At 66.7% G+C, this 56,978-nt stretch carries 57 protein-coding genes and 1 rRNA gene (1 of these 58 running past the window's edge); 15 read left to right on the plus strand and 43 right to left on the minus strand.

Translation table 11 applies throughout. The annotated features are described in order from the left end of the window. The 7 genes from VEC57_19400 to VEC57_19430 all read right to left on the minus strand — a co-directional run. Positions 1–938 (minus strand): 16S ribosomal RNA (locus VEC57_19400); the annotation flags it as partial. Between the two features lie 190 nt (positions 939–1,128). Beyond that, positions 1,129–2,340, minus strand: a complete 1,212-nt coding sequence (gene tyrS, locus VEC57_19405; protein HYC01308.1) for a tyrosine--tRNA ligase — start codon at positions 2,338–2,340, stop codon at positions 1,129–1,131. Further along, positions 2,337–2,963 (minus strand): 5-formyltetrahydrofolate cyclo-ligase, encoded by a 627-nt coding sequence (locus tag VEC57_19410; GenBank protein ID HYC01309.1) that lies wholly within the window; start codon positions 2,961–2,963, stop codon positions 2,337–2,339. Before VEC57_19410 ends, tyrS begins: the two co-directional genes overlap by 4 nt. Positions 2,964–2,988: 25 nt before the next feature. Then, positions 2,989–3,273, minus strand: a complete 285-nt coding sequence (locus VEC57_19415) for a cell division protein ZapA (protein HYC01310.1) — start codon at positions 3,271–3,273, stop codon at positions 2,989–2,991. Next, positions 3,270–3,539, minus strand: coding sequence for a hypothetical protein (locus VEC57_19420; protein HYC01311.1), 270 nt, complete (start codon positions 3,537–3,539; stop codon positions 3,270–3,272). The genes VEC57_19415 and VEC57_19420 overlap by 4 nt, the downstream gene beginning before the upstream one ends. Positions 3,540–3,655: 116 nt before the next feature. Further along, positions 3,656–7,237 (minus strand): chromosome segregation protein SMC, encoded by a 3,582-nt coding sequence (smc, locus tag VEC57_19425; protein ID HYC01312.1) that lies wholly within the window; start codon positions 7,235–7,237, stop codon positions 3,656–3,658. 154 nt (positions 7,238–7,391) lie between these two features. Further along, complete coding sequence (locus VEC57_19430) at positions 7,392–8,015, minus strand: HNH endonuclease (protein ID HYC01313.1); 624 nt, start codon at positions 8,013–8,015, stop codon at positions 7,392–7,394. A 216-nt stretch (positions 8,016–8,231) separates the two neighbouring features. Here VEC57_19430 and VEC57_19435 point away from each other — a divergent pair, with 216 nt between their 5' ends. The 3 genes from VEC57_19435 to VEC57_19445 are packed head-to-tail and all read left to right on the plus strand — an operon-like array spanning position 8,232 to position 13,356. Next, a complete protein-coding gene (locus tag VEC57_19435) occupies positions 8,232–9,734 on the plus strand; it encodes an Rne/Rng family ribonuclease (protein HYC01314.1) in 1,503 nt (500 codons plus the stop codon). A gap of 8 nt (positions 9,735–9,742) precedes the next feature. After that, on the plus strand, positions 9,743–10,573 hold the full coding sequence (locus tag VEC57_19440) for a hypothetical protein (protein HYC01315.1): 831 nt from the start codon (positions 9,743–9,745) through the stop codon (positions 10,571–10,573). After that, positions 10,570–13,356 carry a 6-pyruvoyl-tetrahydropterin synthase-related protein gene (locus tag VEC57_19445; GenBank protein ID HYC01316.1) on the plus strand — a complete coding sequence of 929 codons (2,787 nt, stop codon included), beginning with the start codon at positions 10,570–10,572 and terminating at the stop codon, positions 13,354–13,356. The genes VEC57_19440 and VEC57_19445 overlap by 4 nt, the downstream gene beginning before the upstream one ends. Here the strand turns inward: VEC57_19445 and VEC57_19450 are convergent. Next, positions 13,330–14,598, minus strand: a complete 1,269-nt coding sequence (locus VEC57_19450; GenBank protein ID HYC01317.1) for a hypothetical protein — start codon at positions 14,596–14,598, stop codon at positions 13,330–13,332. The two genes, VEC57_19445 and VEC57_19450, sit on opposite strands and share 27 nt — an antisense overlap. A gap of 77 nt (positions 14,599–14,675) precedes the next feature. Between VEC57_19450 and VEC57_19455 the strand changes: the two genes are divergently transcribed. Both VEC57_19455 and VEC57_19460 read left to right on the plus strand, forming a co-directional pair. Beyond that, positions 14,676–15,662 carry a glycosyltransferase family 2 protein gene (locus tag VEC57_19455; GenBank protein ID HYC01318.1) on the plus strand — a complete coding sequence of 329 codons (987 nt, stop codon included), beginning with the start codon at positions 14,676–14,678 and terminating at the stop codon, positions 15,660–15,662. Continuing rightward, complete coding sequence (locus VEC57_19460; GenBank protein HYC01319.1) at positions 15,659–16,303, plus strand: hypothetical protein; 645 nt, start codon at positions 15,659–15,661, stop codon at positions 16,301–16,303. The genes VEC57_19455 and VEC57_19460 overlap by 4 nt, the downstream gene beginning before the upstream one ends. Here the strand turns inward: VEC57_19460 and VEC57_19465 are convergent, their stop codons facing one another. Next, positions 16,304–17,128 (minus strand): SDR family oxidoreductase, encoded by an 825-nt coding sequence (locus VEC57_19465; protein ID HYC01320.1) that lies wholly within the window; start codon positions 17,126–17,128, stop codon positions 16,304–16,306. 144 nt (positions 17,129–17,272) lie between these two features. On the opposite strand from VEC57_19465, the gene VEC57_19470 reads away from it, so the two are divergent. Continuing rightward, positions 17,273–18,064, plus strand: coding sequence for an alpha/beta fold hydrolase (locus tag VEC57_19470; protein HYC01321.1), 792 nt, complete (start codon positions 17,273–17,275; stop codon positions 18,062–18,064). A 12-nt stretch (positions 18,065–18,076) separates the two neighbouring features. Here the strand turns inward: VEC57_19470 and VEC57_19475 are convergent, their stop codons facing one another. From VEC57_19475 to VEC57_19500, 6 genes are read right to left on the minus strand one after another with little or no spacing between them, the layout of a single operon-like run. Further along, complete coding sequence (locus VEC57_19475) at positions 18,077–20,629, minus strand: c-type cytochrome (protein ID HYC01322.1); 2,553 nt, start codon at positions 20,627–20,629, stop codon at positions 18,077–18,079. Between the two features lie 48 nt (positions 20,630–20,677). Next, entirely contained in the window at positions 20,678–20,836 is a 159-nt protein-coding gene (locus tag VEC57_19480; protein ID HYC01323.1) for a hypothetical protein, read from the minus strand. A gap of 6 nt (positions 20,837–20,842) precedes the next feature. Continuing rightward, positions 20,843–21,676 carry a hypothetical protein gene (locus VEC57_19485; GenBank protein HYC01324.1) on the minus strand — a complete coding sequence of 278 codons (834 nt, stop codon included), beginning with the start codon at positions 21,674–21,676 and terminating at the stop codon, positions 20,843–20,845. A gap of 7 nt (positions 21,677–21,683) precedes the next feature. Next, positions 21,684–22,454, minus strand: a complete 771-nt coding sequence (locus VEC57_19490; GenBank protein ID HYC01325.1) for a cytochrome b N-terminal domain-containing protein — start codon at positions 22,452–22,454, stop codon at positions 21,684–21,686. A 31-nt stretch (positions 22,455–22,485) separates the two neighbouring features. After that, positions 22,486–23,085 carry a Rieske 2Fe-2S domain-containing protein gene (locus VEC57_19495; protein HYC01326.1) on the minus strand — a complete coding sequence of 200 codons (600 nt, stop codon included), beginning with the start codon at positions 23,083–23,085 and terminating at the stop codon, positions 22,486–22,488. A gap of 34 nt (positions 23,086–23,119) precedes the next feature. After that, a complete protein-coding gene (locus tag VEC57_19500; GenBank protein ID HYC01327.1) occupies positions 23,120–23,569 on the minus strand; it encodes a hypothetical protein in 450 nt (149 codons plus the stop codon). A 135-nt stretch (positions 23,570–23,704) separates the two neighbouring features. On the opposite strand from VEC57_19500, the gene VEC57_19505 reads away from it, so the two are divergent. From VEC57_19505 to purN, 4 genes are all read left to right on the plus strand, one after another. After that, on the plus strand, positions 23,705–24,415 hold the full coding sequence (locus VEC57_19505; protein HYC01328.1) for a phosphoribosyltransferase family protein: 711 nt from the start codon (positions 23,705–23,707) through the stop codon (positions 24,413–24,415). Continuing rightward, the gene (locus VEC57_19510; protein HYC01329.1) at positions 24,412–24,951 is read left to right on the plus strand and encodes a class I SAM-dependent methyltransferase; all 540 of its coding nucleotides are present in this window, start codon (positions 24,412–24,414) and stop codon (positions 24,949–24,951) included. Before VEC57_19505 ends, VEC57_19510 begins: the two co-directional genes overlap by 4 nt. A gap of 68 nt (positions 24,952–25,019) precedes the next feature. Then, positions 25,020–26,066, plus strand: coding sequence for a phosphoribosylformylglycinamidine cyclo-ligase (gene purM / locus VEC57_19515; protein ID HYC01330.1), 1,047 nt, complete (start codon positions 25,020–25,022; stop codon positions 26,064–26,066). Further along, positions 26,059–26,757, plus strand: a complete 699-nt coding sequence (purN, locus tag VEC57_19520; protein ID HYC01331.1) for a phosphoribosylglycinamide formyltransferase — start codon at positions 26,059–26,061, stop codon at positions 26,755–26,757. Before purM ends, purN begins: the two co-directional genes overlap by 8 nt. Here purN and VEC57_19525 read toward each other — a convergent pair. Next, the gene (locus VEC57_19525) at positions 26,739–27,422 is read right to left on the minus strand and encodes a TIGR04283 family arsenosugar biosynthesis glycosyltransferase (GenBank protein ID HYC01332.1); all 684 of its coding nucleotides are present in this window, start codon (positions 27,420–27,422) and stop codon (positions 26,739–26,741) included. The two genes, purN and VEC57_19525, sit on opposite strands and share 19 nt — an antisense overlap. A 56-nt stretch (positions 27,423–27,478) precedes the next feature. Between VEC57_19525 and VEC57_19530 the strand changes: the two genes are divergently transcribed. After that, a complete protein-coding gene (locus tag VEC57_19530; GenBank protein ID HYC01333.1) occupies positions 27,479–28,024 on the plus strand; it encodes an ACT domain-containing protein in 546 nt (181 codons plus the stop codon). On the opposite strand, the gene VEC57_19535 is transcribed toward VEC57_19530, so the two are convergent. Beyond that, complete coding sequence (locus VEC57_19535) at positions 28,021–28,890, minus strand: formyltetrahydrofolate deformylase (GenBank protein ID HYC01334.1); 870 nt, start codon at positions 28,888–28,890, stop codon at positions 28,021–28,023. The two genes, VEC57_19530 and VEC57_19535, sit on opposite strands and share 4 nt — an antisense overlap. Positions 28,891–29,056: 166 nt before the next feature. Beyond that, complete coding sequence (locus VEC57_19540; protein HYC01335.1) at positions 29,057–29,428, minus strand: hypothetical protein; 372 nt, start codon at positions 29,426–29,428, stop codon at positions 29,057–29,059. A gap of 345 nt (positions 29,429–29,773) precedes the next feature. Here VEC57_19540 and VEC57_19545 point away from each other — a divergent pair, with 345 nt between their 5' ends. Both VEC57_19545 and mazG read left to right on the plus strand, forming a co-directional pair. Continuing rightward, positions 29,774–30,490, plus strand: a complete 717-nt coding sequence (locus VEC57_19545; GenBank protein HYC01336.1) for a tetratricopeptide repeat protein — start codon at positions 29,774–29,776, stop codon at positions 30,488–30,490. Continuing rightward, complete coding sequence (gene mazG, locus VEC57_19550) at positions 30,487–31,275, plus strand: nucleoside triphosphate pyrophosphohydrolase (protein HYC01337.1); 789 nt, start codon at positions 30,487–30,489, stop codon at positions 31,273–31,275. The genes VEC57_19545 and mazG overlap by 4 nt, the downstream gene beginning before the upstream one ends. 82 nt (positions 31,276–31,357) lie before the next feature. On the opposite strand, the gene murJ is transcribed toward mazG, so the two are convergent. Further along, positions 31,358–33,028 carry a murein biosynthesis integral membrane protein MurJ gene (gene murJ / locus VEC57_19555; GenBank protein ID HYC01338.1) on the minus strand — a complete coding sequence of 557 codons (1,671 nt, stop codon included), beginning with the start codon at positions 33,026–33,028 and terminating at the stop codon, positions 31,358–31,360. 27 nt (positions 33,029–33,055) lie between these two features. Between murJ and rpsT the strand changes: the two genes are divergently transcribed. After that, entirely contained in the window at positions 33,056–33,322 is a 267-nt protein-coding gene (gene rpsT, locus VEC57_19560; GenBank protein HYC01339.1) for a 30S ribosomal protein S20, read from the plus strand. A gap of 14 nt (positions 33,323–33,336) precedes the next feature. Here rpsT and lptE read toward each other — a convergent pair whose 3' ends face one another. The 13 genes from lptE to lpxD all read right to left on the minus strand — a co-directional run bounded on the left by lptE (position 33,337) and on the right by lpxD (position 44,183). Then, on the minus strand, positions 33,337–33,918 hold the full coding sequence (gene lptE / locus VEC57_19565; GenBank protein ID HYC01340.1) for an LPS assembly lipoprotein LptE: 582 nt from the start codon (positions 33,916–33,918) through the stop codon (positions 33,337–33,339). After that, on the minus strand, positions 33,915–36,380 hold the full coding sequence (gene leuS / locus VEC57_19570; protein HYC01341.1) for a leucine--tRNA ligase: 2,466 nt from the start codon (positions 36,378–36,380) through the stop codon (positions 33,915–33,917). The genes lptE and leuS overlap by 4 nt, the downstream gene beginning before the upstream one ends. 3 nt (positions 36,381–36,383) lie before the next feature. Then, on the minus strand, positions 36,384–36,818 hold the full coding sequence (nusB, locus tag VEC57_19575; GenBank protein HYC01342.1) for a transcription antitermination factor NusB: 435 nt from the start codon (positions 36,816–36,818) through the stop codon (positions 36,384–36,386). After that, entirely contained in the window at positions 36,815–37,291 is a 477-nt protein-coding gene (gene ribH, locus VEC57_19580; protein ID HYC01343.1) for a 6,7-dimethyl-8-ribityllumazine synthase, read from the minus strand. The genes nusB and ribH overlap by 4 nt, the downstream gene beginning before the upstream one ends. Then, positions 37,288–38,538: a GTP cyclohydrolase II gene (ribA, locus tag VEC57_19585; GenBank protein ID HYC01344.1), complete on the minus strand. Its 1,251-nt coding sequence runs from the start codon at positions 38,536–38,538 to the stop codon at positions 37,288–37,290. Before ribA ends, ribH begins: the two co-directional genes overlap by 4 nt. Continuing rightward, a complete protein-coding gene (gene ribD, locus VEC57_19590; protein ID HYC01345.1) occupies positions 38,535–39,638 on the minus strand; it encodes a bifunctional diaminohydroxyphosphoribosylaminopyrimidine deaminase/5-amino-6-(5-phosphoribosylamino)uracil reductase RibD in 1,104 nt (367 codons plus the stop codon). The genes ribA and ribD overlap by 4 nt, the downstream gene beginning before the upstream one ends. Further along, positions 39,635–40,117, minus strand: coding sequence for a transcriptional regulator NrdR (nrdR, locus tag VEC57_19595; GenBank protein HYC01346.1), 483 nt, complete (start codon positions 40,115–40,117; stop codon positions 39,635–39,637). The genes ribD and nrdR overlap by 4 nt, the downstream gene beginning before the upstream one ends. Positions 40,118–40,204: 87 nt before the next feature. Further along, positions 40,205–41,461, minus strand: a complete 1,257-nt coding sequence (gene glyA / locus VEC57_19600; protein ID HYC01347.1) for a serine hydroxymethyltransferase — start codon at positions 41,459–41,461, stop codon at positions 40,205–40,207. Beyond that, positions 41,458–41,937 (minus strand): ribose 5-phosphate isomerase B, encoded by a 480-nt coding sequence (rpiB, locus tag VEC57_19605; protein ID HYC01348.1) that lies wholly within the window; start codon positions 41,935–41,937, stop codon positions 41,458–41,460. The genes glyA and rpiB overlap by 4 nt, the downstream gene beginning before the upstream one ends. A 33-nt stretch (positions 41,938–41,970) precedes the next feature. Beyond that, positions 41,971–42,201: an acyl carrier protein gene (gene acpP / locus VEC57_19610; GenBank protein HYC01349.1), complete on the minus strand. Its 231-nt coding sequence runs from the start codon at positions 42,199–42,201 to the stop codon at positions 41,971–41,973. A gap of 160 nt (positions 42,202–42,361) precedes the next feature. Continuing rightward, positions 42,362–42,544, minus strand: a complete 183-nt coding sequence (gene rpmF, locus VEC57_19615; GenBank protein HYC01350.1) for a 50S ribosomal protein L32 — start codon at positions 42,542–42,544, stop codon at positions 42,362–42,364. Positions 42,545–42,593: 49 nt separating this feature from the next. Beyond that, a complete protein-coding gene (locus VEC57_19620; protein HYC01351.1) occupies positions 42,594–43,070 on the minus strand; it encodes a DUF177 domain-containing protein in 477 nt (158 codons plus the stop codon). Positions 43,071–43,136: 66 nt separating this feature from the next. Beyond that, positions 43,137–44,183, minus strand: coding sequence for a UDP-3-O-(3-hydroxymyristoyl)glucosamine N-acyltransferase (gene lpxD, locus VEC57_19625; GenBank protein ID HYC01352.1), 1,047 nt, complete (start codon positions 44,181–44,183; stop codon positions 43,137–43,139). Positions 44,184–44,261: 78 nt separating this feature from the next. Between lpxD and hisG the strand changes: the two genes are divergently transcribed. Then, a complete protein-coding gene (hisG, locus tag VEC57_19630; GenBank protein ID HYC01353.1) occupies positions 44,262–45,134 on the plus strand; it encodes an ATP phosphoribosyltransferase in 873 nt (290 codons plus the stop codon). A 12-nt stretch (positions 45,135–45,146) separates the two neighbouring features. Here hisG and VEC57_19635 read toward each other — a convergent pair whose 3' ends face one another. The 11 genes from VEC57_19635 to VEC57_19685 form a co-directional block, all read right to left on the minus strand. Next, positions 45,147–46,460, minus strand: a complete 1,314-nt coding sequence (locus VEC57_19635) for a hypothetical protein (protein ID HYC01354.1) — start codon at positions 46,458–46,460, stop codon at positions 45,147–45,149. A 62-nt stretch (positions 46,461–46,522) separates the two neighbouring features. Continuing rightward, positions 46,523–47,002 carry a 4Fe-4S binding protein gene (locus tag VEC57_19640; GenBank protein ID HYC01355.1) on the minus strand — a complete coding sequence of 160 codons (480 nt, stop codon included), beginning with the start codon at positions 47,000–47,002 and terminating at the stop codon, positions 46,523–46,525. A 17-nt stretch (positions 47,003–47,019) separates the two neighbouring features. Further along, a complete protein-coding gene (locus VEC57_19645; GenBank protein HYC01356.1) occupies positions 47,020–47,235 on the minus strand; it encodes a hypothetical protein in 216 nt (71 codons plus the stop codon). Positions 47,236–47,391: 156 nt separating this feature from the next. After that, on the minus strand, positions 47,392–48,363 hold the full coding sequence (locus tag VEC57_19650; protein ID HYC01357.1) for an NAD-dependent epimerase/dehydratase family protein: 972 nt from the start codon (positions 48,361–48,363) through the stop codon (positions 47,392–47,394). After that, entirely contained in the window at positions 48,360–49,241 is an 882-nt protein-coding gene (locus VEC57_19655) for a glycosyltransferase family 2 protein (protein HYC01358.1), read from the minus strand. The genes VEC57_19650 and VEC57_19655 overlap by 4 nt, the downstream gene beginning before the upstream one ends. Positions 49,242–49,263: 22 nt before the next feature. Next, positions 49,264–50,337 (minus strand): glycosyltransferase family 2 protein, encoded by a 1,074-nt coding sequence (locus VEC57_19660; protein ID HYC01359.1) that lies wholly within the window; start codon positions 50,335–50,337, stop codon positions 49,264–49,266. After that, entirely contained in the window at positions 50,334–51,467 is a 1,134-nt protein-coding gene (locus VEC57_19665) for a glycosyltransferase (GenBank protein ID HYC01360.1), read from the minus strand. The genes VEC57_19660 and VEC57_19665 overlap by 4 nt, the downstream gene beginning before the upstream one ends. 10 nt (positions 51,468–51,477) lie before the next feature. After that, positions 51,478–52,779 (minus strand): nucleotide sugar dehydrogenase, encoded by a 1,302-nt coding sequence (locus tag VEC57_19670; GenBank protein ID HYC01361.1) that lies wholly within the window; start codon positions 52,777–52,779, stop codon positions 51,478–51,480. A gap of 3 nt (positions 52,780–52,782) precedes the next feature. Further along, the gene (locus VEC57_19675) at positions 52,783–54,417 is read right to left on the minus strand and encodes a glycosyltransferase family 39 protein (GenBank protein HYC01362.1); all 1,635 of its coding nucleotides are present in this window, start codon (positions 54,415–54,417) and stop codon (positions 52,783–52,785) included. 2 nt (positions 54,418–54,419) lie between these two features. Further along, positions 54,420–56,396 carry a sulfatase gene (locus tag VEC57_19680; protein ID HYC01363.1) on the minus strand — a complete coding sequence of 659 codons (1,977 nt, stop codon included), beginning with the start codon at positions 56,394–56,396 and terminating at the stop codon, positions 54,420–54,422. A gap of 27 nt (positions 56,397–56,423) precedes the next feature. Continuing rightward, positions 56,424–56,978, minus strand: the 3' portion of a protein-coding gene (locus VEC57_19685; GenBank protein HYC01364.1) for a glycosyltransferase family 2 protein. The gene runs 417 nt beyond the window's last position; only the last 555 of its 972 coding nucleotides appear in the window; the start codon falls outside the window, past its right edge; it ends in the stop codon at positions 56,424–56,426.

Genomic DNA, 56,978 nt, shown 5'->3' on the forward strand with positions numbered 1-56,978 from the left:
ATTCCTTTGAGTTTTAGCCTTGCGGCCGTATTCCCCAGGCGGAGTACTTATCGCGTTTGCTTCGCTACTAATAGGACCCGTAGGCCCCACCAACAGCTAGTACTCATCGTTTACAGCGTGGACTACCAGGGTATCTAATCCTGTTTGATCCCCACGCTTTCGCTCCTCAGTGTCAGTATTAATCCAGGGTGTCGCCTTCGCCACTGATGTTCCTTCCGATATCTACGCATTTCACCGCTACACCGGGAATTCCACTTTCCTCTCCCATACTCTAGTTGGCCAGTTTCCAGCGCACTTCCGGGGGTGAGCCCCGGGCTTTCACACCAGACTTAACCAACCGCCTACACGCGCTTTACGCCCAGTAATTCCGAACAACGCTTGCACCCTCCGTATTACCGCGGCTGCTGGCACGGAGTTAGCCGGTGCTTTCTTGCAGGGTACCGTCAGGGCCACGGGGTATTATCCCGTGACTTGTTCTTCCCCTGCGACAGGGCTTTACGACCCGAAGGCCTTCATCACCCACGCGGCGTCGCTGCGTCAGGCTTTCGCCCATTGCGCAATATTCCCCACTGCTGCCTCCCGTAGGAGTCTGGGCCGTGTCTCAGTCCCAGTGTGGCTGGCCATCCTCTCAGACCAGCTAGTCATCACAGCCTTGGTGAGCCGTTACCTCACCAACTAGCTAATGACCCGCAGGCTCATCCTATAGCGATAGCTTACAAGTAGAGGCCATCTTTGGCCGCGTTCTCCGAGGAGATCGTGGTCTTATCCGGTATTAGCTAGGGTTTCCCCTAGTTGTTCCAGACTAAAGGGCAGATTACCTACGTGTTACTCACCCGTGCGCCGCTTTACTCGTTCCCGAAGGAACTTTCTCGCTCGACTTGCATGTGTTAGGCACGCCGCCAGCGTTCGTTCTGAGCCAGGATCAAACTCTCCAGTTTGAGCAGATGGTACCCGAAGGCACCACCTACACCTTGAAGAAAAGACGAGGATCCTTCTCGTAGGCTGTACGGCTCGTCACGGCCGAAGCCGTTTCGAGTCCGTCGCTATTCAGTTTTCAAAGACCAGATGCCTTGCGGCGAGACGCTGGTGTATAGGGAGGCCGGATTTCGGAGTCAAGTTTCGCCGACATCATTTCCCGTCTTTTTTCGGGGAGAACGAAATCCGCGCGATCCTGCGCTTTCCCACCTCGACGACAACCGCCCCTTGCGCCGGAATCTCCGACTCGGGATCGGTGACGCGCTGGCCGTCCAATCGAACGGCGCCCTGCTGCACCAACCTCCGGGCCTCACCGCGCGATGCGGCCAGCCCGGACTCCTGAAGCAGGCGACATATCCAGACGCTCGCTCCAGGGTCTTCCCAAGTAATCCCTGGGATGTCCGTTGGCAACTCGGAACGTTGAAATCTTCGCTCGAAAGCGGCCCGCGCCGCCCCGCCTGCATGCGTCCCATGGAAACGTGCGACCATTTCCTCCGCCAAACGCTTCTTGGCCTCCATAGGGTGCACGTCGCCAGCGGCCACCTGCCGGAGGTAGTCTGCCGGTGCATCGCTCAACAACTCGTAGAAACGCATCATCAACGGATCGCTGATCGACATGATGGCGCCAAACATCTGATCGGGCGTATCGGTGACGCCGATGGCATTGCCGAGGCTCTTGCTCATTTTGTTCTGCCCGTCGAGGCCCTCGAGCAGCGGCATCGTCAGCACCACCTGCGGCGGCTGCCCATCGCTCCGCTGCAGATCACGCCCCACGAGCAGGTTGAACTTCTGATCGGTTCCACCGAGCTCCACATCCGCCTTGAGCACCACGGAGTCGTAGCCCTGGATCATCGGGTAGAGCAGCTCGTGGATCCCGATCGGGCGGTGCTCGGCATAGCGCTTCGAGAAGTCGTCGCGCTCGAGCATACGCGCAACCGTGTGCTGCGCGGCCAACCTCAAAAGCCCGTCGGCGCCGAGGGAGTCCATCCATTCGCTGTTGCGGCGCATCTCCACGCGCTCGAGGTCGAGGATCTTCCCGGCCTGCTCCCGGTACGTCCGTGCGTTTGCCTCGATGGCGTCTCGCGACAGGACCGGCCGGGTCTCGGAACGGCCGGTCGGGTCTCCGATGCGAGCCGTGAAGTCGCCGATGAGAAATACGACCTGATGTCCGAGCTGCTGGAACTGTCGCAGCTTCTGGAGGAGCACCGTGTGCCCCAGATGCAGGTCCGCCGAGGTCGGGTCGAATCCTGCCTTGATGCGGAGAGGCCGGCCGAGCGCCAGCTTCTCCCTCAGTGCTTGCTCCTCGATGATTTCGACCGCTCCGCGACGGATCACCGCGAGTTGCTGCTCGATGTCCTGCCTCATCTCTCAACCGCTCTCCTTGCAGCGGAACCAGGGCTGCCGTCGCAGCGGTGGATGCCGTCATCCGTCACCAGCGCGTCGACCGGAAGGTCATGGACGGCGGCCGGTACCCCCGGCACGATCTGCTCGAGGAACGCGACGCCGATCGCAACCAGACCGGCGGGCCGCCGCGCCAGAATACGATCGTAGAAGCCGGAGCCGCGTCCGAGGCGGTTGCCGCGCAGATCGAATGCCCTGCCCGGCACAACCAGCACGCCCTGCCCCGGCGGAAGCTCACCGGCAGCGCCACCCATGGGCTCGAGCACGCCGAGCACGTCACGGTGCAACGGCGAGCACGGCCGCCACTGCGCGAACAGCAGCCTCTGTCCCTGAAGCACCGGCAGCAGCAATGGTTTGCCGGCCACGACCGCCTCCGCGAGCACCAGGTCCACGCGCACTTCGTCGGCGAGGGAAACGTAGCCGGCAACGAACGAAGCGGCCGCGAATTCCGGCGTGCGCGTCAAGTGCTCGCTGATCTCGTGCCCGCGTCGCACCGCGTCGCTGGCCTGGATCGCTTGCAGCCGGCGCTGAATTTCGCGGCGAAAGCGCCGCTTGGACTCGGCGATCTGGGGGTCCTGCTGGCCCACGGCAAAGCCGCTACCGGCTCGCAGGTCAGCGGGGGGAGGTCTTTTCGACCGTCTGCGCGACTTCGTCGGCAAGGCGATCGAGCGCCGCGTCAACGTGTTCCTGCAGACGCTTGAGCTTATGGAAGTCGTCGGCGATACGCAGGGCCGCCAGGACCGCCACGTTCATGGACGTGATGCCGCGCTGTCCGCGCCCGATCTCGCGCATCTGCTCATCGACGTAGCCGGCGAGGCTGCGCATGTAGTCTTCGTCTTCGTCCGTACGGACGCGAAGGCGCTGCCCCGCGACGTCGAGTTCGATCTCCCGTTTCATGACTCTTCTTCGGCGGCGGATTCGGCCTCGGGCGGCTGCGCAACTTCCGTCAGTCGATCCAGCCGCTTGATGACCGCGTCGATACGCTTGCGGGTCTCGGCGCGCTCGCTCTTGTAACGGAAATTCTGCGCCTTCAGCTTCTCGATCTCTTCGCGGCTCTTGCTCAGCGCCGCCGCCAGTTGGCCCGCGCGAGTCGAGGCTTGTCCGTGCTGGGAAAGGAGCCGCCGGAGGTTTTCCTCGAGGCGCTGTAAACCCTTGGATTCCATGGAGTTAGGTCCAAGTTGCTCAGTTGCGACTTGGAGTCGGAGTGTAAGGTTTTGCAGGTCCCGGAGTCAAACGCGCGAGCAGCGGCGACGACAGCGATTGTGCGTGCAATCGCCGCTCACGCGGCCTGCGACAGATCGACCGAGACCATCCGCGAGACTCCCGGCTCGGGCATCGTGACGCCGTAGAGCGTGTCGCACACTTCCATCGTGCGCTTGTTGTGCGTGATGAGCAGGAACTGGGAACGGTCGCTCATCTCCGCCACCATTCTCGTGAAGCGGCCGATGTTGGCCTCATCGAGCGGCGCATCGACCTCGTCGAGCACGCAGAACGGGCTCGGCTTGAACAGGAACAGTGCGAAGATGAGGCTGATCGCCGTCAGGGCCTTCTCGCCGCCCGAGAGCAGGTCCAGATTGCCCAATCTCTTTCCCGGCGGTTGTACGAAGATCTCCACGCCCGTCTCGAGCAGGTTTTCCGGATCGGTGAGCGCCAGCGAAGCCTTGCCGCCATGGAACAGCTTGGGGAACGTCACCTGGAAGATCTTGTTGACCTCTTCGAAGCACTCCTGGAAGCGCTTGCGCGAGAGACGATTGAGGCGCGCGATGGTGCCGCGCAGATCCTCGATGCTGCGTTCGAGATCGTCACGCTGTCTGGTCAGCTCGGCCAGGCGGGTCTCGATCTCCTCCAGCTCAATGACGGCTCCGAGATTGACGGTGCCGAGGCGGCGGATCTTGCCGCGCACCGCCTCGAGGTCGGCGGCCAGCGCAGCCGGCTCCGCCTCTGCAGGCGCTACCCGCAGCAGTTCCTCGGCATGTATGCCGAGACGCTCGTTGGCGCTCTCGAGCAAGGCCGAGCGTTCGAGCTCCATTTCCTTGCGGCGGAGCTCGAAGCGGCCAAGCTCGGCGCGCACGGCTTCGAGCCGGCGGGCGGTCGCGTCCCAGCGCGCGTCGATCTCGGCCATTGCTGCGCGTAGGGCGGCGCCACGCTGCTCGCACGCCGCAAGCTGCTCGGTGGTTTCCGCTGCCCTGCCTTGAAGGGCCTCGAGATCGAGACCACGGTCCCGCAGCCGCTCAGCGATGGATGCGATTTCACGGGTCTCCCGCTCCAGGCGGCGCAGCAGGGCGTCGCGGCGGCCTGTGGCATCCTCGAGCGCCCGCATAAGAGACGAGGCGCTCGCCGTGACGCCCTCGAGGCGCTGGCGAAGCTGGGCCTCGCGCACACGGGCAGCTTCGAGCTCTGAAAGCAGCTCACGGCGTTCCGCCTCCAAAGCCTTTCCTCGCGAGTCGAAAAGCTGTCGCTGCTCCTCCAGCGCGGCCGCCTCCTCCTCGCGCCGCCGGAGCTCCGCCTCCGCGTCGCGCAGGCGCGAGCGGGCCGCGGAAAGCTCGCGCGCCGCCGCGTCCAGCTCGGATTGGACTGCGCGTCCGCGCTCCTCGGTACGGGCCGTATTCTGCTCGTGCAGCTGCTTCTCGCCCGCCAGACGCACGCGCTCGACGGTCAACCGGTGCAGCTCCCGGTCGAGCTCGGAAAGTCGGCCGTCGGTGCGCGAAGCCGCCTCCCCCGCGGCATGCAAGGCTTCGGCGGCCAAGCGCGAATTGTGCCTGGCGACCTCGAGCGCCTCCTGCGTCGTGCGCAGCTCGCTGTTGCGCAGCAGCAGTCCTTCATCCAAGGGATTCTCGCTGCCGCCGGTGACGACTCCCGAGTATTCGACGACTTCGCCTTCCCGGGTGACGAACGTGGCCTGCGTCCCGTTGCGCACCCAGAGCGCGCGGGCGTCCTCGAGACTGTCGACGACCACCACACCCTGCAGCAAAGGCTGAAGAACGGGCTCGAACCCCTCCTCGATGCGCACGTGCTCGATCAGGCGCGCCGCATCCTCCGGCACGCTGCGGGCCGCATCGTGACGCAGCGAGACCGGCAGAAAACTGGCACGGCCGGCGCCGCTCTCGCGCAGATACCGCGCACCTTCGACCGCCGCATCGGTGCTCGGGACCACGATGTACTGCAGCCGCTCGCCCAGAACGGCCGCCACGGCGCGCTCGTACCCCGAGTCGATCTGGATGACGTCGGCGACGACGGCCTTGGCACCGGCGCGTTCGCGTCCGCCATTGGACATGAAGGCGCGGACACCATCGTTGTAGCCGGCGAAGCTGCGGTGCAGCTCCTCCAGTGACTCCAGGCGCGACCGCAATGAGGCGGTCTCCTCCCGCCAGCGATCCGCCTCTGCCTGAGCAGCCGCCCGCGCGCCAAGCGCGCGCTGCAGGTCAGCCGCAGCCTGGCCCTTATCGCCCTCGGCGGTGCCGACAGCGGCCAGAACCCCGTCCAGCTCGCGCTGGCAGTTGGCGAGGTCGGTCGCGAGCCTGGACCGTACAGCGGCAAGGGCTTCGCCCTCGGTCTTCAAGCGTTGGATGCGATCTTCGGCGGCGGTAATCTGCCGCTCCAGCGCCGCCCGCTCATTGCGCAGACCAGCGCCGGCACCGAGCGACTCGATCAGTCGCGTCCGCGTGGCGTCGGTCTCGGTCGACCAATCGAAATAGCGCTGGTCGCAGTCGCGAACCCTGGCGGCGATCTCCTGGCACACCTGCGACGCGGCCTCGCAGCCGGAGGCGAGTCCGGCGCGTTCTTCGGCGGCCGCCGAGGCCTCGTGCTGAAGAGCGGCATGCTGGTCTTCGAGACGTGCAAGGTCCGCCCGCGCCTCCTCGACGACGCTGTGGAGCTCGGACTGGCGCTCGCTCAGATGCCGTCGTTGCTGCTCGGCCTCGCCGAGGCGAGAGCGGGCGTCGAAGACGGCGCGGCGCGCAGCCTCGAGCGCCGCTTCGGCTTCGCGCGCGTTTGCCCGCGCCACGTCGCGCTCGGCCGCCAGGTCCTGGCCGCGCAAGCGCAGCGCGTGGTCGCGGCCACGGCGATCGGCCACCTGGCGCCAGGCTTCGGTCAGCTGCTCTTCGGTTGCGCGCAGGCGCATCGACGTCAGCTGCCGGTCCAGGGCGTCCTCCTGCGCCTTGAGCTCCTGATACTGTACGGCCCCGCGCGCCTGACGGCGCAGCGAGCCGGCCTGCCGCTCCAGCTCGCGCACCACGTCGCTGACCCGCAGCAGGTTGTCCCGCGTCCGCTCGATCTTGCGCTCGGCCGCCACCTTTCGGCTGCGGTACAGCGTGGTGCCCGCCGCCTCCTCGATGAAGAGGCGCAAATCGTCGGGCTTTGCATTGACGATCTGCCCGACGCGGCCCTGCTCGACGATGGAGTAGGCCTTGGTACCGACACCGGTGCCGAGGAACAGCTCGGTAATGTCGCGCAGGCGGCACGGCCGGCCGTTGATCTGGTATTCCGACTCGCCGGAGCGGTACAGCCGTCGCGTCACCTGCAGCTCCGGCACCTTGCGCAGCAGGCGGACGACCTCGCTCTCTTCTTCCTCGGGGTCGGGCGGCGAAAAGTCGGTGCCGTTCTCGTTATCGAGGACGATGGTGACTTCGGCCATCCCGAGCGGGCCGTGCGCCTGGTTTCCCGCGAAGATCACGTCTTCCATGCTGCGCCCGCGCAGGTGGCGCGCGCTCTGCTCGCCGAGCACCCAGCGCAGGGCGTCGACGATGTTGGATTTTCCGCAGCCGTTGGGACCGACGATGCCGGTGATGCCGATAGGGAAATCGAGAACGGTTCTGTCCTTGGAAGACTTGAACCCGACGAGCTCGAGCCGTTTGATCCTCACCTCAACCTCTCCTCCCGCCCTCGCCGGCCATCGAACCACGAAGACGCGGTAGTATCCCACGCTGCTTCAAAATGAGTCAAGGTTTCTGCACAACGCACAGCGGGGCTGCGCAGAGGCGGGCACAAGATGTTGAGGTTGCGATCGGCAGCGGGTCTCAATCCGAATCGAGCTCGACGTTCCAGTAGGCGGTGTCGATGGCACTCAGGAACGGCTTCCACTCCCGATAGCCGGCGGCACCGAGCTGCTTGGTGATGAAAGGAGTCCACTCCGGCCGGCTCGGCGTCCGGATCAGCCGCATGCCGGCTTCCTCGGGCCCGCGGCCTCCCTTGCGCCGGTTGCAGTCGATGCACGAGCAGACCACGTTTTCCCAGGTGGTTCGGCCGCCGCGCCATCTCGGCACCACGTGATCAAGGTTCAGATCGTTGCGTGGGAAGCGCCGGCCGCAGTACTGGCAGGTGCTGGCGTCGCGGACGAAGATGTTGTGCCGGCTGAACCGTACTCTGCGGCGCGGCATGCGATCGAAGGACACCAGCAGGATCACGCGCGGGATCCGTACCATGCCGTCGATCATCCCGACGGCCTCGAAGCCGGACGTGGAAAGCTCGGACCAGGAAGAGAAGTCGAACGTGCGATATTGCTCGTCGACGGCCCGCGCCACCCCGCGATACAGCAGGGAGAACGCCCGCCGCACGGTCGTGACGTGGATCGGCAGATAGGCCTTGTTGAGGACGAGGCTCTTTCCGGTCAGTGCCGGCGCCAAGCAAGCCGCGACTGCCATTGGACGAGGCTACCAGCGAGAGGGGGGCAGTCAAGGCGGAAACCTCAGCGTTGACGCATTGATACACAACGCTGTCGTGATAGGTTCCGGCTTCTGCGCCCTCGGTGGCGCCGCCTCGGACCGCACCCATGGTTGGCGACACAGCCGGCGTTCCCTACCTGCACGGGAAACGGAGCGGCCGGGGCCGGTCCTGTCCGAGAGTCTTGGAGTCCCGTTTTGCGCAAACAGATCATCATCAACTCCAATCCGAACGAAGTGCGGGTCGCACTGCTGGAGAACGGCATTCTTGCCGAGGTCCACATCGAGCGAGCTTCCGAGGAGGCGGCGGCCGGCAACATCTACAAGGGCCGCGTGCTGCGGGTCCTGCCCGGCATGCAGGCGGCGTTCGTGGACATCGGCCTCGAGAAGGCTGCGTTCCTTCACGCGTCCGACGTGATCACGGGCGAGCCCACGGCGGTCGACGAGGCCGCCGACGACCCAGGCTACGATCACGAGCGGCCCATGCGCGGCCATGCTCCCATCGAGACGCGCCTTCGCCGCGGCGACGAGGTCGTCGTGCAGATCGCCAAGGAGCCGATGGGCACCAAGGGCGCACGCATCACGATGCACGTCTCGCTGCCGGGGAAGTATCTCGTCTACATGCCGTTCGGCGATCTGGTCGGTGTATCCAAGCGAATCGGCGATGACCGCGAGAGGCGACGCCTGCGCGACATCATCTCGAGCGCTCAACCCGGCGCCGGCGGCATCATCGCCCGGACAGCCTGCCAGAACCTGCCGAAGAGCGACATCGTCGATGACATTCGCGGTCTCGAGGAGACGTGGCGGACGATTCAGGCGAAGGGACAAAAGGCAACGGCGCCCGCGCTTCTCCATGCCGACCTCGATCTGGTGCTGCGCAGCGTGCGCGACATGCTTTCGCCGGATGTCGATCAGATCGTCGTCGATTCCGACGCCGACTTTGACCGCACGCGCGACTACGTCGCCGCGTTCATTCCGGCTCTGGCCGAGCGCGTCGAGCGCTATCGCGATACCGAGCCGATCTTCGACCGCTACGGCGTAGAGGAACAGATCAGCCGCGCCATCGAGCCGAAGGTGTGGTTGAAGTCCGGCGGGTACCTGGTGATCGATCAGGGCGAAGCGCTGACGATGATCGACGTGAACACGGGACGCTACGTCGGCAAGAAGAGCCAGGAAGAAACGGTCCTGAAGACGAACCTCGAAGCCGTCGAGGAGATCGTCTGCCAGCTGCGGCTGCGAAACATCGGCGGCATCATCATCCTCGACCTCATCGACATGGACGATGCCGGGCACCGCAAGCTCGTCTCCGATACGCTGGAGGCGGCACTGGCGCGGGACAAGGCGCGCACGAGCATCCTCCGCATCTCCGAGCTCGGGCTGATCCAGATGACGCGCAAGCGGACGCGCGAGAACCTCGAGCGTCTCCTGTCCGCACCATGTCCCTACTGCGACGGCAGGGGACGAGTGAAGTCGGTGCCGACCGTGGCGTCCGAGATTCTGCGAGCGATCCAGCGCGAAGTCGCACGCACGCCGGCCTCGCGCGCTCGCGTCACCGTCCGCGCCAACAGGGACGTCATCTCCTACCTCTTCAATGATGAAGAGGATTCCATCCGTACGTTGCAGGATCGCCTGGGCCGCGGTGTCGTGCTCAAGGTGGCCGAGAACTATCACCAAGAGCAGTACGACGTCGTCGCCGCCTGAGGAACCCGATGCGTACGTTTCCGTGGTTGACAGGATTGGTGTGCGCGGTCGCGGTCACGGTGGCGACTCCGGCGCCGGTAGCGGCCGGCACGATCGGCTTTCGCATCGATGCCGAGGTGACGGCAGGAGAAGAGGTTCGCGTCAAGGTCACCGCCACCCACACCGGCGATGAGAACGCCACGGAGGTGTATCCCGAAGTCTCCCTGCTCGATCGCAAGGCGGAGGGTGAGAAGCTCCCGACGCTCGCCGCGGGAGCCAAGCACGTCTGGGAGCTGAACATCCCGGGGCCGCCGCTGCCGAAGGGGGCCTACGTCGTGGCCATCCGCCTGCGGTACGCCGACCTCAATGGATATCCGTTCGAAGCCCTGAGCACCGTGCAGGCCCTCGTCAGCGCCAAGGCCGGCAGCAAGGTCTCGGGCGCGTTCCGCATCCCGAAGATGTCGCCAGACGACAAGGTCGTCGGCACGCTCGCGCTGCGCCGGCCGCCTGCACGCAAATCCAGTACGTTCGAGGGTTCGATCCTGGCGCCGTCCGGGCTCGAAGTCTCGCCGGAACGCTTTCCGGTGATGTTCGATGAAGCCGGCAACGCTTCGGTCCAACTCACGATCAACAACAAGAAGCTGCTCCCGGGGACCTCCGTCAACATCTTCGCGCTCATCACCGGCAACGATGACGGGCTGCGGCAGACCGACACGATCCGCGGCACCGTCAGCGTCGGAGCCGCGGTCGCACGCGTGAGCAAGGTGACGTTCTACGGCGCGGCGGCGGCGCTGGCAGGCCTCTGGGTGCTGCTGGAGATCGCAGCGCTGCTCTACGACAGGACAAAGGGCTCGAGATGAGACGGTACGGGTGGCTCGGTTGGCTCGAGGCCTCGCTGGTCTGCGTCGCGGCGGGATTCCTGCTGTACCTGTACCCATGGCAGCACCTGCTGGCCAAGACCATCACGGCGGGCGGCGACACGGCGTCGCACTTCTACCCGGCGCTGCTGATGCGCGACGAGCTGCTGCCGCGCCTGGCATGGACGGGCTGGACGATGGGCAATTATGCCGGCTTCCCCATCTTCCACTTCTACTCGACGCTGCCGTTCGTCGTCATCGCACTGCTCGGCTACGTCTTTCCGCTCGAGCAATCGTTCAAGCTGGTCACGCTTCTGGGGCCGACGACGCTGCCGTTGGCGGCAGCCTATTTGTTCTGGGCCCTCGGGTACCGCCGCGGAGGGCCCATCCTGGCAGCCGGCTCGGTCCTTCCCTTCCTGTTCCAGCAGGGCAACTCGATGTGGGGCGGCAACATCCCGAGCGTGCTCGCCGGCGAATTCTGCCATGCGATCGGCCTTTCGCTGTCGCTCGTGTTCCTCGGCCACCTGCATCGCCTGTCCAAGGGCATCGGCTCCTGGATCGTCAACGGGCTGCTTCTGGCTGCGATCGCGCTCTCGCACGCATTCGCGTTCATCGGTGCGCTGTGGTTCGCGCTGTTCTATCTGCGGCCGCGCTCCGACAGCGCGCGCGTCATGCCGCGCATCGCGCCCTCCTTCGTGCTGGCGGCGCTGCTGGTGGCGTTCTGGGGATTTCCGCTTCTGCCTCGCGTCAAGTTCACCACCGAGTGGACGATGATCTGGCGGATCAACGACTGGAAGGAGGTGGTGCCCGAGCTGCTGTGGCCGGCGGCGATTCTCACCATCGCCAATCTCGCGTTGATGGCGGTCCGGCTCAAGGCCTTCTCGGTGGAGCGGCATGGACTCATGCTGTTCGCGCTGTTCGGCAGCGCCTTCCTGTACGCCGTATCGCCCATCACTGGATTTCCGGACATCCGCTTCGTTCCCATCGGGCAGATGTTCCTCGGCTTCATGGCTGCCGACCTGCTCGTGTGGGCTGGCTCGCGCGTCCGTTTTCCGCTCGTGTTCTCCACCGTGGGTCTGCTGTTGTGCATGGGATGGGCATACCAGCACATCGGCTACCTTTCGTCGTGGCTGGACTGGAACTACTCGGGCTACGAGCGCAAGTCGTCCTGGCCGCTGTTCAAGGCCATCAACGATCACGTGCGCGGCGACATCAATTCGCCGCGCATGGTTTTCGAGCACGCGCAGGCGCACAACAAGTTCGGAAGCTCGCGGGCCTTCGAGAACCTCCCGCTCTTTGCCGGCAGAGCCACGCTCGAGGGCGTTTTTCACCAGGTCTCGCCGAACTCGCCGTTCGTGTTCTACATCCAATCCGAGGTGTCGGAGAAGACATCGGGGCCGTTCCATCAGTATTCCTACATGCGGCTGAACCCGGAGGCGGCGCTGCCGCACCTGCGCGTATACAATGTCAGCACCATCGTGGCCGTGACGGAGAAGGCGCGCGCTGCCTACGACGCGCATCCCGCATACGAGCGCACGTTCTCGCAGGGCGGATACTCGGTCTATCAGGTCGCGAGCGGCGTCACGGGGTACGTCGTCGCCGCCACCCACCAGCCGGTGCTTTACGATGGCCCCGACTACCACACCGCCTTCTACCGCTGGTTCAAGCACCCGGAGCTGCTCGACATCCCGCTGGTGCCCGCCGAAATCATCGGCGACGAGGCAGCCGCGACGTTCGAGCTGCGCACGGCATCCGTTCGCGACATCCCGCGCAGGCCGTATGACGGCGAATGCCGGGTCGACGCGAAGCTGGAGCAGCAGCGGATCGTCTTCGACACCAACTGCCCCGGCCGCCCCCACATCGTCAAGGTTTCCTACTTCCCGCGGTGGAAGGCGGTCGACGGCTCGCCGATTCATCTGGTCTCGCCGGGTTTCATGCTCGTCTACCCGAACTCCAACCATTTTGAGATGGTCTACGGCCGCACGGCGCTCGACTACGTTTCGATGGCGACCACGGCCGCCGGGGTGCTGTGGGCACTGGCCGCGCTGCTGAGCCCACGGGTATCGCGCGCGTCCATCGGCGTCGCGGCGCGCGTCTTCCGGCCGATCTATGCGGCGGTATCGCCCTACCCGCGCGCGAGCATGGTGATCTTCGTGCTCCTGTGCATCGCCGGCGGAGCGCTGGTTCGCTATGAGGTGCGCGACGACGACATCCTGTACCGTGAAGGACAGGCCGCGTATCGCGAACGCAAGTTCGATCGCGCCATCGAGATCTTCCGAGAGTACACCACCGACGACCGCGACACGTTCAAGCACGCGACGGCGCTCTCGCAGATGGGAATCAGCTACTCCGAGCTCAAGAAGTACGATCTGGCAGTGGAGACGCTGGAAAGGCTGCGATTCAACTTCCCGAACATCGACTTCCACGCGTCCACGCTGTTTCATCTCGCGCGCAGCTACGCCGGCGCCGGAAATGAACAGCTCGCCATCGAGCGCGCGCGAGAGCTTCGGACACGGTACGCCGACTCGCCCTATCCGCAGCGCCTGGAACGCGAGAACAAGGAGCTGTTCCGGGCCGCGGCGCCGCCGCCAGGATCTGCCGCGGCTCCGGCGCCCGCAGTGCCCGCCGCATCCGCGGCACCGGCACCGCCTGCAGCACCCGCACCGCCCGCAGCACCGGCCACGCCTGCGGCACCAGCGCCGCCCACGGCACCAGCAGCGCAGGCGGCACCGGCAGCGCTGCCGCCTGCGGCCCCTCCCTCAGGAGCCGCCGCTCCCGCTCGCTAATCCCTGCAGCGTTTCGACGCTCCAGGGCAATTCCTTTCGTTTTTGGGCAGGTGCTTCAGCAGGTGCCGCCGCGGCGCGGATCGGAAAGCGCGCGAGCACGGCAGGGGGAATGGCGCGGCGGTCCTCCACGTCGAGCGCCGCGCCGAGCAGGTAGCGCACCAGCACGCGGAGACGCTCGAACGGAATGTCCTCGCGAAGCTCGCTGCCGTGACCGTCTGACAACAGGTACCACGCGTTGCCGCTTCGCTCGCGCCCCAGCACCGGCCCGCCCACCATCAGCACGGTGCTGCGGCCCGGCGCAGCCTCACGCAGGTTGCGCAGCGTCCGATCGATTTCCTCCCGCACCAGATCGACGTGCCCGCCGGCTGGTGGATCGGGTGAAGACATGGACTGCAGGGACGCCGAGAGCTTGTGAAAAAGAAGCACGGCGTGTGCTTCGTGGGACGAGCCGAGAAGTCTTTGTGCAGCGGTCACGCGCGTGCGTTCGACCTCGGCAAGATGTGTCAGCAACGCACCCCGCGCGTCGACATCCACACCGCGGAGGAACGGATCGCCGAGCAGCACCATGGCCGGAGGCGCCGTACCGACGGCGTAGACTCTGTAGACGGGCGAAAGCCACAGCTCGTCGGCCGAGATGCGTCCGATCTGGAACCTGCCATGACCGCCCGGCACGTCGATCCAGTCACTCCAGCGGCCTTCGGCGAGCGTCTTCGCCGCATCGAGCACGGCTTCGACGGCGCCGTCATATGGCGCAGCAACCTTGCCCGCCTCCACCTGCCTTGCGTCGGCGACGACACCGGCACTGTTGCCCAGAAATGCAGACTCCGTGGACGCAGTCAGCATGGTCGTCGCCGGCGCGTCGGCAAAGACACGGGAAGGGGCGGCAACGACGGCAACTCGCTGCCCGAGTGGCTGCCACACCGGCTGCCTCGGCTCCGCTGCAACACCCGACGCGCGCGACTGCGTGAAAAGCCGGCTCCAGAATTCGGCGCCGGAAGCTTCGACCGCATCAACGACGCCGCCCGAGAAGCCGCTCTCGCGCAGCTCATGAATCGTGGCCGCGTCTGGACCGGTCGCCGCATCCAGGATCCATTCCGCCTTGGCGCCCGGCAGCGCGAGGATGATGAGACGGGCCGGAGGCTCGGGCAGACGAAACACCGCAATCGCGGCCGCGACTGCCACCAATGCAGCAGCCTTCGCGAGCAGCGCGAACGCATCGGTCGTGACTGCCTTGGCGTTCATCCCGTAAGCTAGACTTCCCGAACCATGGTCTCTACACTACGCTTCCGATAGCTGCCACCTTCCTCACCGACGCAATCATGAACGCCACCTTCTCCAAGCGAACGGGAATGCCTCTGGTGTCGGTGGTGGTCCCCTGCTTCAACGAGGAAGGCTGCGTTGACGAGATGATGCGGCGCTTGCGCGCCGTGCTCGAGACGCTCCCTTGCCGTTGGGAGATCGTCCTCGTCGATGATGGCAGCCGTGACCGGACGCTGGCCGCGATGCGCCGCCACGCAGCCGAGGATCCGCGCGTCGGCTACGTCTCGTTTTCGCGAAACTTCGGGCACCAGATGGCACTGTGGGCCGGCATGGAGCGCGCGCGCGGCGATGCCGTCGTCTCTCTGGACGGAGACCTGCAGCATCCACCCGAGCACATTCCCGAGCTGTTCCAGCACTGGCAGGCCGGCTACGACGTCGTCTACACCGTGCGCGTCGGCAACGAAGGCCACGCGCTCAAGGAATTCATTTCGGCCGGGTTCTACTGGCTGCTGCGCAAGCTGACGGGTGTCCAAGTTCCGACCGGCGGCGCCGACTTCCGGTTGCTGGACCGGAAGGTCGTGGACGCGCTGCTCGCCTGCGACGAACGTTTCATCTTCGTACGCGGGCTGGTCCCGTGGCTCGGCTTCAAGCGCAAAGGGGTTGCGTATCAGGCGCGGGAGCGCTTCGCGGGCAGCACCAAGTATGTCGTGACGCGAATGTTCAAGTTCGCGCTGGACGGCATCTTCTCCTTCTCCACCGTCCCGCTGCGGCTGATCTCGTTTCTGGGTGTGGCGACCATCGCTCTTGGAATCCTGTACGGCCTCTACTCGATATGGGTGCGCGTCTTCACCGACACCGCCGCCACCGGCTGGACCTCGCTGGTCGTTCTGGTTCTGGTGTTCAGCGGAACGCAGCTGCTGAGCCTCGGCATTCTGAGCGAGTACGTGGGCCGCATCTACGAAGAAGTGAAACACCGACCGCGCTACATCGTTGCCGACGCGCAGCCGCCTGCGCCCCAACCATCAGAACCGGAGGCTTCCTCGTGAAACATCCTATCGCGACCCTTGCAACCTGCCTGATGCTGGCTGTCACCGCATTGCCCGGCTGCGGCTGGGGTATCCTTGGCGGCGGCGGCGGCGGCAACAACAATCGCGTCACCATCGTCGGCAGTCTCCGCGACACGTCCGTCAGCGACATCGTCGTGCTCGTCTTCAACGTCGATGACGAGGTCGACGACGAGGATGCCTGCCGAGAATGTGGAGGCCTGCCTTGCGACATCGACTCCGGTGATGCCGTCGTCATCGAGGGAGGCGAGGACAACTTCACGCTCGAGCGCATCGAGCCGGGAGCATTGCGGATCGTGTTCCTCATCGACAGCGGCGAGGACAATGCCCAGATCGACGACGGGGATCAGGTGGCCATCCTCGACGACCCCGATTGCCAGCTCGGCGACGTGCTGAACAGGCGGACCGTCACCATCGAGGACGTCGAGCTCGACTTCGAAGAAGTCGACGAGGACGACATCGACAACGACCGCTGCCGCAACAACGACGACGACACGACCACCACCACCGACGAGGGGTTCTGCAACGATGATCCGCCGGCATCCGGTCGCGCACGCGCCGACGAAATCCGCGTCAGCGTCACCGACGACGACGACGACGACGACGACGATGATGACAACTGATCACATGTAGGAGCCGCCGGTCACCAGCACGACGTGGCCGGTGACGTAGTCCGACAGCGGTGAGGCAAGGAACAGCACCGGCCCCGCGGCTTCTCGCGGCGTGCCGGGGCGGCCGAGGGGAATGACCTGGATCGCGCGATCGCGCATCTGCTGGGGGATACCGATCTCGACCTCGTTGCCATCGACGACCGCCTTGACGGATCGGTCCTTGGCCGCGGTAAGACGCGTATCGATGAAGCCGTATGCGACGGCATTGACGTAGATGCCCAGGCGGCCCCACTCCTTGGCCAGCGTCTTGGTTACACCGACGATTCCCATCTTGCCCGCGGAATAGTTCACCTGCCCCGCATTTCCCGCCACGCCGCTGGTCGAGGACACGTTGACGACCTTGCGCGGCCTCGGCCGTCCGGTCTCCGATTCGGACTTGGCCCATTCGCGCCAGTACTTGCTCGCTTCGCGCAGAATGCGGAACGGCGCCGTCAGATGGCATTCGATCATCGCCTGCCACTGCTCGTCCGACATCTTGTGAATCATTCCATCGTGCGTGTAGCCGGCGTTGTTGACGATGATGTCGAACGTCCCGAAGGCGTCCATCGCGGCGGCGATCAGCTGCGCAGGCAGCTTGGCATCGGTCACAGAGCCCGCACACGCGACCGCCTTTCCACCGGCGGATCGGATCGCGTCCACGGCTTCGCCGGCCACGGCACCGTCCAGGTCGTTGACGACGACGCTGGCTCCCTGCTCGGCCATCAGCTCGGCGACCGCGCGTCCGATGCCTCGGCCAGCGCCGGTGACGATTGCGACCTTTCCGTCGATCAGTCCCATCAAGCACCTCCTACGCCAAAAGGCCGTCTGCTTGCGGCAGGCGGCGTTTCGTGGATGCGCGAAGCTATCGAGGCTTCCTCCCCAACGCGAGACCACGGCCGTTCTGCGTTGACTCCCGGGGCGGCCGCCGCTACCGCTCGACGCATGCGCATCGACGTCGACGACATCACCATGGAACTGGAAGCCTACGGCAGTGACGGGCCTGTGGTGTTGCTGGTGCACGGCCTCGGAGGCTGCCGTGGGGTGTGGACAGAGGTTGCAACGCACATCGGCCGGAAGGCCCGAGCGTTGGTGCCGGACCTTCGCGGCTGCGGTGGCTCCACGCGTGGCAGCGCACCGTACACTCTGGCTCGCGTGGCCGATGACCTGGCCGCGCTCCTTCGCGCATTGGGAGAGACGCGAGTCGTCGCCGTCGGCCATTCGCTGGGCGGAGTTCTGGTGCAGGAACTGATGGTCCGGCACGGCCACCTGCTGGCTGGCGCTGTCCTCGTCTCTACCTCCAGCCGGCTCAATGCGACCGCATCACGCAACTGGAAGAAGCTCGCCGACATGGTCGAAGCGAAGGGTCTGTCGACGTCGCCCGAATCCCAGGCGCGCAGCTTCTCCGAATCATTCGCCGCGGCGCATCCGGAAGTTCTGGCAGCGCACGCCGCGCTCGCCGCCACCGCCGATCCGCGCGTGTACGCCGAGCAGGCGCGGGCGGCGAGCGAGTACGACTACACCGATGCGCTGGCGACGGTGAGTATCCCAACGCTGGTCGTTCAAGGCCTGGCCGATCGCCTGACCCCGCCCGGCGGGTCGGTGCTGCTGCAGCGGGCGCTGCCGGCGTCGCGCCTCGAGATGATCGAAGGCGCCGGGCACAACCTGCCGGTGGAGATGCCGGAGCGCTTCGCCCGCCTCGTCCTCGACTTCATCGACGAACTCGGCCGGTCGTGAGCGGCCGCAGCGTCAGTTCGTGACGCTGGGTGCGGCCTGCTCGACCTGTGCCGTGCTGCCGGTCTGTGGCTCGACGTGCCCGCCCAGCCACTCGCGCGCCCTCTCCGGCGTCAACGGCGTCTTGGCGACGTGATACTGCGACGTCGGCACCACGGTGCCCTCGGCGTGACACGAGAAGCAGTCGAAGGAGCCTGCCGGCAGCTGTGACACCGTCTCGACGCGGGCAGGCCCTGCCCCGGCACCGCCAGCCTCCAGGATGACAGGGCCGAACTCGTAGCCGTCCAGCGCCTGGAAGTAGTCGATGATGTCGGAGGCGTCGCGATCGGTGAGCGGGAACGTGGGCATCCGCAGCGTCAGCCATGGGCGCAGCTTGACCGGCTTCATCAGGAAATCGAAGAACCACTCGGCCTGCACCTTGCTGCCTTCGCCGAGCAGGATTGGCGGCGCGTATTCGACGTTGTCCGTGAAGTAGCGGCGGATGGCCCCTTCCCTGCCGTCGAAGGAATGGCAGCCCTGGCAGTTGTAACGCGCGACCAGCTCACGTCCGCGCTTGAGCTTGTTCTCCCGCTCCAGCGACGGCTTGTACTTCGGGTTGATCACGTGCTCGGTGCGGCTGGCCAGGAACACCGTCAATGCGCGGGCGTCGGCCACGTCGAATCCGAACTGCGGCATGACCTGCTCGATGCGCTCGGTGGCGTAGGTGCGCGGCGTCAGGATCTTGTTGATCGTCCAGTCGTCCCACGTCGGGGGAATGTCGAGGCGATCGCCGAAATAGAGCTCCTCGAAATGCTTGCCGCCGAACGACGACAGCTCCACGCCGATGCGCGATTCGCCTTCCATGCCTGTGACGGTATGGCACCCGAAGCAGCCGTACTTGCGGATCAGCTTCTCGCCGGCCTGGACCGTCTCGGCTTTGGCAAGCGTGGCGCGCAGTTCATCGTCCGGTGCGGGAGATGGGCCCTGACGCAGCGTCAGCAGGTAGCTCGTGATCGCGCTCGCCTCCTCCTCCGTAAGCCGAAGGCTCGGCATGCGCGGGTGCTCCGAGTACAGCAGCGGGTTGCGGATCCATGGATAGATCCACCGCCCGTCCGTCTTCTCCGCAATGCGCGCGAGGTTGGGCGCCGTGTCCTTGCCGATGGCGACCTGGGAGGCGAACTCCTCCGGCGCGAAGCCGTGGCAGCCGAGGCAGCCGAGATCGCGCGTCAGCTGCTTGCCCTTCTCCACGAGCGCCGGGTCGTTGGCGTCTACGCCGGGCGGATCGACCTGCGCGGCCAGCCACGCCTTCGACGCTTCCTGCGACGACTGCAAGAGGTAGGCTGCGATGCTGACGGCCTCCTCGCGCTTGAACATGTAGTTGGGCATGCGGGTGCGCGGACGGAAGCCCTGCGGGTTCTCGATCCACGACACCAGCCATTCCGGCGACACTTTTGCGGCGATCCGCGACAACGACGGTCCGACCTTCTCGAGGTCCTCGAAGCCGCTGGTCAGATGGCAGCCGTGGCAGCCCATTTCCTGGAACAGCCACTCTCCGCGCGCAGCGGTCTCGGCACCCGCCACGTTCTGGACCGAGGCGTGGCAGGTGAGACACTTCGATTCGACCTTGTCGGCGACGTTCAGGAGCGGGTCCTCCCAGAACGCAACCTTTCCGTGCGCAAGCTCCACGGCGTTGATGGAGGCGCCCTGGCCGCCGTGGCACGGCGTGCAACCGAAGCTGCGCACCTCGTGATTGCCCAGGTAGTAGGCGCGGTCGGGATGGGTCTTGAGCGGGTTCTGCTGGTCCTCGAAGCCGGGCCGGTCGATGGCGACGTGGCAGTTCTGGCAGCGCTCGACGCGATCAACCCAGTTCTCGAAGTTGTTGCGCTCGAAGCCGACGAGCACGACCTGCTCGATGGTCGGAACCGCGGCAACGCGACGGCCGAAAAGGTTCAGGGAGACGCCGTCCAGGCGCGTCGTCAGGCTCTCGATCTCCTTGTTGTACGGCCGCATCTTCTCGACGAGGTCCTTCTCGCGGCCGCGCACCTTTTCCATGTCGGCTTCGACGGCAGCCATCTCGGCGGTGACGCGGTCGAGACGCGCGACGTATTCCTCGGCGCGCTTCTGGGTCGCCTCCAGATGCTTGTGCTCCTCGGCTCCCGTCTGTCCGTGGTGCTGGGCATGCTCGAGCCAGTACCAGGCTTCCTCGACCTCGCCCTTGACGATGCGGACGTCCTGGTCGGCCTCCATGTGCTGGATCGCCAGCTCGTCCTTGCGCGCCTGCAACCGGTCGAGCTCCGCCTTGGCCTCGCCGCTTTCCAGGCTCTGCCGCAGCGCCGCGAGCTCGTCGCGCAGCTTGATGTACTCCGGGTCCTTGGCCAGACGCTCTTCTTCGGCGACGATGTCCTTGTCGTATTTGGCGATGGCGATCCGATAGAAGTCGGTCTTGAACTTCTTCCACAGGTGCCGCGAGAAGGCGTCCTGCCAGATCGCCCACACCATGCAGGCAACCAGAACCCCGATGGCGAACAAGAAGACGGCCCCGTAGGATCGCTTTTCCTCTTCTTCGACTAAGCCACGTCCGGTCGTCATTGTCCGTCTCCGTTCCGTTCCGCTAGGCGGCGGCCGGAACCCCGTGCATCAAGACTCGATCCTGCGTCCCATGTAGAAGAGCGCGGCGCTCGCGGTGGCGATCAGCAGCTCCTGCATCATGGCCTCGCGCGTCAGCCCCACGTACAGCGCCAGCCCGATGCCGGCGAGCCCGGCCAGCTGAAGCCCCTTCCCCACGTAGAAGGACACGCGGCCTCAGACGTTGATCCAAGGCGTCACCATGATGTATTTCACGTTGAAACCGAGGCGAAGAATCATCTTGAAGACGACGGCCCACATGTTCAGGAACAGGAAGGCCGTCAGCTGGAAGCGTGCCTGCCCCCAGCGCTGCATGAATTCCTTGCCCTTGTAGCGGACGATCGCCCAGTACAGCAGCGCGGTGCCGATCACGAAGTAGCCGACCACCACGGCCAGACCGAATGCCGCCGAGGCCCAATAGTCGCGCAGGCCGAACAGATAGGGCAGGTCGACGGCCGTCATTGCGACCACCTTGTGGTTGTCCCACGGGTCCCAGGGCCAGAACCAGTTCCAGCCGGGGCCCCGGATGAACGTCCCGATAACGATCAGGACGATCCAGAGGATGTGGAAGCCCACGAAGAACGTCCACAACTCGAACTTGCGCTCGGCGTAGGTGTAGTAGCCGTTGCCCTTGGGGTTGATGTCGATGAACGGCAGCACCATCAGCCCGACGATGATGAACGAGGGCAGCACCACGCCGGCGTGCCACGGGTCGAAGTAGACGAGGATTTCCTGCAGCCCCAGGAAGTACCACGGCGCCTTGGATGGATTGGGCGTGCGCGTCGGCGCCGCCGGTTCCTCCAGCGGCGCGTCCACCAGCAGCGACCATACCAGCATGCCGGCGATGACGACGAGCGCGCACAGGAACTCGGCGCGCACCAGGTGCGGCCACGTATGGATCTTGTCATCACCCGGCCCCTTGGCCTTGCGGATGGTCTGCTCGACGCGCTTGGCCGCTGCGAGCTGGGCGGGTGGCCTTCCGACTTCCGTCAGTACCTTCGGCTCTGCCATGGCTTCCTCAAAGCGACGGGCCGGAGAGGCCGTCGCGGCGAATGCGCCAGAAGTGCACGATGAGGAAAAGCGTCGTGAGCAGCGGAATGAAGATGCAGTGCAGGATGTAGAAACGCAGCAGCGTGTGAGGGCCGATCTCGCCGCCGCCGAACAGGAACGCGCGCGCATCGTACACGGCATTGACGCCGGTGAATTCGCGGAAGGGTCCCTCGTGCCCCAGCAGCGGAGTGGCGCGCGCCATGTTCGAGCCCACCGTCACGGCCCAGATCGAGAGCTGGTCCCACGGCAGCAGATAGCCGGTGAAGCTGAGCAGCAGCGTCAGCACCAGCAACACCACGCCGACGACCCAGTTGAACTCGCGAGGCGGTTTGTACGAGCCGGTCATGAACACACGGAACATGTGCAGCCACACCGCGATGACCATGGCGTGGGCCGCCCAGCGGTGCATGTTGCGCATCAGCATGCCGAAAGGCATGTCGAACTCGAGGTACTTCATGTCCGCGTAGGCGTACTCGGCCACGGGACGGTAGTAGAACATCAGGTAGATGCCGGTGACGACGGTGATGAGGAACATCAGGAACGTGATGCCGCCCATGCACCAGGTGAACTTCAGCCTTACGCCGTGGCGGCGGACCTTGGACGGGTGCAGATGCAACCAGACGTTGCCCGATACCGCCAGCACGCGGTTGCGAGGCGTGTCGTCGTAGCCGTGCCGGAACATCGACTGCCAGACCTGGCTGGCAACGATCGATTCCTTGAAATCGTCCCACTTGCTCATGCTGATCCTTCCCAATCTCGGAGCGCGCCGATCAGGCTCGCAGGTACGCGCCCGGTCGCTCCCAATCCCCTTTCTCGTACCGGTACTTCACGCCCACGTCGACGACGAGTTGGCCGTCCTCGGCCTGCGTGATGCGGACGCGTTCGAGCGGTCGCGGCGCGGGACCCTCGAAATTGATGCCGGTGGGATAGAAGCCGCTGCCGTGGCAGGGGCACTTGAACTTGTTGTCGGCCTTGAGCCAGCGCGGCGTACAGCCGAGATGGGTGCACTTGGCGAACAGCGCATAGATGCCTTCGGCCTCTCGCACGATCCAGACGCGATAGTCCTTCTTGAACTTCTCGCTGACCTCGCCGATCGGATATTCGTCGAGCGTGCCTGCCTTGAACGTGGTGTCGGGCGTGAACAGCACCCGCGGAAACGCGGACCGCACGGCAGCCAGCAGCGCGACGGTAGAGACCAGGCCGAAGCCCATCCAGCCCATGCGGCCGAAGAAATCCCTTCGCGACCACAGGCTCGGCATCACCGTTTTCTGTTGCATGCGCCGCGCCCGCTCTTGCGACTGCTCCTCGAGGCGGCGGCTCTGCAGCTCCGCAACCTGCTCTGGCGTTAGCTCGTCCTTGACCTTGGCCATCTGGTCTCCCTGAGGTCGCCGGGAAGCGGTCCGGCTATTCCTCGCCTTCCCGCTCGCCCGGTATCAGCTTCGCGACGAGTCCCGAAACCGTTCCGATGATCATCATGCCGCCGCCGATGAGCACGAGCGTTACGCCCACGGGCGGAAACAACAGCGATACCAACAGACCGACCGGCAGGACGAGAACACCGTAGCCGAACGCGACTTTCGTCAGCCCGCCCTGACGCTCGCTCGGTGCCTTCTCCATTTCACGCGCGTGCTGGAAGCGCTCGTCGTCGTGTGCAACGGGGAGCCGCTCGCGCACCAGGCTGACGGCGTAGTCGTGCAGCGACTCGCGATCGGCGGCAGGACCGCCGTCGATGGCACGGGCCATGTCGTCGGCCAGCTCCTCGAGGCGCCGCTCAATTGCCGCCGCCCTAGCGGCCTCCGAGGGGGCTTCGGCTGCGCCGCTGCGCTCCTCCGAGTCATGCTCACTGGTTGCCAAACAAGAACACCGATTCGGCGTAAGTATGCCAAACCCCGGCTACCGTCAAATCTGCACAGAGACGTGCAAGTATTTGGATTTCATATGAAAACCATGTCATTGCCGTTTGGCTTATACTCCCGTATCCAACCGCTAATGAGCCTGCTGAGCGCGCGCGTACGCGGCCTTCTGCGCCTTGTCGCCATTGACGCCGCCTGTGCTGCATGCGGCGCCCGAACGGCGGCCTTCTGCGCGGAGTGCCGCATCGCCAGCGGCATCCCCGAAGCGGGTGCCCGCTGTGCCCTGATGGGCGGGCGAAAGCTGTGGTTCCTCGCGTCGTACTGGTGCCGCCGCGTTTCGCCGCCGGTTCCGACGCCGGCGGTGGAGGCGCTGCTACGCTTCAAGCACCGCGCCGACCGGCAACGCGGACGATCTCTGGCTCGCGCGTTCGCGACCGCGCTCACCGAACACGCGCGAACGTTCGACGCGGTCGTCGCCATTCCCGCATCCTCGACGCGCGCCCGCGCGCGCGCTCTCGACCCGGCCGCCTGGTTTGCGCGGGCACTCGCAGCGCGCGGCGGAGTCGCTTTCCGCAGCCGGCTGCTGCAGCGCCGGCGCGACGTGCGGCCGCAGCGCGGCCTCGGGGGAGCCCAGAGACGCTCCAATGTCCGAGGGGCGTTCGGCACTTGCGCTGCCGTGCCCGACGGATATTCGCTCCTGCTGATCGACGACGTCTGCACCACCGGCTCGACCCTGGGCGAGGCCGCTGCCGCGCTCGAAGCCGCGGGGGCCGCCAGGGTCGAGCTGGCGGTGCTGGCGTGTGCAGACATGGCGCTGTGCCGGCAATGTCCATCGATGATCGATTGAGGTGGGAGAAGCGTCACGAAGTCGCGCGATCGTCGTCGCCGCTGGCGTCCATCGCCCTCCTCCCCGATGCTGCCGCAGCTTCGGATTTGGCTCTGGACGTTGCGTGCGGGCAGGGCCGGCACGCGCTGGCGCTGGCGGAGAAAGGATACCGCGTCGTGGCAGCCGACGTTTCTCGCCACGCGCTCGCACATCTTCGCAGTCGCACACGGTATCCAGCAGGCCGCGTCCTTCCGGTGCAGGTCGATCTGGACGCCTGGCCATTCCGCAACGGGGCCTTCGACGTGATCGTGCAGACCGACTTTCTCGACCGGCAACTGCTGCCGGTGCTGGCCGATGCGCTGCGTTGCGGGGGAATGCTGCTGATCGATACGTTCCTGGCAGCCGCGCACCCGAACGCCGAAGGGCCGTCGAATCCAGACTACATTCTCCGACGCAACGAGCTGCCTGCGATCTATTCGCATCTCGACCTGCTGCACTACTGCGAGGTCGACGGTGCCACGGCGCGAGCTCGGCTTCTGGCGCGACGAACGCGCTGAGCCGGCTGCGCACGCATCGTGCAGACGAGTTCATTGACATGCTGGGTACGGTCGGTTAGTCGCACCGCGTGAAGGCTTCCTCGCGCCCGCTCACCTACCGCACGGCCGGCGTCGACATCGATGCCGCGGATCGTTTCGTCAGCCGCATCGGCAAGATCGCGGCCGCGACGCGGCAGCCGGGCGTGCTCGCCGGCATCGGACCGTTCGCTGCAGCCGTGGCCGTTCCCAAGGGAATGCGCCAGCCGGTGATGGTGTCCTCGACCGACGGCGTCGGCACCAAGCTGGCCGTGGCGCGTCTGGCCGATCGGCACGACACAATCGGCATCGACCTGGTCGCCATGAATGCCAATGATCTGGTCACCACCGGCGCGCGGCCTCTCTTCTTTCTCGATTATCTGGCCGTCGGCGTGCTCGCATCGGTGGATGCCGAGGCGATCGTCCGCGGCATCGCGCAAGGCTGTCGCCAGGCCGGGATGAGCCTGGTGGGCGGCGAGACCGCCGAGATGCCCGGCTTCTACAAACGCGGCGAATACGATCTGGCGGGCTTCTGCGTCGGCGCCGTCGAACGCAGGTCGATGATCGATGGAAGCGGCGTGCGGTCCGGCGACGTCATTCTGGGACTGGAATCCAGCGGCCTGCACAGCAACGGCTACAGCCTGGCAAGGCGCGCGCTGAAAGCGACGACCCGTGCGAGCCTTGCCCGTCGCGTTCCCGAGCTCGGCACGACGCTGGCCGACGAGCTGCTGAAGCCTACCGTCATCTACGTTCGGCCGCTGCTCGAGCTGCTGGGCAAGATGAAGCTGCACGCCATGGCGCACATCACCGGCGGTGGGCTCTCCGGCAATCTGGTGCGTGTGCTGCCGCAGAAAGCGCGCGCCGTGATCTCGCGTCGCGCGCTGCCGCAGCTGCCCGTGTTCACTCTCATTCGCGAGTGCGGCCGCATCCGCGATGAGGAGATGGAGCGCACGTTCAACTGCGGGACCGGCTTCGTCGTGATCGTGCCCGAGCGCGATGCCGACGCAGCCACGCGCCTGCTGCGGCGTCGCGGCATCGGCACGCGTGCCATCGGCGTCGTGGAGCGAGGGCCGCGCAGCGTCGTCTATTCCGATGACTGAGACCGGCAAGCCGCCGCTGCCCATCGCGGTCCTGGCTTCGGGCAGCGGGACCAATTTCGAATCGATCGCCGCGGCCATCGATCGCGGGGAGCTGCATGCGAGCATTCGCGTGCTCGTGTGCAACCGCCCTGCGGCGGCGGTCCTGGGAAAAGCGGGCAGGCGCGGCATCGAGACGCGCGTCATCCCGCATCGCGACTACGCCAGCCGCGAGGCGTTCGATGCGGCCGTTGCCGACGTTCTCGGCCAGTACAGCGTCGAGCTGGTGGTGATGGCCGGGTTCGACCGCGTCGTGACGCCCGTGCTGCTGCGGCGCTTCGCACAGCGGGTGATCAACGTCCACCCGGCCTTGCTTCCGGCGTTTCGTGGCGCGCATGCGCAGGCGCAGGCCGCGGAGTACGGCGTGACCATCGCGGGCGCGACCGTCCACTTCGTGGACGAAGCCGTCGACCACGGGCCCATCATCCTGCAGGCGGCAGTCCCGGTCGCCGCCGGAGAGGATGCGGAGACGGTGCGGCTGCGCATCCTGGAGCAGGAGCACCGGATCTACCCTTACGCCATCCAGCTGTTCGCGGAGGGGCGCCTTTCGATCGAAGGGCGCCGCGTGATCATCGATGGCCTCGCACAACCGCCGGCGGGAGCACTGATCAGCCCGCCGCTGCCCGAGCGGTGGGGTCAGCGTTCGTCCGAGTAGTAGTCGAGCAGCCGCTGGGCCGGCACACCCGCCAGGTACAACGACTTCAGCGTCCACATCCGCAGCGTCGTGCGCCAGACACCATCGTTGCGCCACCGCCGCGAGGACGTGACGACGCGGCCGCCGGGGATGCCCATGCGGCCGCGTCGGCGAAGCCGCTGCACCAGCTCGACATCCTCGAACAGCCGCGGCTCGCGATAGCCGCCGATGCTCTCGAACTCGCTGCGCCGCACGAAGATGGCCTGGTCGCCGGTGGCGCTGGCGAACAGCCGCGAACGCAACGTGATCAGATGCGCGATCGCGCGCAGCACGGGCCCGCCGCGGTCGAAGGCCAGGTCGAAGCGTCCCCAGGTCACCGCCGGCTCTGTCAGCACCGCGGTGATTGCCGCGCGGAACCCGAGCGGCAGGCGCGTATCGGCGTGCTGGAACAGCAGCACGTCTCCACGTGCGCAGGCGGCACCGGCGTTCATCTGCAGGCCTCGCCCCCTCGGCGCCGACACGACCGCAGCGCCCGCGGCGCGTGCCCGCGCGACCGTGTCGTCGCCGCTGCCGCCATCGACGACGATCAGCTCATCCTCCTCTTCCAGGCCGAAGACGGTCGAAGCGACCGCTTCACCGATCTGCCGCGCCTCATCGAGCGCCGGCATGACCACGCTCAGGCGCACGCGCAAGCCCCCTGCTCGCCGCATGCGCGTTGGACCACGGCGGCTCGGCTGATAGCATGGCCGCCATGTCGCAGAAGAAATGGTTCGCGATGGCGGCCATCGGCCGCGATCGTCCGGGAATCGTCGCCGATCTGAGCGAATGCGTCTTCCAGTGCGGCTGCAATCTGGAGGACGCCAGCATGACCATGCTCGGCAGCGAGTTCGCCACGCTGATGCTGGTCAGCGGCGGCGACGAAGGCCTGTCCGAGCGTCTCTACGAAGCCACCAAGCGCCTGGAGTGGGAGCGGCACCTGACCGTCTTCCTGCGGCCGGTGGAGCCGCCCTCGCCCCTTTCCGACAAGGACGTCGAGTACACGCTCAGCGCCATCGGCGTCGACAAGGCCGGCATCGTCGCGGGCGTCTCGCGCACCCTGGCCGATCATCGCGTCCTCATCGTCGACCTGCGCGGCGAGGCGCGGCCGGTGGCGGAAAGCGGTACGCCCCTCTACCATCTCGCCATCCGCATGCGCGTGCCCGAATCGTGCTCGGTTCAGTCGCTGCGCACGGACCTGGATCGGGTGGCGTCCGATCTCGGCATCGAGGTTGCGATCGAGCAAACCTAGCCGAGGCGGCCGGGCCGGAACAGTACCTTTCCTTCGGTCACGACGAGCTCGTCGCGCACGAACAGCTGCACCGCCTTCGTCAGAACGCGCGCCTCCAGCTCACGGCCATTGCTCTTGATCGTTTCCAGGGAGTCCTGCCCGACCTCGATCGGAAAGACGTCCTGCAGGACGATCGGCCCCTGGTCCAGCGCCTCGGTCACGATGTGCGCGGTGCAGCCGCATACACGGATTCCGGCCTCGTATGCCTGCTTGTAGGCGTTGGCGCCCGGATAGTACGGCAGAAGCGACGGGTGGATGTTGAGGATCCGGTTGCGGTAGGCGCGCACGACCTCCGGCGCAAGAATCTGCATGTAGCGCGCCAGCACGACCAGATCGGGGCGCAGCGCGCCGAGCTCGCGCAGAATGAAGGCCATGTGCGCAGGCTTGTCCGTCGAAGGCAGCCAGCGAAACGGCAAGCCGTACTCGGCGGCGATCGGCTCGAGATCGGCGTGGTTCGAAAGCACCACGGCCAGCTCGGCATCGAGCTCGCCGCCCCGATGCGCCTCGATGAGCGCTTCCAGGCAATGCGGCTCTTTCGACACGAGCAGCGCCACGCGTTTTCGAATTCGATCACCGTGCAGGCGCACGGTGACGTCCATCTGCATCTCGGCGCCCGTGGCCTTCAGGTCCAGGATCAGTTGATCCAGATTGATGTCCAGGTCGGCCAGATCGACCAGCATCGTCATGATGAAGAGGCCCTCCATCACGTTCTGGTCGATCTTCTCGATGTTGACGTTGTGCTGCGCAAGGTAGGTCGAGATACGCGCAACGACGCCCTTTTGATCGCGACCCAGGATGGAGATGACGGCGGGACTGGCTGCGGGCATCGCGGGTATCTATCGGCCGCTTCGGCTGCCCGCAAGCACGATGGCGTGTGCCTCGCCAGCACAGGCAGCGAACGGCTCGCCGCGAATCGATGAGCCTGAAACGACAGCGCGGGCGCCCGTCAGGGTCGCCCGCGCTTGTCTGTCGAAGCAACGAGTCGGTCGGTCGTTACTTGATCTGGCCGCGCCAGGCGCGCCGATCATAGATGCGCTCGCGGCGAAGCTTGCGCTCCTTGACGACCGTGCGTCTGGCATGGGCCTGCTTCTTGAGCTGCCGCAGACCGGCTCGGATGTATTCCGGGTCCAGATGCAGCGTGGTGCAGATGTTCTCGAACGAGAACGGCCAATCGGTATCGTGGCTGGCTACCCAGCGATCCACCTCGAAGAAACGCTTGCGTCGCTCCGGCACGGGCGAGTTGAGCCCGCGCTGGAACGTCACCAGCGCCTCCTCGAGCACGGCCAACATCAGCCGGTTCTCGGGCTCTCTCGATGTCTCGGCCACCCCGAAATCACCGAACGGTGCGACTGCTCGGCTGTTCATTCTCTCGCTAACCTCCTAGCTGGAAGCGGCTCCGATGCATTTCGGAAGGACCGCGCGTACCCCGTGCCGCTAGTAGAAGGCTCGCTGCCTTTTCCGTCAATAAATTTGCGCCCCCCGCAACCACATATTTGCAGTCATGCCGCAATGCACCGTAAACCCTTTACAGGCCTACGCTATTCGCTCCTGCGGGCTACCAAGTTGGAGAATGATTTTTCTTTCTGAGGGACAGGCATGCGCAATCTGAGCGCTTCGCGCTGATAGGAAGATCAATTCAAGACATTGAATGAACGCTCACGTTCTCATGCTGAGACAGTGGGTGGTAACCCGGTGCAGGTACGAGACTTTTTGACGCCCGGCCTCGTCATGCTACAGGCGAAGCGGGACGGCATGACGAGGAACTCCCGACAACGGTACCTTGCCCGCCGCCTCGGCAGCGCTGCGCTGGCCGCCGCACTGGCCGCGCTTTCCGGCGCCGTCGCCTTCGCGACGACCTCGGCGGACCATCTGGCGAACCTCGCGAACCGTTCCCTGCAGACCGCCGAGGCGCAGAAGGACCAGAATCAGGCGCTGGCGTTCTACCGACAAGCCGCCGAGCTCGCCGGTCAAGCCGTGGCCGCCAATCCCAATTCCGCGCGAGCCAATTTCGTGTTCTTTGCCGCCAAGGGACGACTGCTGCTGGCCGAAGGCGCTACGAAAAACCTCTTTCAGCTGAGCAGCCTCGACGACTACCTCGACCGCGCGCTGCAGCTCGACCCCAACTACTCCAACGCGCTCGCCGCCAAAGGCGGGCTGCTCCTGGAGCTGCCGTTCTATCTGGGCGGCGATGCCAAGCAGGCCGAGGCGCTGCTGCGCAGGGCTGTGGAGCTCAATCCGACCGGACCCGGCACCCGCACGACGCTGGCGCGCGCCCTGCTCCACAACGGCAACGTCGCCGCCGCCCGTGAGCAGGTCATCAAGGCGTGCCACTATGCCTGCACGCTGCGACGCTACCGTCATTTCGTCGAAGCGCAGGCGCTGCTGGAAGAGATCGACGTCAAGCTCGGCCGAGCGCAAGCACAGTGAGCGAAGGTCGGCGCGACTTCGCCGCGCTCGTGGCTCTGATGCATCGCCTGCGCTCGCCCGGCGGCTGCCCCTGGGATGCCGAGCAGACGCACCAGTCGCTGCGCCCTTATCTCATCGAGGAAGCCTACGAAGTCCTGGACGCCATCAACGGCGGTGATGACCGGGAGCTGCGGGACGAACTCGGCGACCTGCTGCTGCAGGTGATCTTTCACGCGGAGCTGGCGCAGGAGCGCGGCGCGTTCACGATCGATGACGTCATCGAGGGCCTGGCCGACAAGCTGGTGCGCCGTCACCCTCACGTCTTCGCCGATGTCGAAGTGGGCTCGGCCCAGGACGTGGAGCGGAACTGGTCGGCAATCAAGAAGAGCGAGCGCAAGAAAGCCGGCCGCGACCGGCCCTCCGCCATCGACGGCTTGCCCTCAGGACTGCCGGCGCTCGCGCGGGCCAAACGGATCGGCGAGAAGGCAGCATCAGCCGGCTTCGACTGGGATCGCCCGGAGGACGTGCGCGCCAAAGTTGCCGAAGAGCTCGCCGAGCTCGATGACGCCATGCGCAGCGGCGACGATGCGGCCGTGGAGGAAGAGGTCGGCGATCTTCTATTCGCCATCGCCAGCATGGCTCGTCTTCGCCGGATCGACGCCGAATCGGCGCTCGCGGCGGCGCTTCGCAAGTTCGACACTCGCTTTCGTCAGCTGGAGCGGGAGGTGGAGAGCAGCGGGCGCGAGATCCGCCAGCTCGACGGCAGGGAGCTCGAGGCGATCTGGCAGTCGGTCAAGAAGGCCTGACGTCGCGACGGCCTCATGCGTCCGGGGACCGGACGCGCAGCCTCAGCAACGCCTGGAACGTTGCAGCGACGACGCCTCGATCTCAACGACGCCTGATCCAATCCAGCGCCAATCCCACCGTTTCTCGAATCTGCGCGCTGCCCATCGCCCAGGCCGCAGCGACGTAGGTTGCCACGCCCGCGGTCATCGCGGCCGCCACGCGCACGGCCGCGCCCTCGCCTCCCGGGGCCGCAAGCGCGCTCCGCACCGCGGCAACGGTCGCAGCCATGACGGCTGCGGCCCCTGCATGAACTACGATCGGGCCGAGGACCGCGCGCAGCGACAGCTCGCGCAGCCGCACCCGCAGCATGACGAGCAGGATCGCCGCATTGATCGACGCGGCCACGGCCGTTGCCAGGGCCAGGCCGGCGTGGCGCAGGTCGGCAATGCGCACCGCCGCACCGGCCGCGCCTATCCAGTGCGCCACCGCCGGCGCCGACGGCTCCGGTGGTCCCATCAGCGCCAGCGCCATAATCGCGTTCGCCACCACCGCCAGCGCTGCCGCAAGCACCGGAACGCGCGGCCGGTCGAGCGCGTAGAACGCACCCGAGAGAACGCGAGCCGCAGCCACGCCGATCAATCCCGGTGCCTGCGCCTGCAGCGCCCACGCGGTCATCACGGTGTCGTGTGCGGTGAACCTTCCCCTCTGCAGCAACAGCTCGACGATGTCCGGCGCGAGCAGCAGCAGGCCCAGTGCGGCGGGCAGACACCAGGCAAGCGTCAGCGACAGCGAGTGCACGACCGTCGCAGCCAGCTCTCGGCGGCGCTCCTCGCGGGCCAGCGCTGCCATGGTCGGCAGCGCCGCCGTTCCCACCGCCACCGCCACGATGCCCAGCGGAAACTCGAAGAGCCGGTCGGCATACCAGAGAAACGACACCGATCCGGCCGGCAACAGCGAGGCCAGCAGCGTCGCGACGAGGACGTTGAGCTGGTAGACCGCGCCGCCGAAGACGGCTGCGACCAGCAGCGGCCCGGTTCGCCGAACTGCCGCATCGGCGATGTCGAGGAACATGCGCGGCCGCAGCCCGATGCGCAGCAGCCACGGCACCTGCACTGCCACCTGCAGGCTTCCACCGAGGAGCACACCGATGACGAGCGCGTACTCGGGCGGCGAAAGCGCGGGCCGCAGGAGCCAGGCGCAGGCGATGATGCTCGCGTTGAGCAGGACCGGTCCCCACGCCGGCACGGCGAAGTTCCGGAAGGTGTGAAGCACGCCCATCGCCCACGCGGCCGTGCCCACCAGCAACAGGTACGGGAAGAGCCAGCGCGTCAACGATACGGTCAGCGCGCGCTTTTCGGGGTCGGCGGCAAAGCCGGGCGCGAGCAGGTCCGTCAGAGGCTCGGCCGCAGCCATTCCGATCGCCGACAGCACCGCCAGCGAGACGATCGTGACTCCGCCCACCGCGGCGGCGGCTTGCGCCGCCCCGGCCGTGCCCGACCGCAGCAGCGCGCTCGTGAACACGGGCACGAATGCCGCCGAGGCCGCTCCCTCGGCCGCAATCCTGCGAAACAGATTGGGCAGCCGGAACGCCGCAAAGAACGCGTCAGCGCCCGCGCCCGTGCCGAAGGTCGCGCCGATGACGACGTCGCGCACGAGGCCGCTGGCGCGCGATAGAGCCGTCATCCCCGCCAGCACCTGCGCCGCGCCGGTAAGGCGCGCGCGCTCGTCGGAGAGCGGCGGTTGACCGTCGTTCAGGGAGTTGCTAGTAGGCACGGTTTCTTTGGCAGATCAGGAGGTTCCGTGGCCAATCATCCATCGGCGCTCAAGCGCCACCGTCAGTCCGAGAAGTCCCGCATCGCGAACCGCTCCGTGCGCGCCAAGCTGCGCACGCTGATCCGCCAGCTTCGCGAGACGATCTCCACCGGCGACCGCGACGCCGCCTCGGCCAAGCTCAACGAAGTCTCGCGCCAGCTTGCCAAGGCCGCCACCAAGGGCGTCCTGCACAGCAGCACCGCTTCCCGTCAGACCGGCCGTCTGGCCCGCCAGGTCTCCTCGCTCGGCAAGTAGCCCGCCACCGCGGGCTACAACCCCTCCGTCATCCTGGAATAGATCGCTTCGGCGAGGTCGCGCACGGCACGCTCGCGCGCCTCGGCGCGTCGCTCCTCGCCGAGCTGGACGTTGTTGAACCGCTCCAGCGCTTCCTCGTCCAGCGTTTCCTGCCCCTGAAAAGCGGCGCTGGAGGTCACCACGGCACCGGGCACCGCCGCGTGTCCGCGCGTGGCAGCGATGCGGCTGCCGCTCCAGAGCTTCTCCCCGCCCGGCCGCGACAGCTCGGCATCCACCGACAGCGTCGACTGATAGTCCAGAACGTCGTCGAACTCGTTGAAGGCAACGGCGCGAGTGCGATCGGTCGTGACGCGCACGGCAAGGACGGCGTCGGCAGGCGCCGACTCGTCGACCGGCCGGAAACGCCCGCGCCAGCGCAGCACCCGCCGCAGCTCTCGCGTCAGGGCATCGGCCAGCAACGGATCCCCGTCGCCCACTTCCACGCGCGCAACGCGGATGGAGGAGACGTCGGCGGGAAGGTTGCCGCCGCGCACGAACGTGTAGCCGCAACCGCTGCACACCAGAGCCACGGCGAGCACAGCGCTTCTCAGCTTCATCCCACCACCACGCTGACCAGGCGTCCTGGCACCACGACCGTCTTCTTGACGGTACGACCGCCGATCTCCGCGGCGATCTTCTCGTCGGCCAGAGCGCGGGCGACGACATCGGCCTCGGAGGCTCCTACCGATACGACCATGCGCGAGCGCACCTTGCCGTTGACCTGAATCGCCAGCTCGACGCTATCGCGCTGCAGCGCCGCCTCGTCGTGCTCGGGCCACGGGACCTCGTCGAGCGTGGGCGAGGCGCCCAGCCGCTCCCACAGCTCACTGGTGACATGCGGCGCGAACGGTGACAGCAGCCGCAGCACGGTGGCCGTAGCGAAGCGGGTCACCGCCTCGTCGCCCGTCACGGCCGCACGGCGCTCGTAGATGGCGTTGACGAGCTCCATGATGGCAGCCACCGCCGTATTGAAGTGCATGCGTTCGCCGATATCGCGTGTGACGCGCTTGATCGTCTCGTGCACCGTGCTGCGCAGCGCCGCGGCGTCCGCGTCGAGGCCGGCCGCACCGGGGTCCTGCCACGCGAAGCTGCCGGCATCGAAGGACAGCGCCAGGCGCCACACGCGCGTCAGGAACCGAAAGCTCCCTTCCACGCCGCGCTCGCTCCAGTCCAGGTCCTTCTCGGGAGGCGCGGCGAACATGGAGAACAAGCGGGCAGTGTCGGCGCCGTACTCGCGCACGAGCTCGTCGGGATCGACGACGTTGCCCTTGGACTTGCTCATCTTGGCGCCGTCCTTGATGACCATGCCCTGCGTGAGCAGATTGCGGAACGGCTCGTCCAGATCGAGGTAGCCGAGGTCGCGCAGGACGCGCGTGAAGAAGCGCGAGTAGAGCAGGTGGAGCACCGCGTGCTCGACGCCGCCGATGTACTGATCGACCGGCAGCCAGCGAGCCAGCTCCTCGCGGTCGAACGGTGCGGTGGTCAGGCGCGGCGTCGTGTAGCGCAGAAAGTACCACGACGATTCCACGAACGTGTCCATCGTGTCGGTCTCGCGCCGCGCCTCGCCGCCGCAACGCGGACAAGTCACGCAGACCCAGCTTTCCAATGCCGGCAGCGGCGAACGGCCCCCCTCGAGCAACTCGACGTCGGTCGGCAGCACCACCGGGAGCTGCTCGGCCGGCACCGGCACGACGCCGCACGCGCCGCAGTGGATCACCGGAATCGGCGCGCCCCAGTATCGCTGGCGCGAAATGCCCCAGTCGCGAAGCCGGTAGTTGATCTTGAACCGGCCTTTGCCGCGCTCCTGCAACCGCGCCGTGATCGCCTCGCGAGCCTGAGCGCTGGACATGCCGGTAAAATCGCCGCTGTCGACGAGGACGCCGTCCTCTTCGTGTGCGGCGTCCATGCTCTCGGCCTTCAACGTCCCTTGCGGTGACTGCACGACCACTCGCACCGGAATGCCGTACCGGCGCGCGAACTCGAAGTCGCGCTGGTCGTGCGCCGGGACCGCCATGACCGCGCCCGTGCCGTACTCCATCAGCACGAAGTTGGCGACGTAGACCGGAAGCTTCTCGCCGTTGACGGGATTGACCACGTGGCATCCGGTGAAGACGCCTTCCTTGCCCTGCGCCCTCTCGGTCGCCTCCTGGCGGCGGATGCGCTCGACGAACTCACGGACGTCCGCGCCGCGCCCACCGGCGGCGGCCATCGCCTCGACCAGCGGGTGCTCTGCCGCGATGCTGGCGAAGGTCGCGCCAAACAGCGTGTCCGCCCGCGTCGTGAAGATGGTCAGCGTCTGGCCGAGCTCGGCCACCTCGAACTCGATCTCGGCGCCGGTGCTGCGCCCGATCCAGTTGCGCTGCATGATCCGCACCTTCTCGGGCCATCCCGTCAGCGTCTCCAATCCTTCGAGCAGCTCGTCAGCGTACGCCGTGATTCGCAGGAACCAGCCGTCCAGTTCCTTCTTCGTCACAGGCCGGTGGCCGCGCCAGCACTGATCGTCCTCGACCTGCTCGTTGGCAAGCACGGTGCCGCACTGCTCGCACCAGTTGACGACGGCCTTCTTGCGATAGGCGATCCCACGCTCGAGCATCTGCAGGAAGAAGAGCTGCTCCCATCGGTAGTACTGGGGGTGGCAGGTCGCGATCTCGCGCCGCCAGTCGTAGCTGAAGCCCATGCGTGCGAGCTGTTCGCGCATCGCATCGATGTTCTGGTAGGTCCACGTCGCCGGCTGCACCCCGCGCTGGATGGCGGCGGTTTCCGCCGGCAGCCCGAACGCGTCCCAGCCCATGGGATGCAGCACGCGGTGCCCGCGCGCCCGCAGATAACGGGCCATGACGTCGCCGATCGTGTAGTTGCGCACGTGGCCCATGTGAATGCGGCCGGAGGGGTACGGGAACATCTCGAGCAGGTAGAAGCACTGCCCATCGCCGCGCTCGTCGAGCGCCGGCGCCTGACGCCACCGCTCCTGCCACCGCAGCTCGACTTCCTGCGGGTCGTAGCCGTCCGTCCTCTCCATCGCTCACTTGCCTCGGATGCTGCCCTGCTCCCGCGCAATACGGTCGAGGACGCCATTGATGAAGGACGCCGCTTTTTCGTCGGAGAATCGACGTGCGATCTCCACCGCCTCGTTGATCACCACCGGCGGCGGCGTCTCCGGAAAGGCGATCAGCTCGCCCACCGCCAGACGCAGCAGGCTCAGGTCCACGCGCGAGAGCCGGTCGAGATCCCAGTTGACCGCTGCCTCATCGATGAGCGCATCGATGCGGCTGGAATGCTGGAGGACGGCGCGCACCAGTTCCTCGGCGAACTCACGCAGCGCTCCCGTCTCGTCGGCCACGGGGTGCGACTGCCAGAACAGCTCGAGCGCATCCTGATCCGGCTCCCCGCTGACGGCGGTCTGGTACAGGAGCTGGAGCGCCGCCTCGCGGCCCCTTCTGCGCGAAGAACGGATCACCGGTCGTCGTCGTCGTGGAGCGACGCTGCCGAGCGGATTCGCATCAGTACCTCGAGCGTCTCGAGCACCGCAACCACCGCTTCGTAGCCCTTGTTGCCGACATCCCCGCCGGCCCGTGCCAGCGCCTGCTCCATGTCGTCGGTGGTCAGGACCCCGAAGGCGATGGGCTTGCCGGTGGCGAGGCCGGCCTGCTGGATGCCCGCCGCCGCCTGCTCGCAGACGTAGTCGAAATGCGGCGTCTCCCCGCGAATGACGGCGCCCAGGCAGACGACTGCGTCGTAAAGGTCGGATTGCGCCGCCTCCAGCGCCACCAGCGGCAGCTCGAATGCGCCGGGAACACCGAAGACATCATCGTCGGTGGTCGAAAGGCCGCGCTCGCGCACGGCCTGCAGCGCGCCCTCGAGCAGGTTGTTGGTCACCGCACGATTGAAGCGGCTGACGACGATGGCGATGCGTGGCTGATCCGTGCTCATCGAGACCCTTCGTCGCTGCCCAGGCGGCTGGCATCGAGAAGATGCCCGAGCTTGCGCCGCTTGGTGCGCAGGTAGGCGATGTTGTCGTCGTGCGGCGGCGCTTCGATGGGCCGCCGTTCCACGACCTTGACGCCGTAACGTTCGAGGGCGTCGACCTTCAGCGGATTGTTGGTCAGCAGACGCACGCGCCGCACGCCGAGATCCTTGAGGATCTGAGCGGTGATGCCGTAATCGCGCAGGTCTTCACCGAACCCAAGATCGAGGTTGGCCTCCACCGTATCGCGCCCGCGGTCCTGAAGCTCGTAGGCGCGAACCTTGTTGGCCAGGCCGATGCCGCGCCCTTCCTGATGCATGTAGACGATGACCCCGCGGCCTTCGGACGAGATGGCATGAATCGCCATCCGCAGCTGGTCGCCGCAGTCGCATCGCGTCGACCCGAGCACGTCGCCCGTCAGGCATTGCGAATGGATACGCACCGTCACCGGCGCATCCCCCGACAGCTCGCCCGCCACCAGCGCCATGTGCTCGTCGCGATCGAAGTCGTTGCGGTAGACGATGGCGCGGAATGTTCCACCGAAGCCGCTCTCGATGTCGCGCTCGGCCACGCGCTCGACGACGAGCTCGGTAGCCAGACGATGGGCGACCACCGACCCGACGCGCAGCAGCGGCGCGCCAAGCTCGGAGGCCAGCTCCTCGAGCACCGCGGTGCCTGCAAGATCGCCGCTTTCTTCCAGTACCGCGCAGAGCACGGCGCAGTCGCCCTCCCCCGCCATCTCGGCCACGTCGACCGCTGCGGCCGCGGCATCGGGCCGGACCAGCACGCCGCCGCTGCGAACCTGGATCGGAAAGACGTGCCCCGGCATGACGATGTCGCCCGGGCCTGCATCGGGTTCGCTGGCGGCCAGAACCGTCACCGCCCGATCGGCCGCGGAAATGCCGGTGGTGACGCCGCGGGAAGCCTCGATCGAAGCGCCGAAGGCGTGCCCACGCAGGAACGGGCTCTCCGCGACGAGCAGCGGAATGCCGAGCTTGCGCATGCGGCCCTCGCTCATTGCAAGGCAGATCAGGCCGCCGGCGCGCGTGGCCATCACGTTGATGGTCTCGGGGCGCGTGCGCCGTGCGCTCGCGCAAAGGTAGCCGCCGTGCTCGGGATGGCTTTCGTCGAACAGGATGACGAGAGAGCCGGCGACGAGCGCGCGCAGGGCCGCATCGAGCTCGGCGCTCTTGACCGTCCTTGCGCGTTTCAAAGCAGCTCGCCTTCCCATAGCAGGTCCGTTCCCACGCTTTGCACCGATCGCGTTCGCAGTCGAGGCGCACGCTCGGGGTGCCGCACACCCAGCCCCGCGATCATAGCGACGCCATCGCCGCCGAGCAGTCGCGGATTGTAGAAAATGGAGAGGCGGCGCACCACGCCCGCACGAATCGCCGAAGCCGCCAAGCTCGCGCCGCCCTCGACCAGCACTTCCATGACACCTCTTTGCGCAAGCGCAACGAGGAGCGCGCTCCATCCCCGCGTGCCGCGGCTGTCCAGACACAGAACATCGGCGCCCGCCTCCTCGAGCCTGCGCCGACGCGCGGCCGGCGTCGACGGCGACGCCACCAGCAGCGCCTTGCCGGCGCCGCGGATCACGCGGGCCTGGGGCGGCGTCTGCAGGCGCGGGTCCAGCACGACGCGCAGCGGCCGCGGCGCGCCGGCGATGCGGCAGGTAAGGCGCGGATCGTCGGCCAGCACCGTGCCGATGCCGACCAGTACAGCTTCCGCGCGCGCACGCATGTGCTGCACCATTCGCCGCGACTGCGCGCCGCTGATCCAGCGCGATTCCCCGCCGCGGGCGGCTATGCGGCCGTCGAGGCTCGCAGCCAGCTTCAGGTGCACGAAGGGACGTCCCGTGGTCACGACGCTGTCGAAGCCGCGCACCAGCTCGCGGCATTCCTCTTCGAGGACGCCGATACGCACGTCGATCCCGGCGCGGCGCAGCCGTGCCAGCCCCTTGCCCGCCACCAACGCATGCAGGTCGCGGCAACCGACGACCACGCGCGCGACTCCCGCCGCCACCAGCGCCTCCGCGCACGGCGGCGTACGGCCATGGTGCGCACACGGCTCGAGAGTGACGTAGGCCGTGCTGCCACTCGCGGCCGCGCGCGCTCGCGACAGGGCTTCGGCCTCGGCATGCGGCAGGCCGGCGCGGCGATGATGTCCACGCGCGATCTCCTTGCCGTTCTTGACGAGCACGCATCCAACCGCGGGATTGGGAGCGGTCCGGCCGAGGCCGCGCGAGGCTTCCGCGATCGCCTCGCGCATCCAGTCCTCATCCGCCTGGCTGGCGGCCGGCCTCGCGCGCGTCACGGCTGTCCTCCGCCGCGCTCCTTCCTGCGCTCGCTGACCAGACTCTCGACCGTCTTCTGAAACTCGCTGATGTCGCGGAAGGAGCGGTAGACGGAGGCGAAGCGCACGTAGGCCACTTCGTCGAGGCGCTTGAGGCTTTCCATCACCTGCTCGCCGACGTTCGCGCTGGCGATCTCGCGCACGCCGCGATCCTGGACCGCGCGCTCGATGGCGGCCACCGAATCGTCGATGGCGTCGGCGGACACGGGGCGCTTCTCGCACGCCTTTTGAAAGCCGGCCAGCAGCTTCTCGCGGTCCCACGCTTCGCGACGCCCGTCCTTCTTGACCACCAGCGGCATGATGACGTCCACGCGCTCGTAGGTGGTGTAGCGGCGCGCACAGGCCAGGCACTCGCGGCGGCGGCGGATGACGCTGCCATCGCCGCTCTCGCGCGAGTCGACGACGCGGTCGTCGCCGTGCTGGCAGAAGGGACACCTCACGGTTGCGCCGCTTGACCGTGACCGGATCGGTAGCCGGGGCGATGCCTGCGATCCGTCCGACGCATTGGTGCGTCCGACCGCCGCACGTCAGGCCTGTGCGTAGCGACGCTCGGGGTAGATGGGGAAGCGGCGCCCGAGGTCGGCGACTTCCGCCGCGATCTTTTCGAGCTCGGCCGCATCTTCGGGAGCGTTCAGCGCCCGCACGATCCAAGCCGCGATCTGGCGCATCTCGGCCGCGCGCATGCCGCGCGTGGTGACGGCGGGAGTGCCGATGCGAAGCCCGGAGGTGACGAACGGCGAGCGGGTATCGAACGGAACGGCATTGCGATTGGTCGTGATGCCGGCGCGGTCGAGCAGCTCCTGCGCCTGCTTGCCGGTCACTGCCGCATCGCGCAGATCGAGCAGCATGAGGTGGTTGTCGGTGCCGCCCGAGATGAGGCGAATGCCTCCGACCTGCAGTTCCTCGGCGAGCACGCGCGCGTTGTCGACGATCGCCTGCTGGTACTCGGCGAACGAGGGCCGCAGCGCCTCACGGAACGCCACCGCCTTGGCGGCGATGATGTGCATCAGCGGACCGCCCTGGTTCCCGGGAAAGATCGACGAATCGATCTTCTTGGCGTGCTCGGCCTTGCACAGGATCAGGCCGCCGCGCGGCCCGCGCAGCGTCTTGTGCGTCGTGGTCGTGACGTAGTCGCAGTGGGGGATCGGGTCGGGGTGCAGGCCCGTCGCCACCAGCCCCGCCACGTGCGCGACGTCGGCCATCAACAAAGCGCCCGTCTCGCGCGCGATGCCGGCAAAGCTGGCGAAGTCCAGCTGGCGCGGGTAGGCGCTGTGACCGCACACGATCATCTTGGGCCGATGTTCACGCGCGAGCATGCGCACCTGATCCATGTCGATGCGATGATCCCCCTCGCGCACGCCGTAGGGGACGATCTTGAAGAAGCGGCCCGAGAAGTTGACTGGACTGCCGTGCGTGAGGTGCCCGCCGTGGGCGAGGTTCATCGCCAGGATCGTGTCGCCCGGCTCCAGCGTCGAGAAGTACACGGCCATGTTCGCCGAGGAGCCGGAGTGCGGCTGCACATTGGCGTGGTCGGCGCCGAAGAGCTTCTTGGCGCGGTCGATGGCGTGCTGCTCGACCACGTCGACGAACTCGCAGCCACCGTAGTAGCGACGTCCGGGATAGCCCTCGGCGTACTTGTTGGTCAGGATCGAGCCTGCCGCCTCGAGCACGGCCTCGCTGACGGCGTTCTCCGAAGCGATCAGCTCGATTCCGAGCTCCTGCCGTCGCCCTTCGGCGGCGATGGCGGCATAGATTTCGGGATCGGTCTGCTCGAGCGCGCTCACGGATTCTTCCCCTTCTGGTCCTGCAGATTTCCGGCCGTGGTGCGGCTGGCCTCTTCGATCGTGCGGATCTTGTCGACGCGGCGCTGGTGACGGCCGCCTTCGAACGCGCTGTCGAGCCACGTCTTGACGATGTCGCGGATCAATCGCTCACCGAGCATTGCGCCGCCGAGGACGAGCACGTTGGCGTCGTTGTGCTGGCGCGACAGAGCAGCGCCGGTGACGTCGTGAACGAGAGCCGCGCGGACGCCCGGCACCTTGTTGGCGGCGATCGACATGCCGATGCCGCTGCCGCACAGCAGGATGCCCTGCTCGGCCTCGCCGTCGGCGACCGCGCGGGCCACGCGCTCGGCGAAGTCGGGGTAGTCGACGGAGTCGGCGGTGACGGGGCCTGCGTCGACAGCGTCGATCCCACGCGCCTTCAACTCATCCAGAACGATGCTCTTGGCGGTGACGGCGGCGTGGTCGCTGGCGACCACGATCTTGTGCTGCGCGGAGGCCGTGGCGGCCTCCTACTTGCGACTGTCGATGTAGTCGATGATGTCCTGAACGGTGCGGATCTTCTCGGCCTCTTCGTCCGAGATTTCCAGACCGTACTCCTCTTCCAGGGCCATGATGAGCTGGACGATGTCGAGCGAATCGGCGCCGAGATCCTCGAGAAAGGAGGAATCCGGCGTCACCTGCGACCGGTCCAGGGTCAATTGATCGCAAATGATCTCGACCACCCGCTCATGTACGGACATCTCTTCGACTCCCTGTGCAGCCACCGAAGGCGCGGCCTTCATACCCAGCCCCCCGCCGTCATGCAACATGGCGGCAACGGGCAAAACGCGCGGGGATCCGTGCAGATACGACGCCACTTCGGCATCGGCGCACGGCCCCGATCACGAGCGTCGAGCCGGCTCAGGCCTCGGCGATCTCGATGACGCGGCGACCTTTGTAGTGGCCGCAGCCGCCGCAAGCGCGGTGCGGCTGCACGCGCTCGCCGCAGTTGGCGCACTCCACCCACTGCGGGGCTGTCAGTGCGTCATGCGCGCGACGCTTGCGCTTCTTGCTGCTGGATGTTCGTCTCTTCGGAACCGGCATCTTCTCTCTCCTACTTACCTTACGCGTCTGCGGCGGACGCCGGCCCGCCTCAATGCTTGGGCGCGCAGCGACACTCCTCTTGGTTCAGGTTGGCGCCGCAACCTGCACACAATCCCCGGCACGACTCCGAGCACAGCAGCGAGTGATCCAGGCCGAGCAGGGCCTGCTCTCGCACCAGCGGGCTCAGATCCAGATCATCGCCGCTGTAGTGGTCGATCCCCTCGTCGTCCTCGTCGTCGACGCCGGGCGGTGCCGGCACGATCACGAAGCGGAACTTGCGTAGCAGCGGCCACTCGAATTCTTCGAGACAGCGAGGGCATGACTGCCGGATCGTCGCGGCCACTTCCCCGGAGAAATGGACGTCGCTGCCGATCCGATAGATCTCCCCGCTGACGCGCGCGTCCTCGCCGAAGAGCTGGTCGTTCCAGCCGGGACTTTCGCTCAGGCGGCTGTTGAGAGCCGAGGCGGGTTCGACGAAATCGACCCGTCGGACCTCCTCGGTGAGGTCGGGAACCCTGACGATCACACTGGCCTCCGCCGCCGACGAAGCGGGCAAGCTAGCGGGAGCGGGCGCCGGAGGCAACGCGGCCGATCATGCGTCGGCTGCGGGATCAGGCGCCGGATTTGGCGTCCGCAGGCCCACCGCATGCTCGAGGCGCCGGATGCGCCGCACGAGCTCGGGCAGTCCGCGCAACGCCGCCATCGCACGGCGCCACCGGCCGATCTCCTGTGCGGGCATTCCCGCCACCGTCACGCCCGCATCGATATCGGCGATCACGCCCGCCTGCGCACCGATGCGCGCGTCGTCGCCGACGCTGAGGTGGCCGGCAAAACCGGCCTGCCCGCCCGCCATCACGCGGGCGCCGATGCGAGTGCTGCCGGCCATCCCGCACTGCCCTGCCAGCATCGAGCCCTCGCCGATGCGGCTGCCGTGGCCGACCATCACGAGGTTGTCGATCTTGACGCCGCGTCCCAGCCGGGTCGCTCCGACCGTGGCGCGATCCACCGTGGCGTTGGCGCCGATCTCGACGTGATCCGCGAGCTCGACCGTGCCGATCTGCGCAATGGGGAGCGGCACATCCTTGCCCCGCGGCAGGAACCCGAACCCGTCGCCGCCTACGACCGCGCCGGGCTGCAGGACCACGTCGCTGCCGATGATGACGTTTTCGCGTACCACGGTTCCGGCGTGCGCAGTGAACCGGTCGCCGATACACGCGCCGGCATAGATGACGACGTGCGGATGGATGACGGCATCGCTTCCGATGCGCACGCCGTCACCGATGACCGCGTATGCGCCAATGCTGGCATTGGCGCCGATCTCGGCGGAGGCGGCCAGGACGGCCGTCGGATGAATGCCGCCGTGCGCGCGCGGGCGCGCGTCGAACAGCGGCAGAGCGGCAATGAATGCGCCGTAGGGATTGTCGGCGCGAAGCGCCGCGTGCCCATGCGCATCCTCGCCATGTGCAACGATGACGGCGGCAGCGCGCGTGGTCGCCAGTTGCAGGCGGTACCTGGGATTGCCGACGAAGGTGAGATCGCCGGGGCCGGCCTCATCGATCGGCGCGAGGCCGGTGATTTCGATGTCCGCATCTCCTTCGAACACCAGCTGCAAGCGTGCGGCGAGTTCGGCCAGTCGCATTCGCGATTTTTGCCTTTCACCCCCCTCTCCGCAACTATGCGCGGCCCGGCGCATCGCAGCCGGATGCGAGGATTCATCGTGACCGTTCTTCGACTCGGCCTTCCCAAGGGCAGCCTCGAGCAGACCACCACCGACCTGATGAAGAAGTCGGGCTGGCGCGTCACGACCAGCTCGCGCAGCTATTTTCCGAACATCGACGACGCCGAGATCCAATGCTCGCTGGTGCGTGCGCAGGAAATGTCCCGTTACGTCGAGCTCGGCTCGCTGGACTGCGGCATCACGGGCAAAGACTGGACCGCCGAGAATCAGTCGGACGTCGAGGTCATCTGCGACCTCGTCTACTCGAAGGTCTCCTTCCGGCCGACGCGCTGGGTGCTGGCGGTTCCGGCCGACTCGAGCGTCAAGCGGCCCGAAGACCTCGCGGGCAAGCGCATCGCGACCGAGCTGGTGGGATTCACCCAGCGCTACTTCGCCGAGCGCAAGATCCCGGTGAAGGTGGAGTTCTCGTGGGGAGCCACCGAGGCCAAGGTCGCCGCCGGCATGTGCGACGCCATCGTCGAGGTGACGGAAACGGGCAGCACCATCCGCGCCAACGGCCTGGTGATCATCGCGGATCTGATGGAATCGAATCCTCAGCTCATCGCCAACAAGACCGCGCTGGCGGACTCGTTCAAGCGCCGCAAGATCGAGCAGCTCGCCATGCTCCTGCAGGGTGCGCTGCGCGCCGAAGCGCAGGTCGGACTGAAGATGAACGTGCCGCGCGAGTGCGTCGAAGCCGTCATGGCCATGCTGCCGGCGATCACCGCGCCGACCATCGCCAACCTGTATCAGAAGGACTGGCTGTCGGTGGAAGTGGTGATCGCCGAGGCCACCGTGCGCGACCTCATCCCACGCCTCGTCGAGGCCGGCGCCACCGGCATCGTCGAATACCCCCTGAACAAAGTCCTCTAGAATCGCCGTGCCTTACGGCTCGGCTCGGTACTCGGCGCGAAAGCGGGTCGAAGAATGCGACTCGCCCGTCAGCGGGTGGCTCCAGCAACGTCCATCGTAGAAACCCCGCCATGCCGTTATCGTCGGAATGAAGGTAGTAGCCGGCGGGAGCGACGACGGAAGCGGAAGATTCTCGCCCGTGCCTTTCACCTCGAACCCGCGCCAGGTGCTTGCGGCCATTCCGGTGATGCCGTCGGCCTTGCCGGCCGGGTCGTAGTAGCGGTAGCCCCCGTATCCGGACTCCTGCCAGCAATCCTCCTCCCCGCACACGCCGCCCGGCGGCACGATGGCGGCGAAAATAGGCCGCTCGACGTCACCGTCCACCTCGTACACGCAGATGGAGAACGTAGTGGAGTCCGTAGGATCACCCATGCCCCAAGGATACGTCTCAAACAACAGCTTCAGCCGGTTCTGCTTCGTGCGCGGCGTGGTCTTCATGAGCAGGCGGACGCGAGCTGGATCGTCGTCGCACGACTGTTCCGGATCGCGGATGCAGCCCTGGACGCTGTTGCAAACGCCACAAGGCCAGCAACGGACCGGCTCCCCCGCCACGCAACTGCCATCACCCTCACAAGTGTCGGGAGTGCAGACGGTCCCATCGAGATCGCAGGGAACACCCGAAGGTGCTGGCGCCGTCACCACACAAGCGCCGTCCGAGCACTCACCCGTGCCACATCCATTCGGCTCGACGCACGGGCCGGCCACGGCAATGTGCTGGCAGACCCCGCCATCGTCACACTGATCCGAGGTGCATTCGGTGCCGTCGGACGTGCAAGCCGTGCCGGCAGCGTCGATCAAGCACGAGGACGAGCAGCAGTCGCCGTCGGCAGCATTGCCGGCATCGCATTCCTCCCATTCCTCGAGCTGCCGATTTCCGCACCGCGTGCCGAGGACCATGAAGGTCTGTTTGTCACATTCATAGCAGCACGGGTGATCCTGAATGAACTCGTCATACACGGCCGCCGCGATGAATGTCCTGCCGTCGGCGGCGACGCTCCCTTCGAGCACCGTCGGATCGCAGGCACCACCGAAGCCTCCCGTAAGCCGAAAGGACCCGGTCGCGTAATCGATCGTGCCCCTCCAGTACGTCGAACCGTTGTCGTGCGCCGGCCACTGCGAGACTTCGCCGTCGGCCTGAGTAAGGTCCATTCGATAGAGAATTCGGTTCGGTGTCTCCGCCACTACGAGCAGCCACTTCCCCGACATGTCGTACGCTGGCTGCGCCACCGCCTGCGACGCCGCCGCCAGGAACAGGTAAGCAATGACGAAATGGGAAGACCGGCGCATGGCGCTTGCTAGCAGCCCGGCCGCAGTCGGGTCAACGAATTATTCGCGATGTTCGGCGCGCGTCATTCCGCCGCGCCGACCTCGTCCGGCAAATGCCCCAGCGCGGCCAGAAAATCCGGCTTCTCCTCGGGCGTCATGACGTAGATGCCCTCCCAGCCGCAGACCTCTTCGCAGAGCTTGCAGCCCACGCACTTCTTCTCGATGACCTCGACGATGCCGAGGTACTGAGGGCCCGTGTTGTCGGGCGACGGAGCCAGAGCGTCGAACGGGCAGACATCGATGCAGACGCCGCAGCCGTTGCAGTTGTCAGGATGGACGACCGCGATCGGTCGCTGCGCCTTCTTCAGGACCGTGGTGAGGTTGCCGTAGGTGTCGAGGATGGCGTCATCGGGGCAGATCACGCCGCAGGCGCCGCAGTCGATGCAGAAGGAGGGCTCGATCAAGAACGCTTCGTTCTTGATGCCGCTGATGGCGCGCGTGGGACAGCGCTGCTCGCAGGCAGTGCAGCCGGTGCAGTTCTCGGCGATGATCTTGAAAGGCAATTTGCTCCCTCCGCCCGCTATTCCTGCATCTGGGACAGGATCTCGTCCTTGCGGCCTTCCTGAATGAGTTTGTCGTTGCGCAGCGCCTGCCGCATCGCCACCCATGTGAAGATGACGACGGTGGCGAGCGCGCCGGCGACCGGCATGTTGTCGGGCTTGCTGATGATGGAGACGAAGCTCTCCCAGGCCGTGAGCTGGTGGCTATACAGGCCTTCCGAAACTAGGGCGAACATGGACGAGCCTCCTGCGATGAGCGCCGAACCCAAGCGATTCGGGCAGAGTAAGAGCCGGTCCGGCTGAAGTCAATTCGCCTGGTTCTGTGCACACTAGAAAGGAATCGGGTGCAATGGCCGTCGCAACCCGCTGGCCCGCCACTAGTTTTTGACCTTTTATGGTCGCACGGCCTGGCCAGCCGCCCCGCCGCCGAAGCGGGCGCAGAACGCTTCCCACGTCCGGGCCAGCCCCTCCTCGAATCCGACGAGCACCTGGTATCCGAGCGCCTTTCGCGCGGGCTCGATGTCGGCCTGGCTCTTCCGGACGTCGCCAGCACGAGCCGGCGTGTGCTGCCTCTCCAGCGGATGGCCGACCGCTTTCTCGAGCGCGGCTGCGATGTCCAGCAGGGTGAAGCTGCTGCCGCAGGCGATGTTGAAGACGTCGCCCGCCACGCCCTCGGCCTCGGCCGCGAGCAGGTTCGCCGAGACCACGTTGGTGACGTAGGTGAAGTCGCGGCCCTGCAGTCCGTCGCCATGAACGACCAGCGGCTCGCCGGTGAGGGCCCAGTTCATGAACTTCGGGATCACTGCGGCATAAGCTGAGTCGGGACGCTGCTTTGGGCCAAAAACATTAAAGTATCGCAGGGCCACTGTCGGCAGGCCGTAGACGCGCCAGAACACGCGCGTGTAGCTCTCACCCGCCTGCTTGGTGGTGGCGTAGGGAGAGACCGGGTCCGTGGGCTGGCCGACCCGCTTGGGCAGCTCCTGGCTGGCGCCGTAGACCGAGGACGAGGAGGAGAAGACCACGCGCGAGACTCCGGCATCCCGCGCCGCCGTCAGCACGTTGAGCGTGCCCGTCACGTTGACCTCGTTGCTGGTGGCGGGGTCCTCGATGGAGCGCGGGACCGATCCCAGCGCCGCCAGGTGAAGGACGTGCGTGACGCCGCGCATGGCCTCGCCTACGGCGGAGGCATCGCGGATGTCGCCGCGGACCAGCTCCACGTCGCTGCCGAACTCGTCGAGATTGCTTTCCAGTCCGGTTGCGAGGTTGTCGAGCACGCGCACCGCCTCGCCGCGCGCCAGCAGCTCGGCGACGATGTTGCATCCGATGAAGCCGGCGCCGCCGGTGACGAGCCAGAGCTTGCTCAGGACGCTCTCTCCTCGCCGTCGGTGCGCGCCGCGGCCGACATGCCCGGCGGCTGCGCCCCGTGCGACGCGGTTGCGGAATGCGACGTGCTCACGGCCCTCGGCGACACCGCCGGAGGCACGGTGCCCATCGACGACCAGCCGTGCGCGCTGACGCCGGGCCGGTGTTGCGGCGGCGGCATGCGGTCGAGCACGTTGAACTTGAAGATGAACCACAGCGCGGCGACGCCGTCGCGCCAGGTGATCTTCTTGCCCTCTTCGTAATCGCGCCCCCAGTAGGAGATGGGCACTTCGTAGATGCGGCAGCGCATCTGGGCCACGCGCGCCGTCACCTCCGGCTCGAAGCCGAAGCGGTCGGTCGTCAGCCGCATCGTCTTGAGCACCTCGGTGCGGAAGACTTTGTAGCCCGTCTCCATGTCGGTGAGGTTGAGGTTGGTCAGGACGTTCGAGAGCAGGGTCAGCACGCGGTTGCCGAGCTGGTGCCAGAAGAACAGCACGCGGTGCGCGCCGGCAAGGAAGCGCGATCCGTAAACGACGTCGGCAACACCGGCACGGATCGGCTCGAGCAGCGTCGGATACTCCATGGGGTCGTATTCCATGTCCGCGTCCTGCACGAGCGTTACGTCACCGGTTGCCGCAGCCAGCGCCGTGCGAATGGCGGCGCCCTTGCCGCGATTGCGCTCGTGGAAGTAGATCTTCAGCGACGGGTCCTGCTTCTGCAGCCGTTGCAGCAGATCGCGCGTACCATCGACCGAGAAATCATCGACCAGGATGATCTCGGTGCGCACGGGCACCGCACGAACGCGTGCGATGACGTTCTCGACCGTGTGCAGCTCGTTGTAGACCGGAATGAGGACCGAAACGGTCAGATCGTCGTTCATGCCTGCTCCTGCATCCTGTCCATCAGCGCTGCGCCGAGGCGGCCGCGCCGGCCGGTGGTACCTCGCTGGCCTGTTGTCGCGAAAGACGCGGCGGCTCCGGCTCGGGCTGCCGCCACCGCGAGGCGAAACGCACCAGGCCCACGAGAAATCCGGCGGCCCAGCAGTGATGGATCATGGCCAGCGCCAGAGCCAGACGCGCCTTGTCGGCCATCGTCCCTTCACCGCGCGCGGCCACCATCAATACGAAGACGACGTAGGTTGCCAGCGCCGCCAGCCCTATCCACACCAGCGGGCTCCACAGGAGGCCGAGCAGCAGCGATGCTGCGATGGCGGCCTGGAAGGCGGGCGGAACGAAGTGGCGTACGCTCATCTGGCGCGGGTGCTTCTGCAGCACGCGCACCTTCCACAGCCCGTACTGGTAGAACTGCCGTGCCAGCGCGCTCCAAGACTCGCGGTTCTGGTACAGCGAGCGCATCGCCGGCGAGACCACGATCCTGCCCCCGGCCTTGCGGATGCGATAGCTCAGCTCGTCGTCCTGGTTGCGCACCAGCTCGGCGTCGAACAGGCCCACGCGCTCGAAGACGGCCTTCGGCCACATGCCCATGTACACGGTGTCGCAGGTGACCTCTTCGGTGGCGAAGTGAAATTGCGCGCCAATGCCGAAGCGGGAGTGCATGGCGCGCGCGATCGCGGTGGCGATGGGACCGCCGCCGCGGCAGATCATGGGCCCGCCGACGTTGCTGGCGCCGGTTCGCTGGAGCAGCTCGACCCCACGGCGCAGGTAGTCCCTCTCGAGCACCGTATGCGCATCCACTCGCGCGATGATCTCGCCGCGCGCCGCGGCGATGGCGAGGTTCAGGCCGGTCGGCACGATCAATCCAGGGTTGTGGATCACCCGCACGCGCGCATCGCTGGCCGCCAGCGCCGCCAGCATCTGCGGCGAGCGGTCGGTGGACATGCCATCGGCGACCAGGATTTCCATGCGGTCGTGGGGATAGTCCTGCGCCAGAACGCTTCCGAGACAGCGCTCGATCCAATCCTGCTCGTTGCGCATCGGGATGATGACGCTGACGAAGGGCAGCACGGCATCGCTCATTGCAGCGCCCTCGCCTCGTCGTAGACGGCGCGCGTGCCGGCGATCATCGCCGGAATGGAAAAACGCTCGCGCGCCGCGCGGCGAGCCTGCTCGCCGATCCTCTGTCCGAGCGCGGCATCGCCGGCCAGCTCGAGCGCGAATTTCGTGACGGCCGCTGCGTCTCCGGCCTCCACGAGGAAGCCGCTGGTGCCGTGGTCGATGACCTCGCCGGTGCCGCCCACGCGCGTGGCGATTACGGGAACTCCCGCCGCCATGGCTTCGAGAACGACGTTCGGCGTTCCCTCCCAGTCCGACGTCAGCCAGAACTGATCGAGACCGGCCAGAAATCCTGGCACATCGGCCGTCGTTCCGGGCAGCCGCACCGCCGCGGCCAGCCCGCGCCGCTCGACCTCGGACTGATACCTCTGGCGCAATGAGCCATCGCCGACGATGATGAAGTGCGCATCGGGGCGCTGGCGGCGGACCCGCTCGGCCGCATCCAGGAACATGTCGAGGTTCTTCTGCGCCTCGATGCGGCCCACCGTGCCGATGCGCAGGCCGCTGTGTGCGCGCCGCTCGACGTCAAAGCGCGTGGTGTCCACGCCGTTGTAGACGACGCGCATGAGATGCGCCGGCGCGCCGTAGTTGTCCACGGCAAAGCGCGCCATCTCGCGCGAGTTGCAGATCACGGTGCACGAAGACCGCATCGCCTGCCGCATGATCGCGCGCCGCACCGGATGCGGCTCCAGCTTGCAGTTGCGAGCCGAGGTCACCAGCGCCATTCCCCTTGCAAGACGGGTGGCCAGATAGGCGTAGGCGCTGGCCAGGAACAGGAACGCGTGAACGATCTGGATGCGGTCCTCGCGCAGCGCGCGTGCCAGCGCCAGGACGCGGCCGACGTCGAAGCTCCCTCGCGAGGCGAGCACCCGCACCGGCACGCCCGCCTCGCGCAGGCGCTGGCCATAGGGCTGATCCTTCCCCGAAAGACAGTAGACGACGGGATGGCACTGCTGCAGCAGGCCGCGCGCGAGCTCGTAGAGCTGGCTTTCGGCGCCGCCATAGGTGAGCTGGCCGATGACCAGCCCGACCCGAAGCTGCTCCTGTGCTCCGGCGCCGCCGGCGCCCGCTTCCTTGCTGAATCCCTGCCCCATCGCCGACGGCTCATACGCGCAGGATGTTGTCTCCGGTGATGCCCTTGAACGCGTTGCGCGTGTCGACGATCAGCGGGGCATGCTTGGCGATGAAGGGGCGATCGAAGCTGCTGTGGTCGGTCAGCAGAAGGACCAGGTCGGCGGACGCCAGCCGCTGCTGGTCGAGCGCCACGCCCTGCACGGTCTTGCCGCGCAGCTCGACCTGCGAGACGAAAGGATCGCAGAACGTGATGTCGGCCCCCTTGTCGAGCAGCAGCGCCATCACGTCGAGAGACGGCGACTCGCGCACGTCGTCGACGTCGCGCTTGTAGGCCACGCCGAGCGCGAGGATCTTCGATCCCTTCAGCGAGCGGCCGCGATCGTTGAGCGCGTCCATCACCTTGGAGGCCACGAATTCGGGCTTCTGCGAATTGATCTGCCCGGCCAGCTCGATGAAGCGCGGCTCGAACCCTTCCGCGCGCGCCTTCCAGGTCAGGTAGTGTGGATCGACCGGGATGCAGTGGCCGCCCAGGCCGGGACCGGGATAGAAAGGCATGAACCCGAACGGCTTGGTGGCGGCCGCGTCGATGACCTCCCAGACGTCGATGCCGAGGCGATCGCACATCATCGCCATCTCGTTGACCAGGGCGATGTTGACGCTGCGAAACGTGTTTTCGAGCAGCTTGACCATCTCCGCCACGCGCGGCGAGCTGACGCTGACGACCTTGTCGATGCAGCGGCCGTACAGCGCGCAGGCGGCCCTGTTGGCCGCCGGGGTGTGCCCGCCGACGACCTTCGGAATCGTGCGCGTGTTGTAGTCGCGGTTGCCCGGATCGGTGCGCTCGGGTGAGAACGCGACTTCGACGTCCTTGCCGGGCTCGAGCCCGGCATCGCGAAGACGCGGCAGGACGATCTCCTCGGTCGTTCCGGGATAGGTGGTGCTCTCCAGGATCAGCAGCTGTCCCGGCCGCATGTACTGGACCAGGCTGTCAACCGCATCGATGACATAGGAAAGATCCGGCTCGCGGGTCTTTCGCAGCGGCGTCGGCACGCAGACGTTGATCGTATCCAGCTCCGCCACCGAGGCGAAGTCCGTGGTCGCATCCAGATGACCGCTGCGGACGAGCTCGGCCACGCGCTCGGTGGGAACGTCCAGAATGTAGGACCGGCCGGCCTTGATGGCGGCGACCTTGCTCTCGGAGACGTCGATGCCCATTACCCGCAGGCCCGAATGGGCCAGCTCGACCGCCAGCGGCAATCCGACGTAGCCGAGGCCGACCACGCCCGCGCGCGCGTTGCCGCTCGCGATCTTCTCTTCCAAGTTCATGCTCATCGATCACTCCGTCTCGGTATCGTTTTTCGTTCCCGGTCCCACGCGTGCCGTCTCCTGATGGCGCACCTTCTCGACCTCGGCGGCCGTGATCGCCCGCCGCGGCGTGAAGTCGTACAGCACACGATAGGGTCCGACCTGGGCTTGCTGGTAGCGCACATGGTGGCGCTCCAGAAGCTCCTGCATGGCCACGTGCTGGCGCTTGGTGGTCTGGTCGTCGCGGAACACGTAGCAGATGGAGTCCGCGGCCTCCACGACCGCGCTGTAGGCCGGATAGCGGTCCTTCTGCAATGGGGAAAGCACCACCGTCTCGTTGCTGGCGAAGACCAGGTGGTACATCGGTGCGGCGCTGTAGCAGGCGCTGATGCCCTTGGAGCGGATCAGCTCGATCAGCGCCAGACCCCGATCCTCATCGGCCGCCGGCGGCAACGAAGCCGCGTCGACCCAGCTGGCAACGTTGAAAATCATCACTGCAGCCAGCCCCGCGTGGACGGGCCGCCGCCAAGGGCCACCCGACCGCGCCGCCAGCACCGCCGCAAGGATCGCCGCGATCGGATAGGCCGGAAGCATGTAGCGGGGGCTGACGTAGCCGACCAGGAACGTGACGACGGCGAAGATGCCCAGGAGCTGGTCCGAGTGCAGGCCCGCCCAGCCGCCCGGCCCGCGCCGCGGCCGCGCAGCCCACAGACCCGCCGCGAACACGGCCAGCGGCAGCACGAACAGCGCTCGCCGCACGCCCGCCAGCGGCCCGCCGGTCTTGGAGTCCTGGCTCATGCCGAGGCGCTCCACGCCTTCGCCCGGCGGCACGCCGAAGACGATGCCGAGCTTGTCGAACCCGTCACCGAGCGCGCGGACGCGTTCGGCAGCGCCGCGCTGGGCCCAGCTCTGGTCGCGCTCGGCCACGTCGACACGGTTGAGAACGAGCGCCTTGCGGGCCAGCGAGCGCGCCGTGGCCAGCGGATGCGCGATGTTGTAGCCGATGAGCAGCGAGGCCCCGAGCAGCAGTCCGACGACTGCCGGCGTCCAGCCTCGCCGGTCCTCGCGGTGCCACAGCACCAGCATCGCCATGACGCCGAGATAGGCGGCCACGAGCTGGTTCACCCACAGCGCAATGCCCGAGACCAGACCGAGCAGGAATGCAGTGCGCGTATCGCGGCGGTGGTAGATGTAGAAGTGCCAGAAGGCCAGCATCACCAGGAACACGAGCAGGATGTGCTCGACGAAGCCGCCACGCGCCTTCAGGTTCCATTGCAGGAAGTACATGGGCGCGACGGCCACGAGCGCGGTCGCCCAGCGTGCCACCGCCACCGAATAGATGCGGTAGGCGAAGTGATAGACCGCAACGCCCACGGCAATCGAGAACAGGAATGTCACCAGACGCAGCGAAACGAAGCTGACGCCAAAGAGCGCGAACGCCAGCGCCGCGCAGTACGCCTCGAGCGCTCCGAGGTAGGACTGCCCGTAGAAGAAGACCGGCAGCTCGCGCCCCTCCAGGATGTGCTTGCCCATCAGGCCGACCACGCCTTCGTCGGCAAGGTAGACGTCGACCTCGCCTCCGCTGACCAGGCCGTAGTTCGTCAGCATGTAGATCCGCCACGCGAGGCCGACGGCAACGGCCGTATAGAACGCGTAGCGGTTCATGATCAGTTCAGGTAGCCGAGCGAGCGCAGCGTCTCGGCCGTCTTCTCGTCGATGACGACCTCCGAGATTCCCTCGCTGCGAACGCGCCGCTCGAACAAGCGCCAGCGTCCGTCGAGCCAGTCGCGCATCGTCCACGTCAGCGGAGCGGCCACGGCGCCGGCCGGATCGAGCGAGGCGCGCTCGCCCGGATCGCTGCGCAGATCGAACGCGAAGAGGGAGCGGTTGTTGAAATGGTGGATGATCTTCTGCCGGTTCTCGATCTGCGCCACCTGGATGTTGAGCGTCCCCTTGCGGTAGAGCTCGGCGTACACCGGACGGGTCGTGGCGGGCGTCGCGCGGACCATGAACGGGCTCAGGTCGCGCCCTTCCATGCCCGCCGGCGTGGACAGCCCCGTCAGCGACAGCACCGTCGGCGCAATGTCGATGATGCTGGTCTCGCCGGCGACTCGTCGCTGAACCGCCTGCACGCCCGGAGCCTCGATCACCAGCGGCACCGCGATCACCTCTTCGTACAGCGTGCGGTGATGCCCCTTGTTGCCGTGCTCGAAGAATTCGTCGCCATGATCGGCGGTGACGACGATCAGGGTCTTGCCGGCGATGCCGAGGCGCGCAAGGTCGGCGCGCAGCTTGGCCAGGTGGTCGTCGACGAGGCGGATCTCGCCGTCGTAGAGCGCGATCAGATGCTCGAGGTCGCGCGGGTCCATGCCGGCGCGGATCTTGTTGTCGAAGTAGAAGTTCTCGCCGGTGACGGTGCCGCGGTAGTCGGGGTCGAACATCGTGTCGTAGGGCGGGCCCGGCGCATAGTCGTAGTGCACGTCCCAGTAGTGAAGGAACAGGAAGAACGGCTTTTGTGCGTTGGCCTCCAGCCACCGGGTCGCCGTCTCCTGCAGCTTGGGCGCCGTCACGCTGCGGTAGGATTCCTCGTTGGTGGCGAAGTAGATGGTCTTGTCGTCGTACTCATCGAAGCCGCGCGCAAAGCCGTAGCGCGAATTGACGTACGGTGCCGAGACGATGGCATGCGTGGCGTAGCCGGCGTCGGCGAAGGCTTCGGCAAGAGTGGGAACGCTCGCGCTGAGGGCGCGGTCGTCCGCGACGACGCCGTGCCCCAGCAGGCTTCGTCCGGTCAGCAGCGACATGTGCGAGGGAAGCGTCCACGACGTCGTGCTGCTGCAGTTCTCGAACAGCACCCCGTTTCGGGCCATGGCGTCGATCGTCGGAGACGTGGGCCGGCCGTAGCCGTAGGCGCTGAGGTGGTCGGCGCGCAGGCTGTCGATCGAGATGAGCACGACGTTGTAGCCGCGCGCCAGCGAAGAGGGCGCGGCGGGCGGCTCCGGAGACTTGACGGCAGCGGCGGCGGCCACCCACAGGGGAGCCGTCATGGTCACGAGCAGTCCGGCGGCGACCACGGGCCTGGCGGCGCCTCGCGAGAGAACGGCGAGCGTGGCCGCGCCGGCGATGGCGAGCACCGCCAAAGCCATGACCAGGCCGTCACCCAGGGCGGTCCGCGCAAGCGCACGCGCGACATTCGTGATCGCCGTGTTTTCCGGAAGCCGGAAGCCGATGAAGAAATAGACCAGATGCACCAGCAGACAGATGCAGGCCACGACGGCTAGTGCGCGCCCCAAGGAGCGGCGGCGGTCACGCTGGCTGCCGACTCCGAACATCCCGGCCAGCGGCGTCAGGAGCAACGCCAGGACAATGGCGACGCCGCAGTTGATCGCGACCAACTCGGGCGCCATCGAAAGCTTGGGTGCGATCCCCTGACCTCGAAAATGCCCGAGCATCACCGGCAGCGGCACATACTCGGCGGCGGCGAAGTAGAGCTTGGTGAAGGCATCCCACGTCTGCAGCGTGAAGAATCGGTAGGGTGCCAGCAGCAGGTCGCGATGCAGGAGCGCCAGCACGCCGGTCTCCACCAGCGCCTGCAACACGCCCAGCGTCAGGGCCGCGACCGCCATATCCAGGAGACGACGTTGCATGGAATGACCCGCTTTGCGGCCGGCGCCCTACGGCCGCCGCGCAACCGCGCCTGCCGCCGGCAGGCCGATGCGATCGCGCACGATGTAATGCGGCCGCTGCTTGACCTCTTCGAAGATGCGCCCGACGTACTCGCCGATGACGCCGAGAGAAAGGAGCTGGATGCCGCCGAGGAACAGCACGATGACGACGGTGGAGGTCCAGCCCTTGATCGTCACGTCGCCGAACAGGCGCGCCAGCAGGAGGTAGCCCATGTAGCCCAGCGTGCTGGCCGAAACGAGCAGGCCGATGTTGCTGACCAGACGCAGCGGCACGTACGAGTAGGAAACCAGCCCATCGAACGCGAGCTTGAGAAGCTTGCCGAAGCTGTACTTGGAGTGCCCCGCGAAACGGGCGTCGCGCGCGTACTCGTATCCGATCTGACGGAACCCGGCCCACGTGCGAAGGCCGCGCACGAAGCGGTTGCGCTCGGGCATGGCGTCCAGCACCTCCAGGACGCGGCGGTCCACGAGCGAGAAGTCTCCGGTGTCGAGCGGAATGTCCAGATAGGAGACGTGGTGGAGTATCCAGTAGAACGTCTTGTA

This window comes from Candidatus Limnocylindrales bacterium, assembly GCA_035626395.1.
Lineage (GTDB): Bacteria > Desulfobacterota > Binatia > UBA1149 > CAITLU01 > DASPNH01.

Excerpts from the sequence above, each read along its gene's own strand:
- tyrS (HYC01308.1), bottom strand. The coding sequence starts at position 2,340 with ATGAGGCAGGACATCGAGCAGCAACTCGCGGTGATCCGTCGCGGAGCG.
- VEC57_19415 (HYC01310.1), bottom strand. The coding sequence starts at position 3,273 with ATGAAACGGGAGATCGAACTCGACGTCGCGGGGCAGCGCCTTCGCGTC.
- VEC57_19420 (HYC01311.1), bottom strand. The coding sequence starts at position 3,539 with ATGGAATCCAAGGGTTTACAGCGCCTCGAGGAAAACCTCCGGCGGCTC.
- VEC57_19430 (HYC01313.1), bottom strand. The coding sequence starts at position 8,015 with ATGGCAGTCGCGGCTTGCTTGGCGCCGGCACTGACCGGAAAGAGCCTC.
- VEC57_19440 (HYC01315.1), top strand. The coding sequence starts at position 9,743 with ATGCGTACGTTTCCGTGGTTGACAGGATTGGTGTGCGCGGTCGCGGTC.
- VEC57_19445 (HYC01316.1), top strand. The coding sequence starts at position 10,570 with ATGAGACGGTACGGGTGGCTCGGTTGGCTCGAGGCCTCGCTGGTCTGC.
- VEC57_19450 (HYC01317.1), bottom strand. The coding sequence starts at position 14,598 with ATGAACGCCAAGGCAGTCACGACCGATGCGTTCGCGCTGCTCGCGAAG.
- VEC57_19455 (HYC01318.1), top strand. The coding sequence starts at position 14,676 with ATGAACGCCACCTTCTCCAAGCGAACGGGAATGCCTCTGGTGTCGGTG.
- VEC57_19465 (HYC01320.1), bottom strand. The coding sequence starts at position 17,128 with ATGGGACTGATCGACGGAAAGGTCGCAATCGTCACCGGCGCTGGCCGA.
- VEC57_19470 (HYC01321.1), top strand. The coding sequence starts at position 17,273 with ATGCGCATCGACGTCGACGACATCACCATGGAACTGGAAGCCTACGGC.
- VEC57_19475 (HYC01322.1), bottom strand. The coding sequence starts at position 20,629 with ATGACGACCGGACGTGGCTTAGTCGAAGAAGAGGAAAAGCGATCCTAC.
- VEC57_19485 (HYC01324.1), bottom strand. The coding sequence starts at position 21,676 with ATGGCAGAGCCGAAGGTACTGACGGAAGTCGGAAGGCCACCCGCCCAG.
- VEC57_19490 (HYC01325.1), bottom strand. The coding sequence starts at position 22,454 with ATGAGCAAGTGGGACGATTTCAAGGAATCGATCGTTGCCAGCCAGGTC.
- VEC57_19495 (HYC01326.1), bottom strand. The coding sequence starts at position 23,085 with ATGGCCAAGGTCAAGGACGAGCTAACGCCAGAGCAGGTTGCGGAGCTG.
- VEC57_19505 (HYC01328.1), top strand. The coding sequence starts at position 23,705 with ATGAGCCTGCTGAGCGCGCGCGTACGCGGCCTTCTGCGCCTTGTCGCC.
- purN (HYC01331.1), top strand. The coding sequence starts at position 26,059 with ATGACTGAGACCGGCAAGCCGCCGCTGCCCATCGCGGTCCTGGCTTCG.
- VEC57_19530 (HYC01333.1), top strand. The coding sequence starts at position 27,479 with ATGGCCGCCATGTCGCAGAAGAAATGGTTCGCGATGGCGGCCATCGGC.
- VEC57_19535 (HYC01334.1), bottom strand. The coding sequence starts at position 28,890 with ATGCCCGCAGCCAGTCCCGCCGTCATCTCCATCCTGGGTCGCGATCAA.
- VEC57_19540 (HYC01335.1), bottom strand. The coding sequence starts at position 29,428 with ATGAACAGCCGAGCAGTCGCACCGTTCGGTGATTTCGGGGTGGCCGAG.
- lptE (HYC01340.1), bottom strand. The coding sequence starts at position 33,918 with ATGAAGCTGAGAAGCGCTGTGCTCGCCGTGGCTCTGGTGTGCAGCGGT.
- leuS (HYC01341.1), bottom strand. The coding sequence starts at position 36,380 with ATGGAGAGGACGGACGGCTACGACCCGCAGGAAGTCGAGCTGCGGTGG.
- ribH (HYC01343.1), bottom strand. The coding sequence starts at position 37,291 with ATGAGCACGGATCAGCCACGCATCGCCATCGTCGTCAGCCGCTTCAAT.
- acpP (HYC01349.1), bottom strand. The coding sequence starts at position 42,201 with ATGTCCGTACATGAGCGGGTGGTCGAGATCATTTGCGATCAATTGACC.
- rpmF (HYC01350.1), bottom strand. The coding sequence starts at position 42,544 with ATGCCGGTTCCGAAGAGACGAACATCCAGCAGCAAGAAGCGCAAGCGT.
- lpxD (HYC01352.1), bottom strand. The coding sequence starts at position 44,183 with ATGCGACTGGCCGAACTCGCCGCACGCTTGCAGCTGGTGTTCGAAGGA.
- VEC57_19635 (HYC01354.1), bottom strand. The coding sequence starts at position 46,460 with ATGCGCCGGTCTTCCCATTTCGTCATTGCTTACCTGTTCCTGGCGGCG.
- VEC57_19645 (HYC01356.1), bottom strand. The coding sequence starts at position 47,235 with ATGTTCGCCCTAGTTTCGGAAGGCCTGTATAGCCACCAGCTCACGGCC.
- VEC57_19655 (HYC01358.1), bottom strand. The coding sequence starts at position 49,241 with ATGAACGACGATCTGACCGTTTCGGTCCTCATTCCGGTCTACAACGAG.
- VEC57_19660 (HYC01359.1), bottom strand. The coding sequence starts at position 50,337 with ATGAGCGATGCCGTGCTGCCCTTCGTCAGCGTCATCATCCCGATGCGC.
- VEC57_19665 (HYC01360.1), bottom strand. The coding sequence starts at position 51,467 with ATGGGGCAGGGATTCAGCAAGGAAGCGGGCGCCGGCGGCGCCGGAGCA.
- VEC57_19670 (HYC01361.1), bottom strand. The coding sequence starts at position 52,779 with ATGAGCATGAACTTGGAAGAGAAGATCGCGAGCGGCAACGCGCGCGCG.
- VEC57_19675 (HYC01362.1), bottom strand. The coding sequence starts at position 54,417 with ATGAACCGCTACGCGTTCTATACGGCCGTTGCCGTCGGCCTCGCGTGG.
- VEC57_19680 (HYC01363.1), bottom strand. The coding sequence starts at position 56,396 with ATGCAACGTCGTCTCCTGGATATGGCGGTCGCGGCCCTGACGCTGGGC.